General features: G+C 36.6%; 52 protein-coding genes (2 of these 52 only partly in view). 6 read left to right on the top strand and 46 right to left on the bottom strand.

What is annotated here, in order from left to right:
• The 7 genes from D0T84_RS01735 to D0T84_RS01705 form a co-directional block, all read right to left on the bottom strand.
• Positions 1 to 463 carry the 5' portion of a DUF4141 domain-containing protein gene (locus D0T84_RS01735; protein WP_163305291.1) on the bottom strand. The gene continues 167 nt to the left of window position 1, outside the view, so the window shows 463 of its 630 coding nt (coding positions 1-463); it begins with the start codon at positions 461 to 463; its stop codon lies beyond the left edge, outside the window.
• Positions 464 to 519: 56 nt separating this feature from the next.
• Complete coding sequence (locus D0T84_RS01730; RefSeq protein WP_163305288.1) at positions 520 to 3,012, bottom strand: TraG family conjugative transposon ATPase; 2,493 nt, start codon at positions 3,010 to 3,012, stop codon at positions 520 to 522.
• A complete protein-coding gene (locus D0T84_RS01725; protein WP_163305286.1) occupies positions 3,009 to 3,338 on the bottom strand; it encodes a DUF4133 domain-containing protein in 330 nt (109 codons plus the stop codon). The genes D0T84_RS01730 and D0T84_RS01725 overlap by 4 nt, the downstream gene beginning before the upstream one ends.
• Before the next feature lie 76 nt (positions 3,339 to 3,414).
• The gene (locus tag D0T84_RS01720; protein WP_163305284.1) at positions 3,415 to 3,714 is read right to left on the bottom strand and encodes a DUF4134 domain-containing protein; all 300 of its coding nucleotides are present in this window, start codon (positions 3,712 to 3,714) and stop codon (positions 3,415 to 3,417) included.
• 118 nt (positions 3,715 to 3,832) lie between these two features.
• Entirely contained in the window at positions 3,833 to 4,501 is a 669-nt protein-coding gene (locus D0T84_RS01715) for a hypothetical protein (RefSeq protein ID WP_163305282.1), read from the bottom strand.
• Positions 4,498 to 4,899 carry a DUF3408 domain-containing protein gene (locus D0T84_RS01710; protein ID WP_163305280.1) on the bottom strand — a complete coding sequence of 134 codons (402 nt, stop codon included), beginning with the start codon at positions 4,897 to 4,899 and terminating at the stop codon, positions 4,498 to 4,500. The genes D0T84_RS01715 and D0T84_RS01710 overlap by 4 nt, the downstream gene beginning before the upstream one ends.
• A 7-nt stretch (positions 4,900 to 4,906) precedes the next feature.
• Positions 4,907 to 5,668: a ParA family protein gene (locus D0T84_RS01705; protein ID WP_163305278.1), complete on the bottom strand. Its 762-nt coding sequence runs from the start codon at positions 5,666 to 5,668 to the stop codon at positions 4,907 to 4,909.
• 658 nt (positions 5,669 to 6,326) lie between these two features.
• On the opposite strand from D0T84_RS01705, the gene mobA reads away from it, so the two are divergent.
• The 3 genes from mobA (at position 6,327) to mobC (ending at position 10,058) form a co-directional block, all read left to right on the top strand.
• Positions 6,327 to 6,776 carry a conjugal transfer protein MobA gene (mobA, locus tag D0T84_RS01700; RefSeq protein WP_370525395.1) on the top strand — a complete coding sequence of 150 codons (450 nt, stop codon included), beginning with the start codon at positions 6,327 to 6,329 and terminating at the stop codon, positions 6,774 to 6,776.
• The gene (gene mobB / locus D0T84_RS01695) at positions 6,760 to 7,989 is read left to right on the top strand and encodes a conjugal transfer protein MobB (RefSeq protein ID WP_163305274.1); all 1,230 of its coding nucleotides are present in this window, start codon (positions 6,760 to 6,762) and stop codon (positions 7,987 to 7,989) included. The genes mobA and mobB overlap by 17 nt, the downstream gene beginning before the upstream one ends.
• 65 nt (positions 7,990 to 8,054) lie before the next feature.
• A complete protein-coding gene (mobC, locus tag D0T84_RS01690) occupies positions 8,055 to 10,058 on the top strand; it encodes a conjugal transfer protein MobC (RefSeq protein ID WP_163305272.1) in 2,004 nt (667 codons plus the stop codon).
• A 151-nt stretch (positions 10,059 to 10,209) separates the two neighbouring features.
• Here mobC and D0T84_RS01685 read toward each other — a convergent pair whose 3' ends face one another.
• The 31 genes from D0T84_RS01685 to tssD (D0T84_RS01535) form a co-directional block, all read right to left on the bottom strand.
• Positions 10,210 to 11,298 (bottom strand): hypothetical protein, encoded by a 1,089-nt coding sequence (locus tag D0T84_RS01685; protein WP_163305270.1) that lies wholly within the window; start codon positions 11,296 to 11,298, stop codon positions 10,210 to 10,212.
• Between the two features lie 6 nt (positions 11,299 to 11,304).
• Positions 11,305 to 11,487, bottom strand: a complete 183-nt coding sequence (locus tag D0T84_RS01680) for a hypothetical protein (RefSeq protein ID WP_163305268.1) — start codon at positions 11,485 to 11,487, stop codon at positions 11,305 to 11,307.
• Positions 11,477 to 12,319 (bottom strand): hypothetical protein, encoded by an 843-nt coding sequence (locus D0T84_RS01675; RefSeq protein WP_163305266.1) that lies wholly within the window; start codon positions 12,317 to 12,319, stop codon positions 11,477 to 11,479. The genes D0T84_RS01680 and D0T84_RS01675 overlap by 11 nt, the downstream gene beginning before the upstream one ends.
• A gap of 14 nt (positions 12,320 to 12,333) precedes the next feature.
• Positions 12,334 to 14,820 (bottom strand): ATP-dependent Clp protease ATP-binding subunit, encoded by a 2,487-nt coding sequence (locus D0T84_RS01670; RefSeq protein WP_163305264.1) that lies wholly within the window; start codon positions 14,818 to 14,820, stop codon positions 12,334 to 12,336.
• Positions 14,821 to 15,018: 198 nt separating this feature from the next.
• Entirely contained in the window at positions 15,019 to 16,791 is a 1,773-nt protein-coding gene (locus tag D0T84_RS01665) for a type VI secretion system baseplate subunit TssF (protein ID WP_163305262.1), read from the bottom strand.
• A gap of 8 nt (positions 16,792 to 16,799) precedes the next feature.
• Complete coding sequence (gene tssR / locus D0T84_RS01660) at positions 16,800 to 19,334, bottom strand: type VI secretion system protein TssR domain-containing protein (protein ID WP_163305260.1); 2,535 nt, start codon at positions 19,332 to 19,334, stop codon at positions 16,800 to 16,802.
• Positions 19,331 to 20,215, bottom strand: coding sequence for a PKD domain-containing protein (locus D0T84_RS01655; RefSeq protein ID WP_163305258.1), 885 nt, complete (start codon positions 20,213 to 20,215; stop codon positions 19,331 to 19,333). The genes tssR and D0T84_RS01655 overlap by 4 nt, the downstream gene beginning before the upstream one ends.
• A 3-nt stretch (positions 20,216 to 20,218) precedes the next feature.
• Entirely contained in the window at positions 20,219 to 20,725 is a 507-nt protein-coding gene (locus D0T84_RS01650) for a type VI secretion system transmembrane protein TssO (protein WP_163305256.1), read from the bottom strand.
• A gap of 3 nt (positions 20,726 to 20,728) precedes the next feature.
• Entirely contained in the window at positions 20,729 to 21,226 is a 498-nt protein-coding gene (tssO, locus tag D0T84_RS01645) for a type VI secretion system TssO (protein WP_163305254.1), read from the bottom strand.
• Positions 21,227 to 21,363: 137 nt separating this feature from the next.
• Complete coding sequence (locus D0T84_RS01640) at positions 21,364 to 21,573, bottom strand: hypothetical protein (protein ID WP_163305252.1); 210 nt, start codon at positions 21,571 to 21,573, stop codon at positions 21,364 to 21,366.
• 130 nt (positions 21,574 to 21,703) lie between these two features.
• The gene (locus tag D0T84_RS01635) at positions 21,704 to 22,780 is read right to left on the bottom strand and encodes a hypothetical protein (protein ID WP_163305250.1); all 1,077 of its coding nucleotides are present in this window, start codon (positions 22,778 to 22,780) and stop codon (positions 21,704 to 21,706) included.
• 12 nt (positions 22,781 to 22,792) lie between these two features.
• Positions 22,793 to 24,703 carry a hypothetical protein gene (locus tag D0T84_RS01630; RefSeq protein ID WP_163305248.1) on the bottom strand — a complete coding sequence of 637 codons (1,911 nt, stop codon included), beginning with the start codon at positions 24,701 to 24,703 and terminating at the stop codon, positions 22,793 to 22,795.
• Positions 24,704 to 24,820: 117 nt separating this feature from the next.
• Entirely contained in the window at positions 24,821 to 25,363 is a 543-nt protein-coding gene (locus D0T84_RS01625) for a hypothetical protein (RefSeq protein ID WP_163305246.1), read from the bottom strand.
• 36 nt (positions 25,364 to 25,399) lie between these two features.
• Positions 25,400 to 25,984: a hypothetical protein gene (locus D0T84_RS01620; RefSeq protein WP_163305244.1), complete on the bottom strand. Its 585-nt coding sequence runs from the start codon at positions 25,982 to 25,984 to the stop codon at positions 25,400 to 25,402.
• Between the two features lie 2 nt (positions 25,985 to 25,986).
• Positions 25,987 to 27,024 (bottom strand): hypothetical protein, encoded by a 1,038-nt coding sequence (locus D0T84_RS01615; protein ID WP_163305242.1) that lies wholly within the window; start codon positions 27,022 to 27,024, stop codon positions 25,987 to 25,989.
• Positions 27,025 to 27,205: 181 nt separating this feature from the next.
• Positions 27,206 to 28,240: a DUF4280 domain-containing protein gene (locus D0T84_RS01610; RefSeq protein WP_163305240.1), complete on the bottom strand. Its 1,035-nt coding sequence runs from the start codon at positions 28,238 to 28,240 to the stop codon at positions 27,206 to 27,208.
• Positions 28,241 to 28,245: 5 nt separating this feature from the next.
• Complete coding sequence (locus D0T84_RS01605) at positions 28,246 to 28,908, bottom strand: hypothetical protein (RefSeq protein ID WP_163305238.1); 663 nt, start codon at positions 28,906 to 28,908, stop codon at positions 28,246 to 28,248.
• Between the two features lie 437 nt (positions 28,909 to 29,345).
• Positions 29,346 to 29,900 carry a hypothetical protein gene (locus D0T84_RS01600; protein WP_163305236.1) on the bottom strand — a complete coding sequence of 185 codons (555 nt, stop codon included), beginning with the start codon at positions 29,898 to 29,900 and terminating at the stop codon, positions 29,346 to 29,348.
• A gap of 100 nt (positions 29,901 to 30,000) precedes the next feature.
• Positions 30,001 to 31,389, bottom strand: coding sequence for a hypothetical protein (locus D0T84_RS01595; RefSeq protein ID WP_163305234.1), 1,389 nt, complete (start codon positions 31,387 to 31,389; stop codon positions 30,001 to 30,003).
• A gap of 5 nt (positions 31,390 to 31,394) precedes the next feature.
• Positions 31,395 to 33,236, bottom strand: a complete 1,842-nt coding sequence (locus D0T84_RS01590) for a type VI secretion system Vgr family protein (protein WP_163305232.1) — start codon at positions 33,234 to 33,236, stop codon at positions 31,395 to 31,397.
• 24 nt (positions 33,237 to 33,260) lie between these two features.
• Positions 33,261 to 34,190, bottom strand: coding sequence for a type VI secretion system baseplate subunit TssG (locus D0T84_RS01585; protein WP_163305231.1), 930 nt, complete (start codon positions 34,188 to 34,190; stop codon positions 33,261 to 33,263).
• Between the two features lie 7 nt (positions 34,191 to 34,197).
• Complete coding sequence (locus D0T84_RS01580; RefSeq protein ID WP_163305230.1) at positions 34,198 to 35,355, bottom strand: hypothetical protein; 1,158 nt, start codon at positions 35,353 to 35,355, stop codon at positions 34,198 to 34,200.
• An 86-nt stretch (positions 35,356 to 35,441) separates the two neighbouring features.
• Positions 35,442 to 36,305: a TssN family type VI secretion system protein gene (locus tag D0T84_RS01575; protein ID WP_163305229.1), complete on the bottom strand. Its 864-nt coding sequence runs from the start codon at positions 36,303 to 36,305 to the stop codon at positions 35,442 to 35,444.
• A 26-nt stretch (positions 36,306 to 36,331) separates the two neighbouring features.
• Positions 36,332 to 37,972: a hypothetical protein gene (locus tag D0T84_RS01570; RefSeq protein WP_221413106.1), complete on the bottom strand. Its 1,641-nt coding sequence runs from the start codon at positions 37,970 to 37,972 to the stop codon at positions 36,332 to 36,334.
• A 187-nt stretch (positions 37,973 to 38,159) separates the two neighbouring features.
• Positions 38,160 to 38,600, bottom strand: coding sequence for a GPW/gp25 family protein (locus tag D0T84_RS01565; RefSeq protein WP_163305214.1), 441 nt, complete (start codon positions 38,598 to 38,600; stop codon positions 38,160 to 38,162).
• A 16-nt stretch (positions 38,601 to 38,616) separates the two neighbouring features.
• A complete protein-coding gene (locus D0T84_RS01560; RefSeq protein ID WP_163305212.1) occupies positions 38,617 to 39,060 on the bottom strand; it encodes a hypothetical protein in 444 nt (147 codons plus the stop codon).
• A gap of 2 nt (positions 39,061 to 39,062) precedes the next feature.
• Positions 39,063 to 39,509 carry a type VI secretion system tube protein TssD gene (gene tssD, locus D0T84_RS01555; protein ID WP_163305210.1) on the bottom strand — a complete coding sequence of 149 codons (447 nt, stop codon included), beginning with the start codon at positions 39,507 to 39,509 and terminating at the stop codon, positions 39,063 to 39,065.
• 3 nt (positions 39,510 to 39,512) lie between these two features.
• Positions 39,513 to 39,926, bottom strand: a complete 414-nt coding sequence (tssD, locus tag D0T84_RS01550; RefSeq protein WP_163305208.1) for a type VI secretion system tube protein TssD — start codon at positions 39,924 to 39,926, stop codon at positions 39,513 to 39,515.
• 78 nt (positions 39,927 to 40,004) lie between these two features.
• Positions 40,005 to 41,372: a type VI secretion system contractile sheath protein TssC gene (locus tag D0T84_RS01545; RefSeq protein WP_163305206.1), complete on the bottom strand. Its 1,368-nt coding sequence runs from the start codon at positions 41,370 to 41,372 to the stop codon at positions 40,005 to 40,007.
• A gap of 19 nt (positions 41,373 to 41,391) precedes the next feature.
• On the bottom strand, positions 41,392 to 41,853 hold the full coding sequence (locus D0T84_RS01540; RefSeq protein WP_163305353.1) for a type VI secretion system contractile sheath small subunit: 462 nt from the start codon (positions 41,851 to 41,853) through the stop codon (positions 41,392 to 41,394).
• 189 nt (positions 41,854 to 42,042) lie between these two features.
• Positions 42,043 to 42,438 carry a type VI secretion system tube protein TssD gene (tssD, locus tag D0T84_RS01535; protein ID WP_163305204.1) on the bottom strand — a complete coding sequence of 132 codons (396 nt, stop codon included), beginning with the start codon at positions 42,436 to 42,438 and terminating at the stop codon, positions 42,043 to 42,045.
• Between the two features lie 278 nt (positions 42,439 to 42,716).
• On the opposite strand from tssD (D0T84_RS01535), the gene D0T84_RS01530 reads away from it, so the two are divergent.
• A complete protein-coding gene (locus D0T84_RS01530; protein WP_163305202.1) occupies positions 42,717 to 43,382 on the top strand; it encodes a porin family protein in 666 nt (221 codons plus the stop codon).
• 74 nt (positions 43,383 to 43,456) lie between these two features.
• Here the strand turns inward: D0T84_RS01530 and D0T84_RS01525 are convergent, their stop codons facing one another.
• The 6 genes from D0T84_RS01525 to D0T84_RS01500 form a co-directional block, all read right to left on the bottom strand.
• A complete protein-coding gene (locus D0T84_RS01525; RefSeq protein WP_163305201.1) occupies positions 43,457 to 44,128 on the bottom strand; it encodes a flavodoxin family protein in 672 nt (223 codons plus the stop codon).
• Positions 44,129 to 44,153: 25 nt separating this feature from the next.
• Complete coding sequence (locus tag D0T84_RS01520) at positions 44,154 to 44,837, bottom strand: hypothetical protein (RefSeq protein ID WP_163305198.1); 684 nt, start codon at positions 44,835 to 44,837, stop codon at positions 44,154 to 44,156.
• 8 nt (positions 44,838 to 44,845) lie between these two features.
• Complete coding sequence (locus tag D0T84_RS01515; protein ID WP_221413105.1) at positions 44,846 to 45,562, bottom strand: AAA family ATPase; 717 nt, start codon at positions 45,560 to 45,562, stop codon at positions 44,846 to 44,848.
• Positions 45,563 to 45,564: 2 nt separating this feature from the next.
• Complete coding sequence (locus D0T84_RS01510; RefSeq protein WP_163305196.1) at positions 45,565 to 46,572, bottom strand: AvrD family protein; 1,008 nt, start codon at positions 46,570 to 46,572, stop codon at positions 45,565 to 45,567.
• A gap of 395 nt (positions 46,573 to 46,967) precedes the next feature.
• Positions 46,968 to 52,373, bottom strand: a complete 5,406-nt coding sequence (locus tag D0T84_RS01505) for a helicase-related protein (RefSeq protein WP_163305194.1) — start codon at positions 52,371 to 52,373, stop codon at positions 46,968 to 46,970.
• Entirely contained in the window at positions 52,363 to 52,800 is a 438-nt protein-coding gene (locus D0T84_RS01500; protein ID WP_163305192.1) for a DUF1896 domain-containing protein, read from the bottom strand. The genes D0T84_RS01505 and D0T84_RS01500 overlap by 11 nt, the downstream gene beginning before the upstream one ends.
• Before the next feature lie 418 nt (positions 52,801 to 53,218).
• Here D0T84_RS01500 and D0T84_RS01495 point away from each other — a divergent pair, with 418 nt between their 5' ends.
• A complete protein-coding gene (locus tag D0T84_RS01495; protein ID WP_163305190.1) occupies positions 53,219 to 53,467 on the top strand; it encodes a hypothetical protein in 249 nt (82 codons plus the stop codon).
• Between the two features lie 118 nt (positions 53,468 to 53,585).
• On the opposite strand, the gene topB is transcribed toward D0T84_RS01495, so the two are convergent.
• On the bottom strand, positions 53,586 to 55,676 hold the full coding sequence (gene topB, locus D0T84_RS01490; protein ID WP_163305188.1) for a type IA DNA topoisomerase: 2,091 nt from the start codon (positions 55,674 to 55,676) through the stop codon (positions 53,586 to 53,588).
• Positions 55,677 to 55,710: 34 nt separating this feature from the next.
• Positions 55,711 to 57,093 carry a DUF3945 domain-containing protein gene (locus tag D0T84_RS01485; RefSeq protein ID WP_163305186.1) on the bottom strand — a complete coding sequence of 461 codons (1,383 nt, stop codon included), beginning with the start codon at positions 57,091 to 57,093 and terminating at the stop codon, positions 55,711 to 55,713.
• Positions 57,094 to 57,284: 191 nt separating this feature from the next.
• Between D0T84_RS01485 and D0T84_RS01480 the strand changes: the two genes are divergently transcribed.
• Positions 57,285 to 57,671, top strand: the 5' portion of a protein-coding gene (locus D0T84_RS01480; RefSeq protein WP_163305184.1) for an RteC domain-containing protein. It continues 210 nt past the right edge of the window; only the first 387 of its 597 coding nucleotides appear in the window; its start codon is at positions 57,285 to 57,287; its stop codon lies off the right edge, out of view.

The following is a 57,671-nucleotide window of genomic DNA, read 5'->3' as shown; positions in this document are numbered from 1 at the left end:
GATCTTTATCCGAAAGAGATAGGGTACTGATATTGACGACTCCTTTCAATTCGTTTAATACATCGTTACTTTGCTCCAACAATTTGGCATATCCTGTTGCAATGGCATTGAGTTCATCGATGGAATAATTGGGATCTTGCAGCATCTTTTGAAAGTTATTGACATAGATATCGGAGACTTCGCCTACCATCAGTATGGTCTTCTGTACTTTCCTTGCATCTTTGACCAGCTTGTTCACTGCTTTGAGCGCATCGTAGTATTCTTTACCTTGATTATAAACCTTTTGCACCTCTTTAAAATTATTAATCATATTTTTTGCAGTGGAAGAGGTTTCGACAATCTGTTTGCTGGTATTAACAATACTTTGGGTAAAGTTCGACGGGTCCCAGACTGTCCACTGGGCACTGATATTTGTTGTGAAAAGCACAAGGCTTACGCACAACATGAAAAATTTAGCTTTCATATTCAACTTGTTATTAATACGTTAATAAATTATTATTCTCTTTTTGCTAATGCGGATTAAGGGGCCGCCAGTTGCTTTATAGCCTGTTCCATATCTCCTCCCAACTTTTCAGCGAGCCGCATCACTTCGAGTTTCTCGGTCTCTTCAGTGGTATAGGTCAGGTATTCTGATTTACTTACTTCCGTTGCATATACCGCAGATTGCGCACTGCCCAGTCCGATCCACACTTCTTTGTACAATCGGCTTGGATTATTGGACATATTAATGGAAAGAATTTGCGCCCGTTCCTTATCGGTCAGTCCCAGCAAAGACTGTATCGCATCAAACTTGTTCATATACTTACGCTGGTCGAGCAGTATCTTACAATCGGAGTTATTGATAATGGCATCTTTGACTACCGGAGACGAGATAATATCATCTACTTCCTGAGTGACAACAATGGCTTCTCCAAAGAATTTTCGGACGGTTTTGTACAAATACTTTAAATAATCCGCCATATTCGGAGATGAAAGAGCCTTCCATGCCTCTTCGCAAATGAATTGCTTTCGGATACCTTTCAGCCTACGCATCTTATTGATAAATGCTTCCATAATGATAATGGTCACTATCGGAAAAAGGTCGCGGTTCTCCTTTATCTGGTCTATCTCGAAAACGATAAACCGTTTGTTCAGCAAATCCAGTTCCTTGTCCGAGTTCAATAGGAAGTCGAAACGCCCACCTTTGTAGTACTGCCGCAGGGTAGTCAGGAAGTTATTGATATTGAACTCTTCTTTGCCTACCTCAATCTCTCTGCTTTGTAGCTCCACTTTGTATTCATCCCGCATAAACTCATAGAAAGTATTGAAGCACGGTGCAATACTCTTATCCGACTGTATCCGTTTGATATATTCTTCAACAGCACTACCTAGCTCTCCCGATTCGGTCTTTGTGATTTTGTCATCTTCACTTTTCCAAAGGGTCAAAAGCAAAGTTTTTAGACTGTCCTTTTTCTCTACATCGAATTGATTATCATCGGTGTAAAATGGATTAAAAGAAATCGGATTTTCTTCGGTGTATGTGAAATAAATTCCATCTTCGCCTTTCGTTTTGCTGCGAATCATCTCACATAAGCCTTGATAGGAATTACCCGTGTCCACAAGGACAACGTGCGTGCCCTGTTCCCAGTATTGGCGGACAAGATGATTCATAAAGAAGGATTTTCCGCTACCCGATGGACCTAACACGAACTTGTTGCGGTTGGTGATAATTCCTTTCTTCATAGGCAGGTCAGAAATATCCATATGAAGAGGTCTACCCGTTACCCGATCCACCATCTTGATTCCGAACGGAGAAGGCGAGTTCTTATAATTGGTTTCTTCTATTAAGAAACACAAGGCCTGTTCGATGAATGTATAAAAACTCTCTTCACTCGGAAAATCGCCCGCATTACCCGGAATACCCGCCCAGAAGAGTGTCGGCGTATCTACCGTATTATGTCTCGGTTTACATTCCATTAATGCCAGCTGGCTACCGACATCGTTCTTAATACGGGCAAGGTCTTCCCTGTCATCGCTCCATGCCATTACATTGACATGACAACGTACTGAGGTCAATCCAAAGCTATGTGCATCATTCAGATAATCTTCAATCCAGGCTTTGTTTATCTGGTTACTTCTGCTGTAACGGGATAAAGAGTGCATATTTCTCGCTTGCTTCTCGAAACGTTTGAGGCTTTCCGTATGGTCATCAATAAAGATATACTGGTTGACGATATGGTTACAGGAGAGCAATACTCCTATCGGGGCGGCAAAGGACAGGCGGCAATCGCTTCTGTCCGTCGATAGCCGTTCATAACGGGTATCTGTCTGTACTTTTCCCGGCAGGTCTTCTGTATCCGAAAGCGTATGCAGGCAGAGATATTTATCACCGATTTTCATTTCTCCCGCTTTCAGGGTAATATCCTGCAAACAAGTTGTGTCTTGCTGGGACAGGGAGAAATATTTTTCGACAATACCTGCGCCGGAATCTGTGCCAACAATCTCATCGGTTGTAATACGTGTGAGTTTAATAAATCCCGAATCATTAATGATACGCTCGAATTGTCCGACAGCCTCGGTAAACTTTTGGATAGCTTCTTTATCCTGCATTTCTTTGGGAACGATAAAGCCCCGTGTCAGTGCGTTAAAGTTACTTTGCTGGCGTGCCCTCTCTTTAGTGGTCTTTGTCAGGAACAGGTACGAAGTATGGTTCAGGTACGGACGTTCATTGAAATGGCGTTCAAAGCTGCGGGATAGGAAACTGATATCTTCCTTATCCAGTTCTGGTCTGTACTTCTCTTCTACAAACCAGTCCTGACGATGTACCACACAATAGTTAGGCAAAACCTTAATGGCTTTGAGCCATGCCGAGTGCATCGCTTCGTATTCGGCTGATGTTACAGTGAACAGTTCGGGTAGTTCTATCCGATAGGCTACCGACAGATCAGCATCTTTACTCAGAATATAATCATGTTCAACTGTTAACAGGGGGAATTTGCTTTCCAACGTGGCTGCTTTGGCTGTATTTCTCATAAACGAACCTCCTTTCTTTTGTGCTGGAACAGGTTTTCTATCCGCCTGCGATTGATAATGTATTTGGGATGGTTAGCTATGGCTTGCAGCTTCATCAGTCCGAACTCCCCGTATTTATCATTCAGGTGGAAAGTTCCCCAGACAAGGATTCCGGCGGCTGTTCCTCCGAATCCAATACATATGGTTTGGCTAATGCCTATCATATACATGATTACGAAAACCACGAACACAGACAGTAAGCCACCTGCGAAAATGAAGAGATACTGGGATTTCAAACCCTTAAATTCTGCGGGCTTGCCAATCCCTTTGTTGATCGAGTATTCCATTCTTCTTGTTTTAATAGTTGTTGAACTCATATTGATTCTTATTTCTCATTTGAGTTAATAAGAGAGTCTATGACCCTTATAAGAAGAATGAACGGAGGATAGTGGCAGCCACAATCAGAAATATACAGGCTCCGAACCACGAAGCGGCAGTTTTAGAGGTATCAGGATCGCCGGAGCTGAACTTCCCATATACTTTAACACCTCCGATAAGCCCGACGACGGCTCCAATAGCATAGATAAGTTTTGTGCCGGGATCGAAATAACTTGTCACCATATTAGTGGCATCGTTGATACCTTGAAGACCATTACCCTGAGCGAAAATGTTTGCAGTAAAAGCGATGAATATCACTGCAAAGAAAAGAAGTTTCTTTTTCATAAATGATTGTTTTTAGCGTCATGAGGGTGGATAGGCCTCATAACAAGGTTCTACTTTAATTAAATTGGATTTTAGTGGTGGCTTAATCATATTAGCCGGAGTCATAAATCTTCATCTTTTACCGAATAAAATTGTTAATATCAAAATTTTCTAAATCTTTATTTGTGGGAGTATCTGTTTCTACAATTCCATATTTCTTTTCATGAATGTACATCAGATCTCGTATTCTTTCTATCCGCATAGAACTATTTGAAGCAATCTGTTCAACTATATCTGTCTTTCTGTTTTGATAAAGAATTTGTCCGGCTTCTTCTTCATCCTGAACACTTGCTTGCACATCAGATATTACCTTGTCTGCCTTAAGCATATCGTTAACACTAACACCTGATGCAATTTCTGCTTCCGGCCCAAATAGTCCTGTAATCTCTTCCTCTTCAATGAAATCATCCTCATCCGGCTCTTCTTTTTCCAAAGGCGGAACATCCACGTCGATCTCTTCAGGATCATCATGTTCTGTTTCCAAAGAAGGCCCAGCAAAAGTAGATTCTTCTTTAGTATTATCTTTCATGTCTGCTTCTGTTTTTAGAGACGTGACATCATTTGGCAGCAATTGGCTGAGTTGATAATGGCTTTTTCCCAATATAGAGGTAGATTTAGAAGAATCCAATGGCATCTTTTCATGAGGGGTGTCAGTTTCTTTCCTTTGTTTTACTTGCCGGAAGCTATCAATTCCTAATAGGAGCAGACACAATAAAGCTGTTATAACAATAAATAGGATCATGGTCATTCGATTTTGATTAAGTCATCCCGGTCTTGACGATATAATTTGTTTATTTCATCTTTATTTTGTTTGAGATGTTCCCATAGTACCATATCAATATATTCTCCGACAGTCATTTTTACTGCTATAACTTTTACTATTTCAGAGATAATATTATGCAATTCTAAATCTATATATACGCTGGGCCGTTTCGTGTTCTTTTCTTTCCTGCCAAGAAATTCTTCACTGTAACTTCCTTTGGATATCTTTTTTCGTTTCGTTGAAGGCTCATTTACTGTGAAAGGTTCATTATCTTTTTTTGGTAAATCTTGTTCTGATGTGTCTATGCCCGGATTTTTCTTTGCATAAATTGATGCCAGTAATGCATTTTCATCAATATCTTCAGGTATTATCTTTTTACTCATTGTTGATTTATTTTATGATTGATAATAATTCATCGATAAGTTCGTCTAATTTGCAATTTCTAACAAGTTGTTTGTCTGCGGCAAAGAAAGATGAACGAAATACAGGCCTATGTGTGCTTTCCAGTTCATGTCGAAAACATTTTCTTTCAGGAATATAAGTCCTTAACAGTTGCAGCCCCAACTCGGCAATTACATCAGCATATGCATCGTAAAGATTTGAGCGTTCTCTTTTATCCACCAAAGTCCAGAATAAATACAATCCTTTTAAACTGCCCTTATTAATACTAAGGATATTTTCATTTAAAAGGGAAGTAAATTCCAAGGTACTTTCCAACACATAGCGGTCTGCACTTATCGGAGAAAATATATAATCCATTTGGGATAAGGTCATAATTATACCTTTACTATTAAGTGTACCTGGTAAATCGAAGAAGATAAAATCCAGATCAACAGAAGATTCTTCTATCATTTTATTGGCACAACTAATCGCATTCTCTCCGGTCGCGGATTCTACCAGATATGCGTTCAACTCATTTTCCCGGCTAAACTGGTTGTAAGCCATCAGCTTATAATAGTTATCTTCCCTGAGAATTTGCTCTTCCCGTTTTCGCATACCATCAATACTGTACTGCGGATAATCACAGTCAATAACCCCAACCTTATACCCTTTTTCATAATGAAGGTAACTTGCGACAAGAACAGTAAATACGGTTTTTCCAACTCCTCCCTTTTGAGTAGAGAAAGCGATAAATAATGGCTTCTTTTTCATGTTGTAACTTATTTAGTTAATTAAATAGAACTATATTTATTCAGATAATTCTGCATAACAATGCATATATATATTTCCAACTATTGCCTTATCTGAATAAATACTCCCTTTTGTGTATAGCTATTGGTTCAAATCTTTGGTTATATGCATACTCACTAAAGTCGATAAGCGCATACTCACATAATTGTATAAGTACATACTTATGTAAGTATATAATCCCTTAAATATTTATATATACCGATAAGAGCATAATTATTTACATAACCAGTTGTACATCGACAAAAGAAATAATAAATAATAATAACCTTATTATAAAAAAGTTAGGTGACATCATTTGGCTGCTATTGGCATCATTTGGCTACTATCTTCATCGTAATATTCCCATTTAGAGCACCTAACTTTGCAAGCATCAGAGTAAACCCGCTAGTTATGTTACAGACATTCTCATATCGATTAATGTTAATCCATCCCTTTGGGTGGATTTTGGTGTTCGTCAGAACACAGCAAGGTGTGTTTTGAGCTGCTCTGAATAAATTCAGCAGCCCAAAACTCCTTGCCCCGCTCCCCTGAAAGTCGGGAGAAATCTTGCGCCGAAGTTGCAAGATCAGATTTTCGATTTTAATGCAGGTAACGATCTGCGATAACCACTAAATATCCAATAATTATGAACAGAGAAAAACCTTTAAGAAAAAGAAAAGGGGGAAGAATTCCCGTTGATGATCCGGCGGTTTACCGCTATTCGGTTCGTTTTAATAGTGCCAGTCATGCCCGGTTTTTATCTTTATACGAACAGTCCGGGGCGAAAAATAAGGCAGATTTTATCGTATCCCGTGTTTTTGACAGGCCATTTATTGTCACAAAAGTGGATAAAAGTATCAAAGATTATTACATGAGATTGACTACTTTATTCGGTCAATTTCGAGCGATTGGTAACAATTATAATCAGGTAGTCAAAGCTCTTCACTCTAATTTTACGGAGAAAAAAGCACTGGCATTTCTTTATAAATTGGAGAAAGCGACAATGGAACTGGTCGAAATTCATAAGCAAGTGATAGAATTAACGAAAGAAATGGAGACTAAATATCTAAGCAATGGTAGCGAATATTAGTCTTGGAAATTCCCTTTTTGGAGCGTTATCTTACAATCAGGAAAAGGTTGATGATAATCAGGCTAAGATCCTTTGCAGTAATTTAATTATGCAAACTTATGATGGTGAATATAAAACCTCCCTGACATTACGTTCTTTTGAAGACTATCTGAATGCAAATAAAAATACCAAGAAACCAATTGTCCATATTTCTCTGAATCCACACCCGGACGATAAGCTGACAGATGAACAATTTGAAAAAATAGCACAGGAATACCTCGAGAAGTTAGGATATGGAAATCAACCCTATCTTGTATATAAGCACGAAGATATCGACCGTCATCACCTACATATTGTTACTACTTGTGTTAAAGAAAACGGGGAACGGATGAATGGCTCTTTTGAACATAAACGCTCAAAAGATATTACCCGGGAGTTGGAAAAAAAGTACGGATTGCTTCCAGCTGAAAAGGTGCATTATTCTGAAAAAATGCCATTGAAACGAGTCAATCCGAAAGCAGGAAATATAAAGAAACAGGTAGCTAATATTGTCAAAAGCGCAATGAAAAATTACCACTTCCAGAATATCAACGAATACCGGGCTTTACTTTCTTTGTATGGCGTTACCGTTGAAGAGGTTAAAGGGGAAGCAAGAGGAAAATCATACAATGGACTTATATATTCTGCATTGGATAAAAAAGGGAGGAAAACCGGAAATCCATTCAAAGCATCTCTTATAAGTAGAGAGGTCGGTTATGATGCCTTGCAAAAACGGATTACCTTTTCGAAGAAAGATATGAAAGGAAAGTTGTCTTATAACAGGACAAAAACTATTGTTTCATCTTGCCTGATGAATAATTGTTCCCGAAAGCAGTTAGAGAAGGAACTGGCCAAGAATAATATATCTGTCCTGTTCAGGGAGAATGATGATAAACGTATTTATGGAGTAACTTTTATTGACCATCAACAAAAGGTTGTTTTCAATGGCTCACGGATGGGTAAAGAATTTTCCGCAAATACTTTCCAAAGGTTATTTAATGAAGATGTAAAGCATACAAATGATTTTTCGAATGACAAAATATCTAATAATGATTACTCCCAACAACAAGAATCTATAACTGACGCAATTGCCGGAATTTTCTCTATGGAACAACATGGGGATAATTATGAAGAAATTGCTTTTACTAACAGGATGAAACGAAAGAGGAAAAAACCACGCGGTCCAAAATTATAAAAATAAGCCAATATGCAGCCTTAATTGGCATATCGGCACATTATCTAATTAATTAATTAATTTTTATGCAACAGGAAGATGATTTGAGAGGATTAGCCAAAGTGATGGAATTCATGCGGGCAATCAGTATATTGTTTGTTATTATCCATATTTATTGGTTCTGCTACCAGTCCATTCGGGAAATAGGAATCAATATAGGTGTTGTGGATAAAATATTGTTGAATTTTCAGAACACGGCAGGATTGTTTTCTAATATACTTTGGACAAAGTTATTTGCTGTCGTGTTTTTAGGTTTATCATGTTTGGGTACAAAAGGGGTAAAGGAAGAAAAAATAACATGGAGTAAAATATATGTATTCCTGTTTTTCGGGTTTATTTTCTTTTTTCTTAACTGGTGGATATTAGTCTTGCCATTACCATTGGTTGCCAATACAGCAATATATATTTTCACAATGACTATCGGATATATCCTGCTGCTAATGGCTGGATTGTGGATGAGCCGTTTATTAAAGAATAACCTGATGGATGATGTCTTTAATACGGAAAACGAATCATTTATGCAGGAAATGAAGCTCATGGAGAATGAATACTCCATAAATTTACCGACACGGTTCTATTATAAAAAGAAATGGAATAAGGGATGGATAAATGTCGTCAACCCATTTCGGGCAACGATTGTTTTGGGTACTCCCGGTAGTGGCAAGTCTTATGCTATTGTAAATAGTTATATTAGGCAACAGTTAAGTAAGGGATATTCGATGTATATTTATGATTATAAGTTTGATGACCTAAGTACCATCGCTTATAATGAGTTGCGAAAGAATCTTGACAAATTTAAGATTCCTCCTAAATTCTATGTGATAAATTTCGATAATCCGGCAAAAAGTCATCGATGCAATCCGATTGCTCCTGAATTCATGACTGATATCAGCGATGCATATGAGAGTGCATACACGATAATGTTAAATTTGAACAAAACGTGGATACAAAAACAAGGGGATTTCTTTGTGGAATCACCTATAATTCTGCTTGCTGCTATAATTTGGTATTTGAAGATCTATCAGAATGGGAAATATTGCACTTTTCCTCATGCTATTGAGTTTCTGAATAAAAAATATGCGGATACCTTCACTGTTTTGACATCATATCCGGAGTTGGAAAACTATTTATCTCCATTTATGGACGCATGGGAAGGAGGGGCTCAAGATCAGCTCCAGGGGCAGATAGCATCAGCTAAAATACCGTTATCCAGAATGATAAGCCCTCAATTGTATTGGGTTATGACAGGAAATGATTTCTCATTGGATATTAATAATCCAAATGAACCCAAGGTACTGTGTGTTGGAAACAATCCTGACCGACAAAATATTTACTCAGCGGCTTTAGGGTTATATAACAGTCGCATTGTGAAACTTATAAATAAAAAGGGGCAACTCAAATCGTCTGTTATTATAGATGAGTTGCCTACTATCTATTTCAGAGGGCTTGACAATCTGATCGCTACTGCCCGTAGCAATAAGGTTGCAGTGTGTCTTGGTTTTCAGGATTTTAGCCAGCTGAATCGAGATTATGGCGACAAAGAGGCCAAAGTTGTAATGAATACGGTCGGAAATATATTTTCCGGTCAAGTTGTTGGAGAAACAGCAAAAACATTATCGGATCGATTCGGAAAGGTATTACAAAAACGTCAGTCAATGACAATCAATAAGCAGGATAAGTCAACTTCGATAAGCACACAAATGGACTCACTTATCCCACCATCTAAAATATCAAATCTTACTCAAGGTATGTTTGTTGGTTCTGTTTCTGATAATTTTGACGAACGGATTGAACAAAAGATATTTCATGCTGAAATCGTTATAGATAATGCAAAAGTAGCAGCAGAGACAAAAGCTTATCAAAAAATCCCTATTATAACCAATTTTGTTAATGAAGAAGGTCTTGATTTAATGGAGGATGAAATTAACCGTAATTATCGTCAGATAAAACTGGATGTAGGGCAAATTATTGAGGATGAAAAAGAAAGGATTAAAAATGATCCAAAATTACAGCATTTATTGAAAGAATAATCTCTTTAGAGTAAATTGTAAATATATTCTCCTATGAGAATATATTTACAATTGCAATGATGAACCAGTTGCTGCATATATCAAAGAAAGATACTTCATAAGTGCAATGCGCCTTACGTTTAGGGTATACAGCTACCCCGCTAATTTTTCATTATTTTTTTTCAATTTCTATTCCCCAATAAGCGGCTTTATATTGTATCTTTTCTATGAGGCCGAAATAAGACCAATTTCTTAAGATCGCCAGTTCGCCTTCGGAAATTTCATTTTTGGATTGTTCAATCAGCACTAATTTTTGAGACTTGTTATTCTTTGCATAATTTACCAAGATTTTTGAATAAGTGTGTAATTTAGTATTGACATAGTTGGCTTCCTTTTTTTCAAAACGATCAATACTTTGCATTTTGCGTTTTCTACCCTTACCTCCTTTATTATACCTTGCTACTTGCATAGCACGCCTCAAAGCTTCCTGTATCTGTTTCTTCTGATAAAAGAACTCGTCTTTAGAGCCGATCAGGTATTTCTTATCATCGTATAAGTTATCTTCATTGTTTGCTGCAATAATAGGATTGTCAATGCCTAGTATAGCATAAGTAACATTATTGGGATTCAATTTTACTTTTTGGGATGGAATATCAATTTTAAGTAGTAAAAAAGTTTTTTTCTCTTCTATTTGTATTGAGTTCCCACACATACGGACTTCTCCGGATAGGCATCTTTCAATCATAATTCGATTATTCGATCTGTCATAACCTAAAAGTGTTCTGAAAGAAATGCCGAAAAGGACGAACTCAAAGTTGTTTATCTCCTCGTTCCACTGTAACCGCCTCATCGATTTTGCCGGAAAAGGAATCGGCAGTGTTCTTTTGTAATTTCTCAAACTACGTTTACCTGTAAAGTATTCACTTTTTTCTTTGTTATAATAATTACTCACATACTGGTTGACTGATGTCCTGATATCTGCAGGAAGTTTGTCAAAAGCTTTTGAAATCTCATAAGTCGAATTTTGATTTGATGTATTTAAAATACCGAATTCATCTTTCTTATGGTCTGCCAATTTTCTTTTTATACCATCTTCCAGATAAAGCATTTGGATAAGCCCATCCTGAATATAACGATGTGTTGCTATTTGGTTAGCCAAACGGTAAGTCATATCCTGCCAACCAAATATTGTACTCCAATGTACTTTCTTTTCTTCGGGAGTACCGATTGGATATATTTGTATTTTTCTTGTGATTATCATATGTTGTTATTCATCTTCCCTTATTGCATCTTGTCTTATACCTATATGATATTCTTTTTCTTTACTCCAATAAGTTACATATTCGATATTATAGCAAATGCCGGAATAATGGTCGCGAACTTTAACTTCATTATCACCGTATCGTTCCTTTTGGTCTTGTAATAATTCTATAATTTCACTAACTTTCATTGCCTATGTCTTTATATTTTCCGTTTTCCAAAATAGCTAAATCCAATAGCATTTTAACTTTTTCTATTGACATCACACAAATTATCTTTTTTTCAGGTAAAACTGAGCATAATACACCAATACAGTTCCCTTCTTCGCTTATAACCGGAGATCCACTTAGCCCTGCCCACTCTTCATAGACTACAATGTCAGGAGTTTCTAATAAATAGAAATCACCAGATTTACAAATATATCTTAGATTCTCTTTAAGGGTATTTTCTGAATGTATTCGAATACCTTTCGTTTCGGCATTTATTTTACCAAATACAAAATACATCATGTTCTCTCGTGGTTCTTCCATCATATCTTCAATAAAACAGAATTTCTGCTCTCCTACATTTATGGTATGCTCTGAAAAAACCACTTCGTCTGTTAAGAACGGATATGTGAAATTAATAGGCTTCATCATACAAACACAAACATCCATTAGTTCGGGTAAATCCTTAGGTTTCATTATATCGTATTTTTCCATATAGAAAAATCCTCCTAAAGGAGTGATAACTGTCGATAAAGGCTGTTCCACTGGTTTCACATTATTAAAGATTGAGATAGTATAATCAACCCAAGTCCTTTTCATTACTTTGGTTTCATTATCATAATCTTCAGGATGGAGATTATGATCTGCAGTAACAAAAAAAGTTTCATCTTTATACCTTATCATAAATCCACACCCAAAATACATCGGTCTTGAACATTCTGTATCACTAGGATGGGTAGACTGTGTAAAATAAGTAGTTTTTACTAATACTTCCGTTAAAGGTATTTGTTTTGATTCTTGTGTACTATTATTCATAATATTATATCTTATTATTTGATATCCCAAATTAATTCGCTTTTTTCGTCTTTTCTTACCGTAAGTTTTTGCCCGTGAGCGAGTTTGTTTCCTACAATCAGTCGGGATATAGGGCGTCTCAAATGGGTGCGGATGGTTCCTGCGATCTGCCTTGCACCATATTTGGGCGTAAACCCTCTTGAAGCGAGCATCTTTCTGGTTTCTTCGTCTATCTCCAGTTCGATACCCTGCTTACTTAAAGCATCCTCAAGGCTACGTAATTGTATGTTGAATATTTTCAACAACATCGTCTCATTGATCGGAGAGAATGGGACAATCTCGGAAAGTCGAGCCAGAAATTCGGGACGGAAATACTGCCCCATTACTTCCATCAGTTGTGTGGTTTCGGGCGTGATTCCTTGATTGAGTTGTTCTGTAAGCCATTGACTTCCTACGTTGGAAGTAAACAAAACGATAGCATTGGAAAAATCACCTTCCTTACCCAACCGGTCGTGAAGCTTCCCTTCATCCATTATTTGAAGAAAGATATCATAAACCGACTGATGCGCCTTTTCTATTTCATCAAAAAGAACCACAGCATAAGGCTGTTGCCGGATTTTGTTTACCAATAATCCACCCTCTTCATAACCCACATATCCCGGAGGTGCTCCATAAAGCAAAGCTGCCGAATGTTCTTCCTTAAACTCCGACATATCGAAGCGGATCATTGCTTTTTCATCATTAAATAAAACCTCCGCGAGTGATTTAGCCAATTCTGTTTTACCCGTACCTGTTGGTCCTAACAAGAAGAATGAGCCTATCGGTTGTCCGGCTTTATTCAGACCGCTTCGTGATTCAAGAATAGCATCCACCAATGACTTTAACGCTCCATCCTGACCTACGACCCTCCTTCTCAATAAATCTTCCATTCCTAACAGACGTTCTTTTTCCTGCGCCTGAACCTTGCCAATCGGAATACCAGTCTTTGAGGATATAATTGCCGCTATTTCATGTGGTTGTATAGCTGTTATTTTCTCTTTTGCGAAGTCCCGCAATACATCCAATGACTTATTTATATAATCAAATAACTTTTGAGAGTCTTCTATTTCCTTTACATCCGTTTCGTCCGTAATAATTCCCAGCAAAATCGGGCTTAACCTGTTCTGCATCGAAAAATGCAAGAAACGTAAATCTTCCAATCTCTCTTCATCCGATTTTTCGACCGCCCCTTCTATATTTGCCAGTTCTTGAGTAAAATGCTGAATATCATCCTTCGCCGTTTCATTCACCATCTTTGTAGCCGACATTGTTCTATCCATCAGATCAATAGCCGAATCGGGCAAACGACGGTCTTTATCGTATCGCTTAGCCATACGAACACATTCTTCTACGGCTTCTTTTGAGATTTCCAGTTTGTGGAATTCTGAATAGCGAGGCAAAACAGAGTGCATCATTAGTATAGCCGAAGCAATATCGGGCTCATTCACTTGCAGTACTTCAAAACGGCGACTGAAAGCATGATCCGGCTCTATTTGCTTGCGATATTCATCGACAGTAGTTGCTCCGATCACTGTCAGATCGCCTTTCGAAAGTTCAGGTTTCAAAATATTAGCTGCTCCCGAATTCCCTTGTTTAGGATCGAGCAGGACATGTATTTCGTCTATGAAAAGAATCGCATTATCAACGCCTCTTATTTCTTTTATAATATTTTTTATACGATCTTCAATCTCTCCTTTATATGTTGCGCCGGCAATCAGAGCTCCTGTATCGAGTTCATAAACCACAGTTCCTGCCAGATATGGTGGTATTTTACCATTTACTATATCGTGTGCAAGTCCGTCAACCAGAGCAGTTTTTCCGACACCGGAATCTCCAATAATCATGACATTCGGCTTGCTGTGCCGTCCGAGTATTTCCATCATCATGCGGGTTTCCTTGTCGCGGCTGACAATACTATGCACTTTCATATCCTGAGCCAATGCCGTTTTATCGACACAGTATTTCATCAGATTCACAAGAGGCATTGCCCCGTTTTCTTCCGATGTGATGAAAGATTGCATTTGGTTTGATACCCCAATGGACGATGCTGTTTGCTTTCCGCTTACATAGAGGTCGAATATTTCGTTTTCCCGCAATGGAAATGATTTTAGCTGATCAGTAGTAAATGCAATGTTAGGACGTGCCAAAGCCGCCAATACACAAATCGGGTTGATTTCCAATAAACCCAGTTTCAGGCGAACATTATCTGCCTCTTCAAACACCATCGAAATTTTGTCGTCAGGTTGTATGTCTGCAACCACTCCTGCTTTTGGAAAGTCTTCGATACGCATTTCAGCCCATTCTTCAAAATATCCGAGATCTTTATCCATACTCAGGACAAAATCGCGAATACCGATTTCCTTATGCAATAAAGCCTTTAATAAGTGCGATGCTCCATAGTTCGCATTATAATATTCACGGGCAATAGACTGTGATATCCTGATTGCCGTTTTGACTGTTTCGTTTAAGTTTATAAAATCCATAATTTAAAGTATCGCCTTTGTATTTATTTAAACTTTGCTTTTTAAGTTTGAGAGTATGAGGGATTTTTATCAATCCCTCTGCTCTCGTTCTGGCAGAAGATAAGATGCCGGTCACAAAACAGGCAACTATCTACTTTTCAAACGGATTATACTCCGTATAAGAATCTCCATATGATTTGAATCTATCATTCAACTTAGTTATTCTATGAGCTTTATTCTATAATTGAAGTTATTTGGAGACCTTTGTTGTAACCTTATGAGCAGGTCTTTAAATACTCCTTTTTGTTTAAAATAATCAATATATTGTCGTTTGGGGGTTACTTGTATCTCCATAACGATAATAATACCTTCTTTCAATTTATGACTGATTATCGCTTTACGGACAACATCTATATTTTCAATGTATCCTCCCAATTCTATTTTACAGAAGCTCAGAATATTGTATTTCGTTAGTATCCGGTTTTTGGAGGTTAGGTAAAAGTTATTTATCGCTTTTAGGCTTTCCATATTGTACAAATTGCGACCACCATTAGTTTCTGTTAGCAACATTACTTCTGCTTTAGTTAGCTCGGGTATCTTGTTAGCCATTAACGTTGTACCTTCTGGTATTCCATTTAATAAATCGGCGTGTGTTGTCCAATAAGAAACATAAATGGAACCAGCATTTTCACATGGTTTTACACTTAGCAAAGCAACCTCAGCCGATTCATTTATTCTATTTAGTTCGATCTTTTTAGTATCATTGTCTTGAATAGAAGACACAGCATTCAAAACATTTATGATCTTATCATTATCTATACCTGTAAATGCTGACCTTTCATCATGTATAATATCTACCAAACGCTCCAGATAGTCTACAATACGAGGATCATCCATATTTTTTCTTTTGGTAGGCAAGACCTCGTATTCACCTTCGATGGATACATAATCCACACAATTATACTCGTTTTCATGTAAGTCTGTAATGGTTTCTATTGTAATAAATTCTTGCAGGATACCAGATGATAAAGAAACAAGTGCCCCAAAGTCTTTTTCTAAAACATCCGTTTCGTTATAATATCTATTAATAACAGGAAAGGCATTTAATGATATTGACATTTTCTCTATGTCAGCCTGAGAGAAATTTGCGGGAAACGTTACAGATAGCCAATATAAAGGGGGTATTGAAGAAGTAATCTCTTTGTCTACGATATCAATTAAATCTTTTGGCAGATTTTCCTTTTCAATATCTTTAATATTTATTTTAGAACTAATTGTTATAAAATGATCTCTATAAAAATCCAATATTTCTTTTTCCTCTTTACTAAGATTGGTATCATTATGGATTGGGAAACCATATGTTGTCTTTAAAGGCTTATTTCCGAAATTCCATTTTAACTCTGTCAGTATATCGTAATATTCGTGATGATCAGGCAAATGTTTAAAATCCAGATAAAAGGCAATATCCTTTAGTGTTTCTATTTCTGTATCAATATCCAAACCAATCCAGACTTTGTTGTATTTTGATCTTTGCGTAGTGGTTCCGACAATCCTTCGGTTACCAGAACTATCCAATTGATGGATGATTTTATCACAAATAATATAATTAATGTTTACTTTATGAAGTATTATATCTGTTACCGGAGTGTATATTACTGATGTTATATCTTTTTCTCGTATATTATCAGGTAATTTCTTTAACAAAAAACCGGCTTTTCTTTCTAATTTGCATATCGATTTATTAGACTCTACTTTCAAAATGGCATGACTTGGCCGTATGTAGTTATACATTCGGGGGGATAGCCGCTTTACTAATTTACAAAGTACGGAATAGTCTATTTCCTCCAGTTTATTATCTAATAAGAATAGTTCATGACTAACCTCCTCTATCATTAATTGCACCAAAGGATTCAAATTATTGAAGTTTTTGGTATTCCAAACCAAATTGGCATAGCGTATTATATCTGTTCGTATGGCTTCTTTACTTTTCATTTTCTGTTTTATGGTAATAACTTCCTGTCCACCCAATAATATATTTCTCCATTCGACTCAAATTGTTCGGCCTTGTCCAGTTCCTTTTTCATTTTCTTGTAATAAGTAACCAAGCCGTCCAGCATTTCGTCCGGGACAACCTTCTTATCTTTGAGGTCTTTTATCCGGATAGCGTTCAGAACATTATTCGATGTAGGACATCCAGTTATTCTATATTGTGCTTCGGCAAGTGTCAGTTGTTTTAGTTTACTGCCTTTTTCTTTACACAATTTGCAATATTTGATAGGTTTCAGTAATGTTTTTGCCAGATGCTTGCGTACTCTCTTTGTACTGGCATATTCTCCGGGACCAACAATTCTTATATAAAATTCTTCTTTCCCTATAATGGTATCGTTTGCCAGAGCTTCGGCTTTTTCTTTTTCCAGTTCCCTGAACAAATCGTCTTCGGGACAGTTGCAGGGTTTACGCTTCTGATCTTCTTTTTTCTTTTGCTGATAAATAAAGTCCACTTCTTTTTCTGACAAGGTGGCAACAAATTCCTTAAGTTCTTTCATTTCCGCTTCCGACAGCATCAGGTGATAATCCTGTACCTTGTTTACTGAATCATTCAGTACAATGATTTTCGATGGCACATACCATCCCGGTGTTTCCTGAACGAAACTGCCTATTAGTTTTTTCTGTGGAATGCGTAGAGTATCTATGCCAAAGTTTTGGACGAAAAGGCTGTCAAATCTAGTCCTGTTGTTCCCAACTGAACGAAAGGCCTTCGACATATATTGAGTTATACTATTATTATCCTGTTTGATTTGTTGAATGATGGTGTCCACATTATTGGTCAGTATTTCCATCGGCAGGGATTCGTTCTTCTGAGGGAAAAACAATGCCCCTTGGCTTATACTGTTTGCAGGAAAGTCCAGGCGATAGCTATTCTTTTGTTCCCCTACCTGTTCATAATAATTTATCCGCTTTATTTGTTCAGGAGATACTAAGATGTTTCGCTTTGTTTTTATCATTCCGTCAGCATAAGAGTTGATCATATCTTCTATGTCGAGAACAAAGTTGTTGTAATCATCACCTTCTCCGGCATACACCTGAAAACCCACTATACGACAATTGTTCTTTAGTATACGATTCGTAAAGGTTGAGTCAATACCTGAATTTGTTAGTCTTTTGTCACCGATTAAAACAATCAGGTTGGTTGCATCCCTGTGTTTATCGAAACACTCCACAGCCTTGCGAAGTGCAGGCCATGAATTGCGGGGTAATTTAATTGCTCGGAGTTTGTCTTTCATGTTGGCCTTGTCCGACAGAAAATTAACAATCTCGGAATAATCCGATGTAAGACCGGTATTTAACGGATGAAAGATCTTGCCTGTTTCGTCAAAGGTCATCACACAATTGAACCGGTAAGTGTAATAGTCATCCGATTGTTCAAACAAGGGTTGAAGATTTTGCAAGGCATTAACTATCTGCGGAAACTGCGATATGGTTTGCTCTCCTCCATCAAAGACAAAAGATATATTGATTTTCTTCAGTCCTTTGGCTATATCCCTGAACTGTTTGTGTGATATTTGATTTCCGTTGACATTGAATATGTAGTTGTTGCTGTAATCAAATACAGGCAAAGCCATACGGGTTCTGAAAGCAACCAGAGAATCTTTAGTTGAATAAGACGATACGGGATTGAATCTGATTGTCTTGTACTGTTCACAAAGCATCCGGCTTACATCCGATATATCTTCCGTAACAGGAATCTCCTCGCTTTTATTTATGAAAAAATGTTTGGTTTCAAGTGGGATGGTTTGCAGGTTAACATGTAGTCCTGTTCCGATATCTTTTATCAGGGAATTATCTACCCAACCCAAAACATCTTCTTTTACAGTTTCAGCTTTGATATAAGGTTTATTTGCAACCAAGGTCATTGTTCCATCTGCTGATTGCTTGAGCTGATAGATAACACTATAAGGGGAAATAGTCCCGGCCTGTGACTTCTGATCTAAATCTTTGTACAATTTCAGAGAATCTACAGCAAAGTATTTTTCCGGCTCGTTAATGGATAAAGTATCGGCAAATACAGCCAGCATCTTGTTTTTCTTTCCACTGTTGATATCCGTTACTGATTGTTGATTTAAGAGTAGTTTAGACTTATGTATCCAGCCGTAATATTCGGCTTTCTTATAATCGAGTTTTCCGTTTTTAAGTATATCCGGTGTATATTTTATCAGTTTCAAATATTCGCCTTTATTTTTGGTGCCAATAACAAGGAATGGGTCAAGGTAATCCACATCTTTGGCTTTGACCTTTCCTCCGCCATTGTTGTAAGTCTGGTTCTCTGTCCTGTCCGAATAAACGATCCACGGCTCTTTATTCAAGTCCGTCTTCGGGGCTTTGGTATCCTCTCCGCAATAGTTCAGGGAATACTCACGGGGAGTTTTTTTTACCCTTGTGAAACGATGTACAGGTCCACAGGAAGAAATAAGTAACAGAACTCCCAACAAGATTGGTATTAGTGGTTTATTTGTAGTTTTGTTCGGCATGTTCATTGCTCTAAGTCTGTTTGGATAACTATCAGTTTGTTGATACAACTTTCTGTTTCTTCAACATCGATCAGTACGTTTTCTATTATTGTTCTTTTTCGTCCGATAATCTTTAATCCCTGACAGTAGGAATAGAAATCATTTTTCTTGTCATTATTCACAATCACCAGTGTGTTGGGATTGTTGCAGAGATAAGTGCTCATTACATAGTTATAGTTCTTATTGAATGGCTTTTGATCTACTATGGCTTGCAGTTTCTCTTTTATATCGTTCCCTATAATAGATGCTACATCAGTTGTATCCGTATCCGAATACTGTGGTATGATATCAATCTGATGTACAACAGGATATTTGGTTTCTTCCGTCCTTAACTGGACAATATACCGTCCCGGTAATTCATACTTGTAGATAGCGTTCTTCTCAATGGCATCGACCTGTCCTGTTTCGCCAAATTCCCAACGCCAGTCTTTTGAATTTCCCACTCCCCGAAATGTGATATATTCTCCTTGCAAGGCTTCTTTTGGGGCATCAATCTTTATCAGGTCTAACGATTCGTCTTTTTTAGGGGAACGGACATTGACAATAAATTTCTTTTCCAGATTTCCATTAACAGTAAGGCGTATCTGGTATTTACCCGTTTCGGGAAAAACATATTCTCCACGCCTGTCTGACGATGTGTCGCCATTACCAAACTCCCAATACCACTTATCCGCTCCTTTAGTGCTGTCAGCATAAGAAACGGGGATTCCCGTCTCTACATCCAAGGGACTAACTGTTGCTTGTATCTCCTTACTGTACATACAGGAACGTACAAGAAAAGTAATGCCAAGAACGAGCGCAATGGCTATAATAATGATATAAACCCGGTGATTCAGTAATTTTTGCATGATCTACTTCTTTGTATTCTTTAGTTCATCTACTTTCTTTTCCAATCCGATCTGGCAGTCTTCTAAATTTTTACTGAAACGGATAATATTTTGCTGCTTGCTCCATAGTTCTTTTTTATCGGCGAACCACATATTGTAAAAGGCTGGTACTTGTGAGAATATCTTATAGCGTCCGTCGTAACTGTTGTCGTCATAGAGCTTTTTAATTTCGGCAAGATAGAACTTGATATCATTCTCTTCGTAGCTGGCATTAATGCCCGGATTAAAGGTCTTGATCTTGTTATAAATAGAATCGACTATCAACATTTGTTCATCCTGTACATTTTGGAAAGCGCGGATGCGGTCCATCTTCGCGATAACAAATTCTTTGCGGGTTTCGCTCTTAGTATCAGTATAGTAAAACAGGCACCAACAGCATATAAATGTCGCTATTCCAAATAAGATAGATACATATACAAAGCCGATAGTTTTTTCCCGTTTATTTTTGGTTATTTTTGTTTTTTTATCCATATCCTACTTTTTTACTGTTATTCCCCCAATGGTTAACTGGCGTGACGCCTGTTTGTTTTCTTCGGTACATTTCAACAAATCGGTTTTTATCATACCTTCTTCTGTTTTGGCTGTTCGGATGGAGTCTTTTACTCCGAGAAAAACATTGACTTCGCTCATCAACTTCTGATAGAGGCGTATGTCACGGCTACTCATATCGTCCATCATGGAAAGAATTTCCTGTTTGCGGCTACTAACCGAACGGAGTAGGTGTATATCGTTCTTATTGGTATTGAACATCATCGTATATTGATAGAGCGAATCAATCCGATTGGCTAAATCTATTTGCTTGACATAGATTTTATCGTATTCTTCAGTTTTCTCTACTATACGGTCTACTTCAATATTGGATGTCCTGATATAACAGAAGTAGATCAATACGCCTGCAAAGACACAGGCGATAAGGTAACCGGAGAATTTCCAGTAACCTTTGGTGATTTCTTTATGGTTTTTGGCACGCATAGGGTTTATCTTGTATTTTTACTTATCTAAATAATCATATCTTAGATTCTGTAACAGTATAATATCCATTTTCAACCTGTTTATCATAATTATCGTACAAATCCCAGTCGGTTTTTGCAAGTTTACTATCCTTATTATCAGTATATTTTAGCATTTCGAGAAATATTTTTTTCCTTCCTGTGTTTTGATATCAGTAGTGTCATATCTAATAATAATTCAAGACGAGAGATTTGCATTTGCGGATTAGTTTCAGCCTTCGCTTCCGCAAATAATTGAATAATTGAAGGCAGATTATAATATAATCTCCTTTGAGCCTCCTTTAAAATACCTTTTTCTTCTTCGCCCATCTAAATCGTATAACACTTATAACGAATACATTATCATACTTCTAAAAACTTATATAAATATATTTATGATAAGCAACCTGTGAATTCTAGTAACCTTGAATGATTTCTTTGTGATATTGTGCTTGCATAGTTATCTTATTTGGATTGATTTCTGACAACAAGTATCTCCAAGTGTAAAATCATAGTCTATATATTCTTGATAATTTGAAGGAGGTAAAAAATATAAAAACTCAATATCATCAATAAATTTACGCATCCAAGGATATTTATTTAATATATTAATACTATCATCTTCATATTTATGATATAGCCATGTTTTATAATTCCCATCTTTAAATTTTATATTAATAAACTCAGCATAATATTCGGGAGGGGAGTATTTGGTGTTTTTATATGCAATATTATCGAATGAAAATTCACAAGATTTGCTATTCAATAAAGAATCGGGTATTAAATGGAACATAGCAGAAACATTTTCATTTGGAAATACATTCAATTCAGATAAATTTTCGGGAAAATCAGATATCCAAAAAGGAATCATTTTTCTAGTTTTATCCGGTTGTTTCACAAATATGCGACTTGGAGTAGCTGACAGGCGGGTAAAACCATCTTTTCGAAGATAAATATACGAGCTATCTGAATCATTAATTCCATAACTCACGTTATTCCTACGTATGTGACCTTTGAGCATATATTCGATATCATTTGCTGTATAATTAGTTGTATCTGATTCAAATTTTTTAGAAAGAATTGGGTATTTTATTGTCAATTTCGGCGGTTTTTCGGTTAAGCCTAACTCTACTTGTTTTTCCCAATTTTTTACATCAATTATTTTTCTATTCTGATGGCGAAAGCCTCCTTCCATAAATCGCCCAACTTCTTTTGTAAAGCGAGGTTGCCCTTTATAATAATACACTTCATATATTGTGTTTGATACTGATTTATTATTTTTACCGCAAAAAGGAATAGTATCAAAGACATAAGCCCTAGCTTTTCGATCCTCAGCGGTATATACAATTTTATACCCTGTAAAGGTTGTATCCCAAGACCGTTCAAATGGATAAAAATTAGTTTCAGTCATATTTTTACGATTCCCTTTATAGACATAAGTATCATGACCATCATAATCATTTACTTTAATATATCTACTGCAGGTTACAGATAATAAAGCAACGATAATTAACCCAATAAGTTTATATATTTTCATCTTTTTGATATTTTATCTAGCAATTGTATCCCATTCTGACTTCAGAAATAGAGTTTTTCTATAGCTAGTACGCTGAAAAGTATTATTATCATAGTCATAGTCCATAAAAAAATCAGTATATCCATGTAAAAATTGAAGAGAAGTGGAAAAAGTATGATTTAAGCCTAGTAAATGTCCAATTTCGTGAATCACAGTTTCATTAAATTTAGTCTCGTTTGTAATCCTTTTACAGTAGATAGGGGTCGTATTCCCTCCAATAAAAGCTTCACCTGATGTAAAACTACTATTATATCTATCAGCAGCAGATGTACTTGCTGACTCTTGGACGTTAACATTAATCAACATAATAATTTTAAGATTTTGATTATCAAATGCTGTTTGCTGCGAAGGAGTCAATATTCCTTGGGATATAACTAACCTATTTAAAGCACTTCTAAAATTATTTAGATTATTACCAATTATCGTATTTCCTGCTAATCCTTCTTTATAATCTTCAAAGCTAGCAGGAGGTGTAGTACTAAATCTATCCGTAACCCCATCTGTATCTTTATATCTATAAACTCTTATATCAGGATTATTCAATCCATATGTTGTAATTATATTTTGTCCATCGGCTGTATTTCTTAAATCAATAACTTGAGGTGTAGCAACATTATTCGTTGAACAAGAAACTAAAAGCTGATTTAGAGATTTATTGTTCAATATATTTTGCAAGCTATCATTTCCGTTCCTTTTATATTTACTATTCAATTGTCCGTTACAAGAATTACTAAATACAACATGAACAAGAACGATTTCCACATTTCTCACATTATTATTAGGATAGACCAATATACGTCCGACCTGATATGGTTGTATATTCGTGTTTTCTAAAACAGCAAATATATCTATAGCAACCTCATCCCCTGCATTTCTCGCAATAACTCCCGCACATCGAATATTAAACTCCAGGTTATTACTATATGGTATACGATATGGAGCATTTATGTTATTTAATGCATGATCATTTATTTGTATGTTTGGGTTTGTACATCTGAATTCCAAATTAAACCTATTTGGAAAATCTCCTGCTAACTCTTTTCTGGTCAATTTTAATCTGTAATTGGTACCTGTTGTCTGCCCTTGGGCTGGAGGCATTAAAGCTATCCAAGACGAAAAATATGCATCATATTGATAATCAAAAAAATGTGTTGGATTATATACCGCTTGTAATTGAGGTATCGTAGTACATATTGGTGTTTTTGTTCCATTCACTCTTCTTTCTGGTTCTACGTATTCTTTTTTTATGTAATCGAATCCATATTCACCTTTGTAATCTTTTGGTTCTGCATTCAAATAGAAAAGAGGTCGATTATCCAATATCAAATTAAGCCTGCCGACTTCCACCTCTGCTCCATCTTCCTCTACTGTAAATATCAAAGGACAATGATCAAATTGTTGATCAAAAGAAGACGATTCAATATCCCTCAATCTTGAAGCAAAAGCCAATGTAATCGGAAAAGTAGAATCTTTCATCATATTATCTGTTGATGCAGGAGATACTGTAAAACCTCTTATTGGTGTTTGCATCTTAACAGATACTGTACGCCCAATAGAAGTACTTCCCTTCGTCAATCTACAAGTCAGATTTATATTTGATCCAGGAATGACCCTTAATTTTAGTAATGAAATAAAATATCTTTCTGTGCTACCTAAATGTGTATAGTTAGGGTCAGGTTCAGCCACATATGGATTTCTTGCAGGAATATTCCTATCAGTCGCTTCATAGTGGGTTAGTTTAGCTTTAGAATTAATATCGGGGATATTATTTGTTGACAATTCAACCTTAACAATAGGTAAAATAGATTCAGTTACTGTTAATGGAGTAAAAATTGTTTCATTTATTCCTTCTATATCTGCACTTACAGTTTCTATATCACTCATAATAATTATATTTTAATGGTGAAGTGTGTTTCCGTTTAAAGAATCTTCTCTATATTTTTTCAAAAATGTTTCGACTTTACTACTTGGATGCTGAGATAATAGCTGTAGTAAGTATGCCTATTCTACATCCAATAATTCTTGTTCCTTACTAGTTAGATAACCTTTGGTTTTTATTATCTTTCTTAATTCCTTATGTGTCTTTTTCAGTTTCGGTTCTTGTTTTATTGCATGTTCTAAAAGCTTTAATATATTTTCGGGAGATTCGTACAGATGAATCCAAAGATTAATCCCAATTTTTGAAAGTATACCTTTTTCTTTCACCATTTTTTCATAAGAATTAATATTTATATTTAATGCTCCTCCCCCAATATATGTGTCATAACTTATTCGACAACAAGGTTCCTTTCCAATTTCAAAACATGTTTTTAAAAATATGGGGAATTTAATATTTGAGTAATTCTCTAGTATAAAATCATTACATATTATAGCGTTTTTGTAATCTTTAGAGGCTTTTATTTCTTCATCAGACCAATTACCATCAATTTCAAATGTTACATATTTCATTGAATATAAATATTCTTTGCCTGTATCTGCATAGATATTCGATGTATTACTTAGTATTATAAATATTAATGAAATAATATGCTTCATCATTTTCATACTATAAAATTATGTTTAGAATTTTCTTCTTTATGACTATCTTTCATTATTTAAAAACTCTTTTATTTTCCGCTTAGATTTACTTAAAATTCTATTAACATCTTCGTTTTCTTCTACAATTAAACTATTTTCGTCTTCTACAGTTATTCTCTGCTGTTTTCTTATTTTCCAAAACTGTTTTCTAAATTTCTTTTCATGAGTGATTCCGTAGTCTAACAAAGTCAAAAGGGTATCAATATCCTTATTCTTAATATATATTTTAATCCCTATTTGATCTGATATGACACCTGTTTTTTTTAACTGGTCCAATCTTTCATCTGATTCAAATAGAGCATCTCCATTGTAGTTGTCATATAAAATCTTTGTCCTAAAATCACTAAATCGACCAGAATCAAAAATAATAATTATAGGATAGGATATTTTAGGATAATATTCTTTTATGTATTTAATACAACATTGGATTAGTTTTTCATTTTGCTTTTGTTGCACAGGATCTTGATCCATAGATGTTATTACAGAAATATAATTTTTATTTTTAGCAACAACCGTTGTCGTTAGAATTTGTCCTATTCCCTTTTGGAATATAAAGACCATGAGAAAAAGCAATATGTATTTTTTCATTTTTAATTATTTACTGGTATTGGTGTTGCTTGCTCTTCCCTTAAATGGTTTCTTTTCAGATTATCCATGTCTGATTTATGTCTGTTGTCCATCTCAGCTTTTTGATTTTTGGATAAATTTCTTGCACTTTCTTTTTCTTGCTTTTGTCTATTTTTTAGAACCTCAGTTTCTTGTTTCTGCTTATCTTTCAAAAAATCACTTATAATATTCTGTTTAAAATAAGCCCTTACCCCCAAATTATCATATACATATACATTTTTATTATTCATCGCAAACACATAATTTGTTGTCGCAATATTTTGAATATCTGGACGTGAAGGAGGCTGTTGCCAATTCCTTGTTGTTTCTTGAAAAGATGCACCCATATTTATTTTCTTTTTTTGTTCCTCATATTCATTTTTTGTCAATTCAGAGCCATTGTAATAATATCTTTTAATCTCCCCACTTGGATGTGTATGAAACGTACACTTTATATTACCAGGGATATACACAAATTGAATGAATGCAAATTCTTGATTTTCAGGATTACTTGGATCTCCTTGTGTGTTTTCAAAATTTCCATTAAGATCTATTATTCCTCCATATTCTCTATTTTGAGCATCTTCTGTTCCTCCGTTTCCGTTATCATTTTTTGCAACTTTCAGCATTTCGAGTAAGACTTCGATATTTTCAATTTGAATAATATTTGCTGATTCATTTGTTAATCGCTGAATTGCTATTCTATGTTCTACATCTCTCAAACTCAAAATATTCCTCTCTGTTGTTTCTGCCACATTTTTATTAATTCCATGAACTCCAGCAACACTGCCATCTTCATTTTTATATAAATCAGAAGTCTCTTTATCTGTAAGTACGATGAATGTGCGATTTATTCTTTCCTCATTCCGTATCCGCAAAATTTCTTTTCCCTTCCTATCCCAATATATATCATAATGTACTATGATGGCAACAATAGGTTCTGCATCTTGTTCTTGTATTATTCCATTTTCATTTTCAACTTCTACAACAACATTTATATTTTCTCTTTCGTTTTGACACATAGTTACTTATATTTTATTTCAATGGTCCGTTAAATTTTTGAATTTTCAATATTTTAAAAATGACAATATGTTGATTATAAGTCATTTATATGAACGGAATTGCATTTTGCAATAATCTGATTATCAATTACATATGAAATTTAACGAACGATTGTTATTTGACAATTAATATGATATTAAATCACGTCCAAGATTTATATTTTTTTATAATAGCAATACCTTCACTATTAACTTCTGCCATTCGTATTACTTTTTCTTGGCCAAGTTCAAATGCTTTATTACTCTCTTTTTTTATTGTCACAGTTACCTTACTTCCTTTTTTATACCCCTCTGTCCTTATAAATAGTTCTGCTTTTTCATCCGCATACACTTCCGATATTTTTTCTCCATTTTCATTACGCCAATAAGCTTCTATTATGCGAGGTTCTTTTTTCAAGTGATTGGCTTCATAGACAAATATATTTTCTAATATTGCAATACCTTCACTATTTACAGAAGTAACATATTCTCTTTCTTCTCCATTTATAGGAAGAGTTATTTTTAACTCATCTTTTTTCTTGTAATCTTCGGTTCTTATTACAAGGCTAGCTCTTTTATTCGGTTCTATTGTTTCGATTCGTTCATCATCTTCGTTCATCCAGTAAGATTCTATTATTCGAGGCACCAATTTTGCTTTGGGTTCTATTGCTCCTAGTTCTGCTCTCTGTCCACTATGAACAATTTTTAAATCTTGCCCGCTGATCATACATGGTATTGTTGATTGAACTACAAGAGCATTCATATTATCAATTTTTGTTTCGGAATAGTTTTTCCATTCACCCAAATTAATGACAGCTTTACAAGGTGGTGGTGGACACATCGGCTTTTGCTGGGATGGATGCATACACAATCCTGTGAAATTCAAATTTACTAGACCATTTTTATCTTTCACTGTAGCCCAAGGTTTGTCTTGTAACAAGACTGTGGTAGATGTAACTATAATCTCAGATATTGGTACATTACAAAATTGACATTGTACTTTGCCGCCATGACAAACATATTTTGCATTTTCATTGGGGTCAGTCCATTCTCTTTCTTGTTTCTCTTTTTTATATGTGTCTTCTTTTTCATTTTCCGATGTTGCATTAGACGATTTTTCATTTATTATAGCTGATATTATTAAAGCTATAGCAATTACTGCAACTGCTACTATTGCTATTATTGCGAATATACCCATATCAATTAATTATTATTTGGTTCAACAATTCGTTCCAGACCGAAATTCCATTCATTTATTATTGATTCATCATAAAAGTATTTTACTTTAACATCACATTTCTGAATTAAATTATCTTTTTTAATCCGTTCTAATTGTCCATTAGCACTTATTAAATTTATATGATTGTTATTAGCCTCTTTTGTTATATTTAAATTGTATGTCTTAAACTCATCATTCTCACTAAAAAAAGTTGTAGTTTCAATCATTTGAGATTCTGTAAAAGTATCCAGATATATTATTCTTTTATCTTGCCAGGTATCTGTATGTTTTTCTGGTATAGTAGGGAATAAAAGCCCGTACTCATAATATCGAATAAAAAGGTTATTGAAATAGTCATCATCTAAAAACTGATTTGATAACTTATCTAAACAATCTTTAACAGAGGCTCCAGCATAATCATCCTGTAGTTTTTGTCTCAATAATAACCAGTTAGAACGAATATCTTCTAAATTCCCAATATTTGTTATCTTACCATTGTTGCATATCTCAACTTGTATCCAATCATATTTATAGTTTAATCTTCTTTGAAAATCTTGTGCTTTCTTCAAATCTCCTTCAAATTCAACGAATACTTTTACAATTTCAATTTCGTAATTGCGATATAAATTTGATGACTCAAAGTGCATTTTTAAGTCTTTGTTATAAAATACTTTTTTTTCAGATCTATTAGTTAAAGTATGTAACTTAATATATCTGACACAACTGAAACTTTCGCGGTTCTCCTTCCCGTCTTCAGTTATAAGTGTTCTATTTAGTGTATTTGTTTGTAGATAAAACATTATTATTTCATATAATTATTACTGCCTTTTTTAGTAGCTTCTTTTGCCCAATCGATAGTTCTATCATCTTCTTTATTGCTATAACATATTCCTATACTGTTTTTTCAAATTGTTCTATATCAAATTTTCCCATATAGTTTAATATTGAATCTGTTTTCTGTTGGGCAATAACTATATTACAACTCAATAGGTATTAATCCGAATAAGTAAAATAGTCTTTTGCTTTGCTGGTTATGTTTTCAGTTTTGATTCATTGTAATAAGCAGAGAATAAAGATCCTTACATCACTCTTTCTGCTCCTTCCTTTTAGCAGCCTCTTTTGCCCAATCGACAGGGTTAACTTCTTTTTCTTCACCATTAATATTCTGAAATATGATTTCACCATTTACACCATTTATGCTATACATGATGAATTTCCCGTCTTTTGTCAGAAACTTAAGCATATAATGAGGAATAGGAGTTTCGCTTCGGCTCATCATATACCCCTCTTTTTTTTCGAAGATATCAACATCATACTTTTTCTTTATCCAGTTACGTACATCGTCTATAGAGTAAGGGAATGGAGCATCCATATTCCGTTCCTTTTCTAAATTACCATTTATGTCATAATATTTGATTGTGCCAATATACATATTATATAATTTTCTATATATACCACAAACTGTCAATTCTTCTTTGAAATATGATATATGATCCTCAAAAGCATTATCTTCATAATAGATTGATTTTCTATATACATCACTCAGATCAAACAATGAAATAGTTTCTTTACCTTTCTTATAGGTATATACTTTTGCATGTTCATTTTCTTTAAAAAGTTTTATATCAAATTTATCCATTTTTATCGGTATTAAATTCGTGTTTTGAGCTATGCTTTCATTGCAATATAGAAAGCACACAATTAATATAAATATAATTTTGCCTCTCATTTATTTCGAACTATATTTTCAATTTAGGATTTACAATTTTCCATTGCCAAGCCCATGTAAAGGGACGATGAGCAGAACCATAGTCCATTATATTATCAGTTGCTTCTTTTATAAATAAGAGTTTACTAGAGCTACTAAAAGGATGATGTAAACCATATCCGTGTAATGCTTCATGTGCCAGTGTCCAGTCATTTCTATCTCTGAATATGCACACATTTTTAACTCCTATATTTTCTACTTGTCCTAAAGTTTTAGCCCCTCCACCTGTGGTAGTTATATAAGAATCGTATGTAAGTTCTTCAAAATAAAATGCTGTAAAATAGTTATTATATTTTGAGTTTCCTGGTCTTGCAATAAATAGTGCGTGTAGAGTGCTAAAAAAATCAATATGATCTACATAAAGCCATCTGTCAGTTGTCTTATTTATATCCATTGTCCCAATTGGTGTTACACCTCTTTCATAAATAAATTTACCAAAATTACTCCCTGTAATTTTAAAATCATCATTATCTGTAAGATCAAGTTCTTCTGTATAAAGCTCAGTATCCATAAAGGTCAGTGATTGATATAAAGCTCTCCTTAAATAAACTTCTTCATCAGTTCTTGGGCCTGAGTTACTGTTACCTCCTAACCCTATACCTTCAATATCTGTTTTAACTCTTATAAAAACCATTTTCTCGAATTTCCTATGATTTTTGTCATTTGCTCCAATTCTAATCTTACCTACTAATTTTCTATCTATTTTATCAACACTTCCTTTCGGATATGCCCATGCAAGAAGTTCTTTATTCGAAGAAAATCCATCATATTCTTCATTGTAGCAACTTATTTTTATTATTGAAGAATCCCTTTTCGGACAAGGTGTTAAAATTGTCTCGGGAAGAGTATCCTGTACAACTCCGTTAAAAGATATGGAGAACCATTTTTTGTCGTATTCAAATTCAACTTTTTCCAGTTCTTCATCTATTGTAATTTTTATCTGTAATTCTGCTTCAAAAGGTGGCTTTTCACCATTTTTCACAGTATTAGCTCTCCCTTTAGTATATAGGTTAAGATATGGAACATAATAAGTACTATCTGTAATATTGACAGGTGGATTTGCCTTTAGTACAGTAATCTTCTTATATTCATTCTGAATATCTGCTATAGGAGTAATAACAGTGGTAGTTGAAGTTGTAGTTCCTCCGGTAAGACTAATCGACATATTAGTAGTCGCGTTCTTGAAAGATCTCTCCCCGTTATCTCCAACCCTGAACCAGTCAAATCCGAATTCTCCATTATAAGATGTTCCAGGCAGCGGTCTGAACTCTACCATTGCTATTGCTTTCTTTGGAGGGGGGGGCGGTGTGGCAGAAGCCATCAACGCAGTATCATATGCAAAACTTGTGAAATTTCCCATAACTATTAACCTTTACTAATTCTTGCATCTTCTACTCCTTGTAATAGAGCCTTTCCTGAACATTTTATAACAAAATCTCCTCCATTAGCAAACATATCTGCTTCATTTGCCATAAGCGTTAACTTCTCTCCAATATTAATATCCGCATTTTGATCAATATTCTCCTTTCTCTCATTTGCAGATACTTCAATTGTTTCTCCAACATCCGTTTTCTGATTTCCCCCAATATTTGAAGTAGCATCTTTGCCCACACTAACATCCAAATTCTCACCTATATCTATTGTCATATTCTCACCCACAGTAAGATTCATATTTTTCACTGCATTCACAGCAATATTCCCTTTACCGTCAAAATCATAAGTCGATCCGCTAGGATCTTCCAAATGCACAGAACCTTCATCATCGTTGAAGACGAATTTGATACCACTTCTGAACATCATGCTTTTAATCGCATTATTGATTCCACCCCCTTCCGTATTTTTTCCATGAAACATTGATCCCATTACAAACGGACGGTTAGGATCGCCAAATTCAAAACCCACCATTACCTGATCACCTTCTTCGGGTACGAACACCATTCCTCTGTTTTTGTTGACAATATCGCTCGATCCGGCACTTGGAGTCATCACACGCATCCAAGTAGCACTTTGTCTGTCTTCTGCAAAAGGAAATTCCACTCTTACCCTACCAAGACCATCCGGATCATCATTCTTGATTACCGTTCCCCTCAGTGAATTAACCACAGGCATTTTCAATTCAGGAGTTGGGAAGAACTTCAAACTGGCAGGAATCGCTTCAAATTCACATTGATAACGATGATTTTCATCAATGGAGTGCTTTGCTTTCACAATGCGGTAAGTACCCAGACTGCCCGATTCGGACATACCATCCGGCATCAGTATAGTCAGCAAACGTCCTATACGGGGAGCACATGTTTTTGCCCTGCCTGTCACATAGATTGTTTGGGCAGCAGTTTCCGTTTTACGTCTTGTCACCATATCGTCCAAAGCACCTTTGTCTTCCACACTCAATGCCGAAGGAACAATGACAGGGCGCTTCTTCACCAAATCCTGCCCTCTTTGCGCCGCCATATTCAAGCGGTCGTTAGAGTTTTCTATTGTAGCAGGCGATTCCTGGGTAATCGTATCATCCATTCCTGGAAGATACTGATAATTTGTAAAAGTGTTGGCTAACAATCGTGAGCCAAATTGTATATGGGTAATCTCCCTGTCGTACATAACTTCTGTTGCCGCCCAGTCTTTATATTGCCCAAATACAAGATCACGTCCTGTATAGAACAGCGTTTCGCCGGATATGGCCGACAGACGTTGCAAAAACTCCCAGTCGCTTTCGTAATATTGCATCAGGAAGTCAATAGGAACATTGTAAACAGGTTTGTTATATTTGGAAAAAGCTTTGTTGGTTATCGCATATGTTACCTCCTCAAATACTTGTTGCAGACTCATTTCGGAAAATATATCAAGACGTTTACCCCTTTCCAACAAATTGGTTGGGCTTGAACCTTCGATCACCAGATATCCGTGTTTTCCTTCCCTGCCTTCGGTATATACCTTATCAATAATACCCCTGAACTCATAGGCTCCACCGCTATTTCTACCTTGTTGTAAATCAATGTCAAGAGATTTACCTATCATACCAATCTGTTCCAGTGGATTCCCCATGAAACTATCCTTGATGATGTCATAATCCAATACAACCTTGAATTTGTGATGTTGCCCAAATTCTTGGTCAAGGTAAAGTGAAACAATATTCAGCTGTTCACCTTCTATATGCACAAACGCATTGGTGATAAGCTTTTCGTCCAGTAAATTTGCTGATGGTGCCATATTCTTTCTTTTTTAAGGTGTTGATTATAAAGTTGTATTAATGCCTAAATATGCCGTGTGACCTTCGCCCGACAAACGGAATCTGGTTTCAGATTTATTTGTCTGATACCTAACAATGGTGTTGCGATTGAAAGGTATCATCAGGTTTATCAGTTCTTTCAATATTAAATTGTTATTGCATCCCGACTCAAACAAGCGCATCTGCTGAAGGCTTACTGGTCCAACATTAACTATTAAGTCGGGCTGGGCATACTCTACATCGTTTCCCAGTACAGAATTAATCCCCAGTCTCCAATCCTTCAATTTTACACAATTCTGGGTATCCATCTTCATTCTCGATTTTTCACCCTGACGAATACCTATCGGACAATCCAAGATAACAGTCATTATCTTAGCCATTAAGTCAAAATCGGCAGAAGTGTGTTCCAAAATCGGGATTATTTTTATAAATAATAGAGCCTGTCCGGTTGTCAGATACTTCAATATATTCCAATAATCTTTTAGTATATCGGTCAGGTTACGGTAGAAATGAGCCTTGTCATATTTTTGTTCGTAAGCCTGCGCATCAATAAGCAGTTTATCTATAGCAATCTCAAAGGGCTGGAAGAACTTACGTATCGACAATTCTTTTCCTCTTTGTTCTTTTATTTCATGAATGATACTTTCCGTAGAACGGGTTCTTCCATAACTTGAGGTTTGATGAAACAGTCCTTCGGGCAGCGAATCGTAAATACTGTGCCTGTTTGTATAGATATACAGGTATTCCATCATGTCGAATTCGGAATATTGATATTTTACTTTATCAATATCTTTAGACACTTCTTTTCTATCTCCCCTATGACGGACAATCAGAAGTTTCTCAGCGTTGCTACCAGACTCAATCAGTTTGGAAGCCAGCACCTCTGCCCTGAAGTTTGTACCGATAGTATTTATATCTACAAAACTTTTTTTCATCTTTACTTTAATCTAAAATTGTCCAGCCTCCGGATTCCTTTTTCTTTGTTTCTTGTTGATAAGAACGTTCAGAGATGACTATATTCTCTTTATGTTGACCAATATATTCTAAGGTACTCAACCTAAGCCAAAGTTCGGATACCACATGTAAGAATGATTCGATTTGCAACATAACCATACGGATATTATTGTGATCGTAACGGACACTCAATGTATTGGACAGTAACTCTTCGAATGAACCGGGAGTAATATCGCTCCATTCGTAGAAATACTTCAGTAATTCTTCGCGTTCTATCTTGTTGATGAAATTCAAACTAATAAAGCAAGTATGTGCCAACGTTGAAAAATAATCGGCTATATCTACAGGAAGTGCATCTCTTCCCGTATTGCGATAACGGAAAAATATAGTGGATATATATCGCATCATGTTCTCACACATCGAAGCAATGTGGTATGCCAATGGCGAATTCTGTGACCGGTTCCTGATTTTGGCAAGAATCAGGTTTGAAGCACGTTCTATATCATTGAGAAGTGTACCGAAATTCTCATAATATTTCAATAAATCAGGATGGCTACACATACCTGTACAGGCTGGAATATAGTTAGTGTCAACTTCGTAACGATTTCCATATTTACGGATACGGCCAATTATGAGATGGTATTTGCCCAGTTGTTCGTAGTTGGTATGTCCTTGCGGAGTGATGGAAAGCTGGTATTGCTCTCTCACATCAGGATGTCGGGGTGGAGTTTCCTTTTCATCCGGCATGCCTGTCGGGATTCTCTCAAAGGGATTAATAGAAAGGATTACATCCCAATATTTTGTTTCTGAACCAACTTGCCCCTTCTCTTCTTCAAAGGAATGTGTATGTGACAGATATTCGGTATGTACAGGATTGTAAGCTATACGATAACCACCAGCAGTAATGGCATTGCAACTTCTTAGTTTAATCTCTACTTTACCGGTAATAATCTCACTGATCTCAAATTCGGAAGAGCCTTTCCTCCTGTCGGATGATGGTAACAAACCATAGTTGAAAGAAGTCAGACGTGTTGCCAGATTATCACTTAAACGTTCTGTAAAGTAATTTTCGGTTTGTTCTAGATGCAGATAACTAACATCCATGCTTTCCTGCCAGTTTACCAAATTATATTTGTTATCGCTCATTCGTAAGTTGTTTATTTTTATGATATATTTTTCTGTATAATAATTAATCCACCTTTGCACACAAAAGAATCAGAAAGTATATGGTTTTAATTCATTCCTTCTTGTTGCACTCTTTTTGCAATAATGACATTTTTTTCTTTTATCTTGTTCTTTACAAAAGACAAGCTTGGGTCGATATACCTTTTACGTCCTAAAATAGAGGTGTTGACATAAAATATCCATCCATGAACTCCCGACTTATCTTTATATACAATCGGGCTTTGTGGCGATTTTTTGTTATAATCACTGATGAATGTTTTAAACCAAAGGTCGAAGGGTGTTATCTCTGATGATTTCGCTTTGATATTTAACGGTTTTGTATCTTCTATTTGTTTAAAGATTTCCAGTTCAACGACGATTATTTTATTCGAATCGAAGTCCCCTTCTGTCATTTCCCCAGCCTCTCCATTATATGACCATGTTCTATATACTTCCAACGGGATATCCAAATATGTTTGATAAGCCTTTAAAAATAAAGATGGAAAAATGAAAGGTAAAAGACATGTACATGCCCATAATCCGTATTGTAATTCATTACATAAATTGAAAACCAAGGAGAAGAATGCCGCACCAACAAACATTACTACAAAAACAAGCAGGAACTCAATATAATAGGGTTTTTCTTTAAACCCGTCTATGATCTTAGCTAATATACTCAGATTGAAATAACCTAAAATCAGGAACAATGTCGCCAATCCGATATAGGCATAGGGCATAAACCAATAATCGATAAAGCCCAACAAGGCTGGTAATGCCAATATCAGGCAGGACAAGAGGAAGTAAAATATCATTTTCTTATTGCCCATCAGTTGGTTTTTTTTAGCTATGAAAACCATAACAATACCTAATACCAATCCAATCAAGGGCATCAGTAAATACAATAATACAAATTTTCCAAAAACAAGTTCCATATACTCTGCTTTGTAGCCTCTTGGGTTTATAATGTGTCTTCTATAAATATCCGGTAATTATATGTTGCCGGGGATTTCTTTTTTAGGGATTGATGAAAATATTCTTTATCCTTTTCGTTTAGGTAATCTTTCATGGCGCTCAATGGTTTAAGGTGAATATCTGTTGTTTCAATAAAACCAAATTTTGGATTTTCACTCTTCATAAAACCTTTGCAAACCTTGACTTCACTGATAGATTCATTAAATTCTTTCAAGCAAAAATCCAAGATATCGTCATCTGTAATCAATAAGCTGTGTTCAGCCATTGACTTTTGATATAAGTTGTCTTTTTCGGATGCCCGGGGTGCATATTCTCCTCCCATTGTTTGACTTAATGAATAGGCTGTGATAGTATCAGCTGTGGAAAAGAATGTACTCCCTTGACGTATATGGTTTGCTTGCCGACTACTGGTTGTCCAGTAATCCACAAAATAGACTTCACCTGCTTTATCCGGTAATGGCAGCCATAAATAGTTTTCTATTTCGTAGCGGTCTTTGGTTTCAGCTAACTTCTTCTTTAATTGCTGAATCAATTTATTAACTTGTTCCTCAATCTTTTTCATATCTGCCTTTACTTCGTCCTTGTCCTTAAAAAAGGATGATATTTCCCAACTCAATGCTTCTATTATATATGCAAGATATTCTCCTGCATCTCTTCTATTATAACGTTCCACTCCTCCTCGCCGCAATGAGTAAATACCATAGGTATTATCCGTATCATTGTAAAGTGGTACGTCAAAATATTTCTTTCCGGAAGAATCCGTTACTTTATTTATGGAAATGAATGAGGTATTGGTTTTGGTATTGAGCGGTATAACAGGCATTGTTGAGTTGAGCTCCATTATTTTTGAAACTAACTCCTTGTTCACAACAGGAAATGTGTTAATCGAGGGTTGCAAGGTATTGATGATATCTGATGTCAATCTTTGCGAACCTGTAACTTTTATCCAAATCAAAGATTTGTCTATTCCTGCAATACTATTTTCTGGAAAAGACGATAATAATTCTTTGGGGAAAATTTCTTTTTTATTTTCTATCGAGCAATTACCCGTTATTGAAAAATAACGAATACGATAAAATTCTTTTATCCGTTGGTTTATTTGAGTTGACAAGTTACATCCTGAAAACAAATCCAAAGTGCCATTTTCATAATACTCTTCTTTGTGAGATAAACCTTTATTAATTGAGAGTTTTTCTTCTCCAATACTCCATGTTGTATATGAAAGTAGGTTTAGATACTTATTTTTTTCGTAAGTTCCATTTATATCAAAATAGAACGATAATCCGGATATATCTTTTATACTCTCATTTAAATCCAATCCCAGCCAGAATGTATTATCGTCCATTTCATGACGTTGACTGCGGATGTATAACGCTTTGGATAAATCCCGATTTATTGTATAAATTGCTCCTTTATGTGCGAAATACAAGATCTCCCCTTTTCGAATATTGGTATTACATACCGGATAGAATGAATAATGACGGTTGTGATTTTTACTGAAATGCTGAAATCCGCTTTCAGTTGTTATTTCTGTTATGTTATCTTGGGTAACAGCATGTAATATACAATGAGAGGGTTGTGCAATCGTATCAATTGAAGGGACAAGGATAGATGACAATTTTTCCAATATCCGATCTTCTATATTCTCTATTTCCCCGGCTATTTTGTATATTTCTTCCGACAACGATTCTAACAACAGGTTGATTATCGGATCCAGCAATTCTGTATGACTGACGCCAAATAAATTTGCTGTGATTCTTCGCATTCTGCTTAGTATCTCGTGCTTACTATGTCCGTTATCTCTTATCATTCTTTTATTCGGTTGCTAAAGGGCCTAAATATAATTTGTATTTATAGCCACAAGATTGCCTTGTTGAAACAAGCTGTGCTTTTATCTGAACAATAACTCTTTTCTTTATAGCTGTGGTATTCGCCACACGGTCTTCCCTTGTAATTTCTGTTATATGTATAGAGACTACAACATCCTTTATCCGTTGTTCAAATTGTTCTACAGCATCTTTGATATGAGCAGTAAAATCCTCTTCCCATTTTTTACGGGAAACAACCTTCTCAAAGTCCATATCCCAGATACGGCAACCAAAATTCTTGTTAAATTTATGCTCCCCGGGACAAGTAGTCAGTATCAGTTCTATATGTTGATCTATGGACTCGATTTCACTACATGTGGATATTTCTCCATCTCCATTCAGGATAGATTCCAAGTCTAATGGTAATTTATAGTATTGAAGTTCCATAAAAATCGTTTTCTTTTTAATATTTTCTTTGTACTGAGTTTAACGGACTGGCATCAAATGTTGCTTTTCTTGATTTGCGTCCAAAAACAGATTTCCGTTTTCTTGATAAGCTTCCGCTTACTATCGCATCTTTTATATCTGCAACATTATGTATACTTTCCAGTTTCAATACATATGTTTTTTCTTTATAATTCAGGGTTGTACGGCATACCGATATAACCATTATATACGTTCCCTGATTATTATTGTTTCTTTCTAACAGATACAGGTCCAATAGGTAAAGGCCAATACCCAATTGTTTTTTTGCATAAAATTGATTCTGATATTTATCTATCGACTTTTTTAAATATAATGGGTTGTTGTTGATAGATACATATCCCCAATTACCGACCTTGCCACTCTTGAATAATCCAAGTTTCAGCATCAGGTAAAATTCTTGTATGGTATAATGATCTTTCATGCCTACTTCCACCTGTTTTCAAATTCTTCATTGCCAACTCTCAGATAACGGGGCGATATGACCAATGTCGTCAAAACTCCTGCTCCCTGTGGATTCAGCATTTTCTGATAATCGACACAGTAAGCATCTTTAAACTGAATTTGCAATAAAGCACCTTCCCTGATCATTCCATCGTTCATAAAGAAGCGAAACTCCCCATCCCGTTTACTGAAAGAATCCATCATCCAGTTATTGATATTATCATCCGGCACATCACTTATTGTTATTGTTAATTTGCCGCCATATACAGGGCTGTTCGGGTTTCCTTTATAATCTACATCCTGCTTGAACTCCATATCAAATTCTTCAAGGACATATTTCTTGCCTTTGAAGAAGAGATGGACAACCAGAGAGGGTTCCTTTTTTCCAAAGAACAAGCGTCCGCTGCGTATTTTATCAAAGAATCCCATTGGCTATCGTTTGTTGATATATTCCTCTTCTCCTATTGTTAACTTTTGAACGTTAATTGTCAGAAGTAAAACAATATTTGTTGTATCTCCCGGTTCATAATGCAGTCGAAAGTTTACTGGACGACCCTCTTCAAAGTATATCCTTTCTAAAGACTCGGAAAAAGCATCATTTATAGTTATTTCTCCGTTATATTTTCTGGATACATCCAGCACCCATATCATTATGTTGTCATTGGGTAACATGGGTAAGGCTACAATTATTTCACCACCGGCAACATCTCCATCCACCTGACCATTTTTGTTGGTACTCTTTTTTAATGAGTATTCACAGTGCGTCAACTCATAACTTTCGTGATACAGGTTCTGAATGTTTTCTTTTTTAGGGCTTCTTAATTTTAGTATCGCCTTTCCGTCCATGCTCTGTTTTTTTAAGTATCCGGGGTTAGCTCTACAAGCGATTGCCCGGATACTCTTCCATTCAACTTTATGCTTAGTTTATTGTTGCTCAATATCCGTATTCCAGGTATTTTCTTCTTCACCCTTCGTTCCGTCAAGTTTAATAACAAAACTTTTGGCAGGAAAGAATGGTGTCAAATGTATATCCAGATAGATACGGTCTTTCTGATTCGGGTCACGCTCGAAACGTACAATCTTGAATTTTTCGATTAAACGATCCGGGCCTTGCACTCCATCAAGAAATTTAATGATTTGTGAACGAAGGTCACGTTCGGTCTTGCCGCTCCAATTTTCAAAAGCACGGCGGTTTAAGAAATCGAACAATACCTTTGTAATATAATCAAATACCCCCACAACCGAATAGGTTTGAAGACCAAGATTATCGCCTGTAAAGAGGGTTTTGCCAGAAAAGGCCATGACACTTCCGTATTCATGCACCATTGGTATTAAACCTAATTTCTCGAGCTGGGATATTTCACTTTTCTTTAAAGAGAAAACAACGCTATCGACCTCCCTGATAACCCCATGTTTTTTTCCTGCCGAAATTTGGGCGATATTCGAACTATATACCTTTCCGGCTAAAGCAGCAGCAGGAGATACGTGCATGTCATTCTTTTCTCCTATTTCTGCATATTTGCCACGTCCCATCAGCCAGTTGCACGACATCCGGATTTTCGATTTGTGGATCTCAGCACTAGCCAAACCTGATGATGAAAATTCATCAATCACATCATCAGGGCTTTCCAAATCCCTGAAATCGGTAAAAAAGCCTACTTTATTTTCATTAGCTATATTTCCCCATTTATCGACAACAGAAGTCTTTTTCAGCCAACCGGGTATTACCAGATATGAATAGTTATTACGTAAGTCAAGACGGTCGAAGTTCTGCTTTAGTTCGGCGGAAACATGATCGATGAAACGCGAGTTATCCAAATCTGTAATCTGATCTCGTGATGCGTTAACAACCGATATATTCGTTAATTTATCCGATTCGGTATTTTTGTAGAACAGCATCACATTGCGGTAAGATTGTTCCAGACTGAAAACAGTATCTACTGCGGCCAACTGGTTCTTCGAAAGAAGAGACGATGCACTTGTGGCTTTTTCTTCAGCTTTCGCCAACATTTCCGATATCGAATTTGTCGATTCCAGTAATTCTAACCAAAGATCTAATTCGTTCGTTAAATTTTGTCTTGCTCCTTTTTTCTCTTCATCATTAAGGAACATCGTTTTACGGGCAACCTTATCAGGGTTCATTGCTGCTATACCGCTCACAATAGATTCAAGAAAGCCGAATCCTCCAAAACGGATTAAATTATTAATTGCCTCTTTTGCTGAAGGTGCAGAGGATTTACTTTTTCCTTGTTTGACTTCAGGTGCAACTGCTGTATCTTTTTCTTCTGCCATATTAATATCCTTTATTTTATTATTCTTCCTTTCCTGCTGCTTCAAGTTCGGCTTTTACACCACGCAAAGCTTCAATAATATCTTGTCTTGATTTTGGATCTTGTAAAGCTCGTTGAAGTATTTTATTGGAGCGCAATTGTTTCTGCATACTCTTCCAGAATTTATCTTCCCCATCCAATTGGTTTAGAAAAGAACTTTGTTCCGTCATATTCTTTACAGAGAAGTCTCCGACACTATTGAAATACAAAGTTTCGTTTATGGGTTGACCTTCTCCATTTTCAAATTCAATATCTACTTGTGGCTTATAATGGGCAAACACACTATCTATCGATGTTAATCCGGTTACAACTTCCGGACTGACAGGCTCTTCTGACGTCAATTGTTCTATAATAAGAGTTCTGTTTTCGGGAATCGCAGCGATAGATTCAGATGCGTCTACCGGAACTTCATTGCCTCCTATTCCGTATTCTATCATACTTATATATTTTATATAGATTAAAAATGATTATCTTTGTTCTGTTGCCATAAGAATGAATACAAAAAAGGCTTTTGATGTTATCAAAACACCAATTTTTATTCTTACTGGAAACCACTAAAGAGAACGGAATGGCGGAGGGATAACTCAAATCTTGCGAGGAACTGAAAGATCCACTCCGCATCCGTTTCTGTTTTAATTACCGGCCGGCCAATTTTGTTCGAATTGAGCTCCTCCGATTTTCAATACTTGTGCTGATACTACAAATGTTAATGTCATAGGTTTATTACCTATTACATCAATATTTTCATCGAATTCGATGATGTATCCGTTTTCCCACGAAAGCTCTTTCATCTTAGCTTCTTCGTCACCTTTCTTGAAGACGATACTTCCCGAAATGGGTTTGAACTGCGTGGTCATCGCTTCAAGAATAGATGTGTCATCTGTTGATTCCACATGTACTCTTACTTTACCTCCATAGATGTTTGAAGATGGGCGTCCTTTTGAATCAACATCTCTTTTTAGTGAATAATCACAATCAAGAACGTCAAACTCTTTTCCGCCAAGGGATAATGTTGCTCTAAAAGCCATAAGAATAAATTTAAATTGTTAGTAAATACAGACAGATGTGTCCGCGTTAAAATTGAAATTATATTAGTTTTGTATTATTTGTTAAATATGTTTCCTTGGTTTACTCCTCAACATGGCACAATTCTGTCACCATGTGGCACAAATATAACAAAATATTTATACAGTACAAGCAGTCAGTTGTAAAAATGTTAATTATTTTTCATAAAGGTTTATTTTACAATAATTTGGTAATGTTAATCATTTATTCTTTTTTTGTGAAAAATTTTATCCATTTGAACATGAAACATCTATTAACATTGACGTGTACATTACTACTAATTGGTTTAATGCCAATTGTTGCTCAAAACAAAACAATTACATGGGGCTTGGAGGCTGGAATTAACTATTCTAATTCAACAGAAGAAACAGATCCTCTTGATAAAAAATGCCCAATACTTCCCCGTGTCGGGTTAACTATTGAATATGAGTTAACAAATCATATTTACCTACAGTCCGGGTTAATATACAGTATGAAAGGTATAAAAAGTGAAGGAGGTGGCAATATGGGAGGGCTTGCCGTACAGAACGCTTCTGTAAAATTAACTCAGCATGTCCTGCAAATACCTTTTTATGCCACATATAAACAGCAGATCGCAGATAATCTAAAATTAGGTGCGGGTGTTGGCCCATATTTTGCTTATGGTGTTGGAGGCAAAACCAAAGCAAAGGGTATGGTAAACGAAAATCCTATTGATTTGGAATCGAATACATTCGGAGACAATAAAATTTTGAAACGATTTGACGCCGGATTAAATTTCAAAGTAAATGCTGAGCTGTATAAACATTATACTTTAGGCTTGTCTTATGAACTGGGATTAACGAATATAGGCAATGCAACGATTATGGGTGGTGAAATGGACTATGAGAACAGGATTCTTTCACTGACTCTTGGTTATATGTTTTAATGTGCCGCGTTATAAAGTGATAAGTTAAGAGTGTGTGTCGCAAATTAAGCCGACACACACTCTTCTTAGTTTAATTATTTACAAATTCCCAGTTTTTTCCAACGTTCGATTACAGCCTTATACTGTTTAGGACGTTTCAGCACTTGCGGTTTTATTATTATATACAGAGCGATGAAATTAATAATTCTGTTTATCAGCGATTTCCCTTTCGTTGATTTGACTGAATTATAGAATTTATCTGTTTTCTTCAATAATACTTTTCCCGATTTGGATAGAGGATCGGTGTTAAATGGTAATTTGCAGATATGGCTCCCTGATAATATTCCTCCGGAATATTGATAAAGAGTTTTCAATCCAGAAATCACATTTCCTCCTCCCGCAATCTCATAAGTATTCAGGGCAAATGTGTATTTGCCGACCAAAGCTTGTTCCAGAACAAAGTGCCCTCTGTCTATGAATGTTTTCAGGCTACCCGGCATACTGCTTGAGTAGGTTGGCGAGCCAATAATCAGCCCATCAGCTTGGGCAATCATTCCGTTTATCTCTTCCACTCCGTCTTTCAGATGGCAAACTCCGTTATGATAACAACTCATACATCCGGTGCAAGACAGTAATGAATAATCCATGATATTAATATATTGAACATCAACATTCCCTTTTTCTTCCAGATGTTTCACCATTGTTTTTAACAAAGTGGCTGTCGCCCCGTTTTTCCGGGGACTTCCGTTAATTACAACTATCTTCATATTATTTTTATTTGTTTGATTAGACTTACTTTCCATAATGAAAATCTTCTTTTAATGTTTGTTTTTCTTTTGATGTTTCTATTATAATTTGTTTCAGTTCCGGATTATCCAGCAAGACGATATCGAGTTCTTTCAATATTTCGCTGATGAATGATTCGATATTGCCAGTCAATGTTTTATACCGGATATTATTATCCTGAAATATCTGAAATACATTTTTCTCAAAACATTCCTGAAATTTCAGATTAGTACCTGAAACTGTAGGGGATGCAGGTGTTATACGGAGATAAAAGATCTTATCATATGCCGTTTTCCCATAATCAGTAATAGTCCGATACAAACGTTTCCGGTAATCCAGATATATTTTTCGATGTAAAATATCTTTAACGGAGCTTTTATCACTTTGGCTGCTTAGTTCAAAGCGGGCTTCGCCATATGCTATTTCATTAAACACAGAACCATCCGATATAAAACCTTTTGGATTCTCTTCCTTTATACGGCTATGGAAACGGGCCAGCCCTAATGACAATAGTTCTGCTGTGGAATATTCTTTCGGATTTTTATAAGATCCATAGATTCTCTGATACAAAGAATCTATATTTTCCACATGCGCCCTTGGCAACCCCAAGATTTTACAGAGCGACAATGTCGTTATGGTCTTCCCATTCCCATATGAACCAACTAATGCTATTTTCAAATTTGATTTCATAATCTTTATTATTTTAATTTATTACTATACTCTATTTCCAACGAGTTACGCTTGAAGGTCTCCTGTTTTGCCAGAGCTATCGCCTCTTGCATTGGCATTTGGATAGGAAGATCAAGTTCTTCTGTTATCTTTCTCAACCGCTCTTCAACTGTTCCCCCTGCCGTTATGTATGGAATTTTAAGCTCCGTGATAATATCCAACAGAAATTGGTCGGATAAAGTCCTGAACCTTTCATTTACAGGGCGATGTCCATCCTTTACTATAGGGAATTCAACAGGAAGATGTATGAAAATATCATATGCATTCGCCGTATGCATCTTAACCATCCTTTCGTAGTATTTGTTAAATTCGAGCATTGGAATCAGGTATGGAATAAGTTTTAGCTTATTGAAATTACGTTTCACAACATTTTCCGAAGGGTTAAGCCCAATCTTTAACCTGGCTCTTCCATACACCCACTCATGCAAAGCCGAGCCATCGGATATGAAACCATCGGAAAGAGAAGCCTCGCAACGGACACGTTCTGTGAAACGCCGGATTCCCAACTCGTACAAATCGGTGGGAGTACATTCTTCCAACCTTTTCCCCGGCAAAATAACGGGCAATATTTCTCTCATTGTTTGCGCATGAGTTCTGGGTATGCCTGTTAAAAAACTTAATGCATACGATGTTGTTGTTTTTCCGGTTGAATAAGTACCGGACATTGCTATTTTCAAATTTTTCATAATTAATCTTGATTTAATTGATAAGCGAAACGGCATTCGGACAAACTATCCCCATTGTTGTAATCCAGTAATAATGTTGCAGCCCGGTAAGTAACTCCGCCTGTTTTCATTATCGTAGAATCAGTGACACTGATACGGACTTTCGTCTCTCCCGGTACCGGCTTGAAATACTTACAATCGGCTGTACGCATCCAAAGGTTACCTGCTTTTTCCCTGTCTATATCATCTAAAGAGAAAAGGAGTATCTGCGCCAACTGCCCTGTTGTAAGTATAATATCACAGAAGGTTAAACATGGCTGATATGCACGGCCTAATCCTCCGAAAGAGGGAGACAGTTCTCCATTCAGTAATTCAATATCGGCTTCTATAAACGAATCCTTTTTATCAACCATTACATTGGTTATTTTATGTACCGGAACTTTATAGCCGATAGAGTGGAACGAGGGAATTTGTGGGCTGCTTGCTTTTAGCATGTTATTGAAAGAAATACACGGCTTACCGACACAAGACGACATACAAGCCCTTTCTCGGCATAAATCGTAATTTATTGCCAGACGGACCATAGCCTTACTGATTTTTATTTCAAAAAGGCAATCGATCCGGCCATTTTTTTCATTCTGCGATAATTTTGTGCATTTGCAAGCTAGCTGGCTGCATTCTTCAATAGCACCCTGGCTGACCTTAGTGACAAAATTATTGACCCAAACCCGTTCTATACAATCTTCTCTGAGATTATCAACTATATTCAAATGGTATTCTACCATTCGCGCAGCTATAACATACAATTCTAATGAACCGATATGGGGCTTCCGTTTCTCTCCGCTTTTTTCCGACCAGGTATCCGGCCAATCCAAATCAAGATTTCCCACTAACGAATTGTTATATATTGCTAAATCAGTAAACTCATATTTTATTTTCTTATAGCTTGAACTGAAATACCTTTTTTTATTGGATCCTAAAAATGATTCCGCAGAATCAAATACAATTTTATCAATTATTGTTGTATTCATGTTTAGTAAATTAATTTGTTAAATTTATATGTAGTTTATGATGCTTACAGGAAGCATAGTTGGTTAATTATCAACCGGTAAAGTTTGTGATTACACTTTGGTTTAATTTAGTCAATAACAGAACCCTTATACTAAATCAATATGATATATGGCAGATTGTGAGCCTGACATATAGCCGCATAATGTATCAATACAGGATATTGGTCTATTTGATTTTGTTATAAAGAAACAAAAATAGACAGGCTATACTGTACAAATAACAAGAAAGAAGAATAAGATTTCAGATCAATATGGGGGAATATAAATATCAATCCGAATGAAGGAAGAGTGTTTATATAGAAAAAGCACCCATTCTATTAGGGTGCTATAAATGTTAATGAATTTTGATTTAAAAATTAAATACGAAATCCCTTATTTATCTGAGATTGGTTTTTTGCTGAAACAGAATCAACATTTTGCTTATTTCCAACAGCTTGAGATGAACTATTCTCCGGCTCCATATTTTTGTCCTTAGAAGATAATGTCAAATTAATCTGCCTGTTCAGTGAATCCAACTGCGATTTGAGTTCCTTTAATTCAGGCTCTTTCTTAAAAGTAGTTGTCATTACTTCTTTCAATATAGGCAAATCCTTTTCCAGCTTTTGATTATCCGATTGGTATTTCTCAATTAAGACAGGTATTCTATCCAATGCTTTCAGGAAGTTGGTCGATGCCAGTATCGGATCGGTTGCAATATGTCCGTTATTGTAAGAATATTTGATACTACCCTCTCCCTCGATAAAGAAGCGGTTGTCTTTAAACATCGAACCTTCCTTCTGGCTTTCTTCCGTTTTGACAAGGATTTTAAAACCATATAGTTCCCCGATTTTGAAGTATTCACCATTAGTGCGAGCATTATTGGCAAGCTGATTGAGTTTATCACCTATTACTTTCGGGTCATTGGTGCCCAGATTATCCAGTTTTATCGGATTGAGTTTATTACCTTCCTTATCCACCTGTACCTTATCATTAAAATGTTGCAGGTCTTTCGTCATTCTGGCAACCATCTCACCGTTACTATCTACAGTACGGGTAATATCTTCAAATTTATAAATAGCAGAAGACTTACTCCGGTTAAAAGCCTGCCGTTCGCTTTCCAAAGAAGCTATCTTCTTTTCCAGTTTGGCTTTCTCCAACAAGTCGGTATTACCTGATAGTATAGCTACATACTCCGAAAAGTTCATGCCTGAACCTTCATCCAGGCTTCCTTCATCAATGGTACGGGTAGCCATATTGTTTGTCTTTAGCTGATTGATAAACAACTGTTTGTTTTGGAGCAGATTAAATTTGTAACTGTCCAATGATTTTTCTACTGCATAAATCAATACATCCACTTTATTATCGGCATACAGTTTAGCTATTTCATTACCTTTACGAATTGCCCGACCATCCCGTTGTGACAGGTCTGAGGGCCGCCAGGGTGTATCCAAATGATGGATGCAGACGGCTCTCCTCTGGGCATTTACGCCTGTCCCCAACATACTTGTGGAACCGAACAATACGCGTATTCGCCCTGCATTCATAGCTTCTATCATAGCTTTTCGTGCATTATCCGTCTTGGCTTCCTGTATAAAGCGTATCTCATGGGCAGGGATTTTATGATCTTCTATTAATTTTCTCTTTATCTCCGAGTATGGATTCCACTCGTTCGGTTTGTATGTTCCCAAATCAGAGAAAACAAACTGTGTCCCTTTTTGAAAGTCGTATTTATTGTAGTATTCGGCTATCTTAGCGGCACAGTGCGATGCTTTATTATCCACATGATCACCGTATGCCTGATCTATCATCCGCATATCGAGCGACATCTTCCGTGCATAGTCCGTTGCTATCAACATCTTGGCTTTTTCTTCACTTGGGGATAAGGGCTGTCTGCCCAATATGGTCGCATCTCCGGTTTCAGCAAATCGCATCAGTTTTTCTATAAAGATTTGTTGTTGTGGTGTCGGAGGAATATTATAGAGTATCTCATTCTTTTCCGGTCTGTCTATTCCTATGTCCTTAGCTGTACGAAAATCAGTTATCTCTGAATAGAAAGACGCCAGTTCCGGTACTTTGATAAAATAGCGGAAGCGTTCTTTCATCACAATCTGGTTGGTAACTGAAAATTCGTAATCGGCAGTTTTTTTTGCAAAGACAGCCGCCCAGGCATCAAAAGAATTGATGCCCTGCTTTTCCAGTTCCTTTGGACGCAGGTATTTGAATAAAAGATATAGCTCCGTTAATGAATTACTGATAGTTGTCCCTGATAGAAATGTTGCACCTAAATCTTTATCCCGTCTTTCCTGTATGGTACGAATAGCAAACAGCATATTCATAGCCCGTTGGCTTCCTTCAGGATTTCCTAAGCCTGCCACACGATCGTGTCGAGTGGTAAAGGCAAGGTTCTTAAACTGATGACTCTCGTCTACAAACAAATGGTCTATACCCATCATCTTAAAGTCTACTACATCATCAGTTCTATTTTTAATAGTATCTGCCAGATTACTAAGTTTTACTTCAAGATTGTTCTTGCGTATTTCCAAACCTTTCAGCATCATTTTGGATATTTCCTTGCCCTGACTACGCAGTACATTGAGGTTCTCTTCCACTGAATCAAGTTCCGCCTGAAATATCTGTTGCTGCATTTCGGGGGATTGAGGTATCTTACCAAACTGGTCATGAGTTAGAATAACGGCATCCCAGCTATTGTTCTTTATCTCATTGAAAATCTTTGTTCTTTTCTGTGGTGTAAAGTCTTCTTTGCCGGGATATAGTATCTTCGCATTGGGATAGGCTGTTTTAAATGTGGCTGCAATTTCATGTACATTGGCTTTGAGTCCGATAATCATCGGTTTATTGGCTTGTCCCAATCGCTTCATTTCATAAGCAGCACAACACATTATCAGCGTCTTACCTGCCCCCACCTCATGATCTCCAATGCCCCCGCCATTCTGTTTGAGCATCCAGATACAATCTTTTTGGGATTGGTATAAATCGGGAATACCCAAGCCCCTCAAATCCAGTCCGGGAAAGGTCTGGTGTGAACCGTCATACTGAGGACGGACGAAACAGTTGAACTTGCGGTTATATTTTTCTGCCAGTTTTTCTTTAAACTCAGGTGATTGTCCGTCCAACCAATCGGAAAAGCCATTACGGATTTCATCAATTTTGGTATTCGCCATTTGTATGGCTTGTCCGTCAGGTACTTTTACATCCTTCTTTTTCCCTTCATCATCCAATACTTCTATAGTTTTGGTAATATTGGGAGTTGTATTGAGAAGCGCGTGTTTGAGAAGATGAATACCTGTATATAGCTTACTTTCGCCTTGTACAGCAAACTTCTCATTGATAATCATATTGCTTTTATCCGCTTTGACAGTAAAGTCATCACGGGAAGCATAATAGTCTATCTTTACATCTGTTTCAAAAAGTTTCGTTATATAATCCTCATACACAGGCGTACCAATCCACCTTTCTCCGAAATTGAAATCCAACTCTTCATATCGGATAGGTTGCGGAGTGGCTTCCTGCAAAGATTTTAAAGATACTTGTGAGGGTATATCATCAGGGTGGTTTTGCAAATAGCGTTCGATGGCTTCGGCTTTTTCTACTACATTACCTGCAATAAAGCGGTCTTTGACTTCGTAATTCTGAATTAATGGATTGAAGTAGATACGTCCCTGCAATTCGGATATGATTTCGTTCCGGTCCTTATCATCCATTAAGGACTGCATATACTCCAGCCGGACTTCGCCATACTTATTTAAAGAGGCTATTAAGGCTTCATCGGAAGTACCGACGACAGAGATTTCATTGGGATTGAACGCCACAGGCATGGAGAAAATATCTGCTTTTTGCAGGTTGCCGTCCACACTTCTTTCCAGAGAGAGTATCTCCCGACCTCCGGCATCCATTTTTATTACATCAAGATTTTTCTTGTCATTGAGGTTGCCGTATCTACGGACAAAGTTGTCGTAACAAATATTCAGGTTTCCTCGAAGTGATGCGTGTTCAGTCAGATGTTTGGCTTCGTAATTGTATAGCATATGGTAGGTATCCCGAATCTCAATATATCTGCTGATTTTAGAACGCTGTTCAAAAGATATATCCAAGGCCTGAAACTCGGCTTCATCCCGGTAACGTTCTTTCAGAAAACCGACTTGTCCGTTATCTTCGGCTAATGAGCCTCTTTTGAGAAATTCTTTGAGTTCGCCTGAATAGGGGCGTGGCTCGAATGCTTTTCTGCGTTCCTCCTGTCGTTGCTCTTCCCGAAGCTTTTCTTTTTGTTCGGCCAGTCGGGCATCTTCAATGGGATAAAGCCCCTCCTTGCCTCCCCCTGGGGGATTTAGGGGGCTGTCTTGAGAGAACATACTTAATTGTACAGGCTTACCTTTCGGAACCGTTTCTTTTTTCTTTCCCCGAACGGGCTTTATTTGTGTCCGTTCTTCCTGTGTAAAACCGAACAAGTCGTATAAACTCATTACAGGTTCAGAAACATTGACTTCTAATGCCTGATAGCTTGTCTTCTCTTTTACCTCTGGCATTTGATTCTGTCGATCTGACGATTCTTGTTGGATAGGCTGAGAAATATTGACTTGTGACTTTTCTTGTTTTTGAATGGTGGAATGCTGATTATATAGGTCCAGATTGAAGTTAGATTCCAAATCGCTTTTCAACATCTGCCTCATATAATCAGCCATCTTATCAATACCACCTTCATACAAGAATACCTGTGCAGGTTTACCGTAAGGGTCAGTACCAATAGACGATTTGTTCTGTACCACCCGGCCGTGATTGTAGAAATAATCGCTATTGTAGATGCCAGTCTCTTCTGATTGGGAACTTTGGATAAACAGATCTTCTCCGAAATTCAATTTTTCTTTTACTGTATTCTTCTGTAATACAATCAAATCGCTGCCAACTTCCGTTCCTGCGTAATCGGTAAAAAGGTTATTAGGCAAACGGATCGCTGATACCAGATTTGTATTTTCCATCAGCCATTGACGTACAGGTTCGTTATTCGGGGAATTCATTACTCCCTGAGAGGTAATAAATGCCATAATACCGCCTTCCCGCAATGATTCTACTCCTTTTACAAAGAAATAATTGTGTATAGCCTTAGTAGAATCACGATGTAAAGCATCCTTTTTCATAAAAGCAGCATCGAAAACACTAATATCCCCGAATGGAATATTGGAAGAAACAACATCAAAATAGTTATTATACCTGCTTTCAATGGTTTCAAAACCTTCGATTTTTACTTTATCATCCGGAGATAGGTATTTTAATATTTTCCCGGTCAGTAAATCTTTTTCGAAAGAGATCATTTCATTCTTTTTGTCGGCAATCTGAAGAAAGGCATTGGCAAATTCTCCCGTACCCGCTGACGGGTCCAGTATACGGGAAGGCATGATGCCGCAATCATGCATAGTCTCTGCAATAACATTAACAACTTCCGGAGGCGTATAAAAGGCTGTTAGAACAGAATTTTTTATACTTCCGAAATAGCGTTTATACTCGCTCTCATTTTCCGTATTATTTCTAATTGTACGGTGCAATTCGGCGACCAAAGGAAAAAGCTCTAGTTCTGATTTCGCCCAATGAGCAGTATCAGTCAAAGAGTTAGCAGGATTGAGGACACATTTAAGCCCTCCAAATCCTGCATATTGCTTCAAAATAGATTGTTCTTCTTTTGTTGGTTTCCGATCTTCTTTATCAAGGAGGAATATTAATTGTATTGCTTCGATATTTGCTTTTAAATGAGCCTTTTTACTAAAGCTCATTCTCCTCCAGCCATAAGCTGATGAATCCGGTTAGTTCGGTATAGAGTTTATCATATTCTTTTGATGACTCAAATTCATCGGACAGGATGTATTTGGAAAATACACTATCACTTTCCGGTAGAATACGCTCTGCAAATTCTTTTGCTTTATTTTGCGGTATGATATCCGAAAATTCATTCCACAAAACATTAACCAGGGTATCATACTTTGAAAAAAGCAAATCTTTAAATAACACATGATTAGCCAGTTCTTCCGCAACCAAATGGGTTTCCCCTTCTTTGATGGCATTGGAATAAGCTTCTGCGGCAGCATCCGCACGCAACCGGACAAAATCTGTATCCGAAACTAATTGGGGATGACTTTCTTTGAGATAAGAAAGTAAAGATAGTCCATAGTAGGACAGTTCATTGTTTTGATTCTTTTTCATTTTGTTGGATTTTAGTGGTTCGACAAACTTATAAAATATTTTTCTATTTTTGTGATGTTGAAATTGAATTTATAGAAGTTTTTATAAACATAAGAGTCTAAAATATTATTAGTGGTAGCTATTAATTCTTGCATCTGAAAACTGGTAATTTTTAAATGTGTACAAGATTAATAAGTTTACTGCTCACGTTATGACGTGGGCCTAACTTATTTGTACACAAGGCATACCAGTGCCCCAGATGCGAATAATGTTGGAGCCCACGTTTTCGTTATAACTTATGAAAAAATCTTCTTTCGATTTAAGTACACATTTTCAATATATTATTGAAAATATCGCATTAATATTGGATACACCCAAAGATGAGCTTGTTATTTTCCTCTCTTCCCATAACATAATTTTTTCTGTTAAAAAGGATTCAATGGGAACGGTTTTTGATATTCCGACCGAATCCGGAACATTGAGTTTTATACTGACAACAGAAAAATGTTATGAATTGTTGATATATCCCTGCTCACTGTCAGTTATAGATGCCATAATAAAAATGTGCGACAAGTATTTTGACAGAACAATAGAAAACAGATGGGTAACAAACAATAATGAGGTCGAAATTGATAAAGTAGGAATAAACGCTCTATGCTTTTTCTTCCGGTTCAGGGCCGTAGTCTAAAACAGGAAAGCTCCGCCGTATCCCTACTGCGGAGCCACCACTAAATCCAATTTCAGAAAGTAGAAAAACTTAATGAAAAAGAATTTGTGGTAAAAGTACATACTTTTCTCCGTATTTATTAATTTCTTTTTTTCTTTTCAGAAAATTTGTACTTGATGTTAAACACATCGTCCATCTCCAACGATGCATCGAACTGTTTTCCGGCTTTACTCTTAAAACCTTTGATTATTCCTGTTTTACCTTTGGTAAGCAGTTCTTTCATCTGTCCGTCAGTCAGGTCTTTGCCCGACTTATTCCGGAACATAATCAAACCACAATCTTCGTCCTGACATTTGGCTACCTTCTGATAGAATACCACCTGACTGCTTTTGCATTTGGGACAAGGGCAACTTTCACGTTGGTTGCCGCCACCTTCGATTTTAGCTCCCAATAGTTCAGTGGTAATCTGTGCGGCATATACTTCAATACCCCTATGGAATGTATCGGCATCCATTTCGCCTTTTTCGATTTTACTCAAGGCATTTTCCCATTCGCCCGTCATGGAAATATCTGCAATCTTTTTATCCTTAACTGCCAGATAGACGACTAATCCTTTGTTAGTGGGAACAAGTGATTTCTTTTCGCGTACAATATACTCCCGAGAAAATAGCGTTTCGATAATGGCGGCACGGGTGGCAGGGGTTCCGATACCAGATTCTTTGATTGCTTCGCGCTCGGCTTCATCAGTAAGTTCTTTACCACAGGTTTCCATAGAAGACAATAAACTGCTCTCCGTGTGTAACGGGCGGGGCTTGGTTTGTTTTTCTAATAAATCCGTTCCGTTAATGGGGAGTATGTCGCTATTAGATAAAGATGGAAGAGCCGGAGCTTCATCGTCTCCTTTTTCTTCATCGGATGCGTTCAATACCGCTCGCCAACCGGGGATAAGAATTACACTACCCTTAACCGAAAACGCAACGCCTGAAGCATCTAAAGAAACAGTTGTATTCTCTTTAGTACATTTTTCTGAAAAGGCTTCCAGCACACGAGCTACAATCATGTCATATATGATACGTTGGTCAGCTGAAATATCTTTCGGCATATTTTCTGTAATAATCAGGGCATGGTGATCTGTTACTTTCTTATCGTTTACCGAGCGCCTGTTCAGGCTTGTCCCTGACAATGTTTTTGCATAACTGCCGAATGGAGCGTAACCGGATAGCTGACCGATAAGGGCGGGTATCTCGGCAAAAACATCATCGGAAATATAACGGCTTCCTGTTCTTGGATAAGAAATTAGTTTCGCTTCATAAAGTGATTGGGCCACCGACAGGGTTTTATCTGCTGAAAAACCATGGCGGCTGTTCGCTTCTTTCTGTAAGGCGGTCAGGTCGTAGAGCAATGGTGGTTCCTGATTGGCTTCTTTCCTTTCGCTGCTTATCACGTTTACGGATTCGGCGGAGCGGACACGGTTTAATATTTCATCTGCTTCCTGCTTGGAGCCAAATCGTTCTGTGGAAATAATAGCGAACTGCATTGCGTCTTTTGCCGTATGAAGTTTTACCTGAAAATAGGTTTGCGGTCTAAAATCTTTATTTTCAAGGTATCGGCTACAAATCATTGAGAGTGTGGGTGTTTGCACTCTGCCTAACGACCAAACCCCGTGTCCGGCTGATATTGATAAAGCGTTTGAGGCATTAATCCCGATGACCCAATCTGCCTGGCTCCGGGCTTTTGCCGAAGCGTACAGGTTGTCGTATCCTTTTCCCGGACGCAGGTTCTCCAATCCTTTACGGATAGCCTGATCCGTAAGTGAACTTATCCAAAGACGGTCGAAAGGCTTGGTACATTCCAGATAATTATATATGTAGCGGAAAATCAAACACCCTTCGCGCCCCGCATCACAACAATTAATAATGAGGTCGCATTTATTAAACAACTCTCTGATAACTTTAAGTTGCTTCATCACTCCCGGATCGGGTTTGTATTCCTTGCCGTCTTTGACCTGACGGGGCAGCAACTTAAATTCTGACGGAAGTATCGGCAGGTTTTCAGCCTGAAATCCTGTGATGCCATAATCCTGCGGCATAGCCAATCCTATGAGGTGGCCGAATGCCCATGTAACGGCATACCCGTTACCTTCTAAATAACCGTCCTTGCGGTTATTTGCACCAACGATAGCCGCTATATCACGGGCTACGCTGGGTTTTTCAGCAATCAAAACTTTCATTTATTATTGGATTTTAGTGGTGTTTTTACTAATCTTATCTCCTGATCCCTTTAGGCTTCTGGGCAACTTCTTTCTTTTCTTGTTTCTCCTGCTGTTTTTCTGAAGGTTGAGTTTGCCCTTTCTGAAGAGGTTCTTCGTTTTTCTTAGTCGCTTCATTGGTTTTTCCTTCGGAATTGACCGCAACTTGCGTTTTACTTGCATTGTCCGGAGTAACTTGCTTGGCTTTATCCGGATTCCATTTAAAGAAATCCAGTTTCCCTTTCTCTGCATTCACTTTGATATAAGCGTTAAAGGACTCTCCGGCTTTATCTTTCATGCCACTTACATAAATTGTTTGACCCTCTTTCAGTTTTTCCTGCTGATCTTTAGCCAATTCAACTCCCAATAATTTAGACGGAATACGGAATTGTGACGCATCATTTTTCTGTTGCTGTGGTTGTTGTTGCGATTTTTCTAATTTATTGGCATTATCAAAACGAAATTCCAGCCCCCGCCTGTCAGCATTAATCTGTACGAGAGCATTAAAGTCTTTGCCATTCTTAGAGGTCATACCGTCCAGATATACGGCTTTTCCTTCTGTCAAATCTTTCTTTTGTTGTTCATTAAGAGTTACTCCCTTGATTTCATTGGGAATTTTAATCTTGTCGGCACGGACGGCAACCAATTCGTTTGTCATCTTATCTATAGAAACAAAGGCTTTCATCTTTTCACCTTTTACGGGTTCTATCTCTATCAATCGTCCTGCATTACCCGTTTGCCGGAGGTTTTGCTTATCATCTTCCGTTAATCGCGTGCCATAAACATAGCCATCCAATTGTGGCTCTTTACGAACGGCATGGACAACCAGATTTAGTTTTCCTTCGGGCGTTTCCCGAAGAGAGAGACGGGCATCTGTACGGATTGTCGTATCACCGATCTCTGCTTTGATAGGTAGTAGCATGGGAGTTTTCTGCCAGTTAAGCATTTTATCCAAAGAGTTTTTGTCGATTATGTCTTTAGTTACACCTAACTTCTCAAATTGTGACCAGTCAATACGGGATTCATCGATTGCCTGATAGGGCTTCTTGGCAAATGCTTCAGGTAACACCCTGTGTTGGTCCAGCATCTCTTTATTGGATGGGTTATCCGGGTTTTTCAGCATTTCCTGTAATGCGAGGACTGTCGATTCGATAGCGGCTAACGGAACTTTGAAAAAATGAAAATGGGTAGGCTCTTTACATTGGCGTAAAAAATTAGACATAAAGTTTTCCAAAGCATCACCTTGTTTGTCAATTTTCAGGAAATCGGGCTCATTCTTTTGGTCGGGTTTAGCGGTCTTGGGTGTACCGTCTTCGTTCATTCCTGTAACGACGTTCAGCTTGTTACTGTCCTTTTCGGATACCAAAAGGACATCCTGGTCTTTTAAATTCTCATTCATACTTATTTGGATTTAGTGGTGAAATATTCAAGATAAATGTAAGGAGAGTTTTTTGTTTTTATCTCAAATCTAAATGCACTGGCATCATTTGGCAGTAATTGGCAGTGATACATGATTTGGTTTCTTTGCACTCCAATTATTATACCGTACATACGGTATAATATTAAGCGTAAATTTAAAACCAAAGAATCATGAAAAAAGAAGGAAAATCTTATTTACTTTTATCGTTATTAGAAAAAGAAACATTCGTTGAAAAAGAGGTAAAAGATGCTTACCTCGATTTTATTACGAGTTTAAATGTTGCCGTTGGGCAAACTTGTCCGGAATCCGTATACTGCAAACTTAGCTATATCCGTATAGATCTCATATCTATGATGGATATTGTTGATAAAGAAGACATTTTAAGAATATCTTATATCAACAAGGCAATCTCAGCCATAGATGTTAACCTTCAATTGGCCACATGGCGGATAAATTCTTCTGCTATGACATCCAAAACAATACCTGTCAGGAATATAATATTAAAATGGACCGGAAAGGTTGTTGACCTTGTTGAATTAAGCTATTCTTTGGTTGAG

The organism is Dysgonomonas sp. 521, from assembly GCF_010501055.1.
Taxonomy (GTDB): Bacteria; Bacteroidota; Bacteroidia; order Bacteroidales; family Dysgonomonadaceae; genus Dysgonomonas.
The sequence above is the reverse complement of the archived record's forward strand: the minus strand, read 5'-3'. Positions and strand labels throughout refer to the sequence as shown.

Bases quoted from the DNA above. Each gene is read 5' to 3' on its own strand.
- D0T84_RS01730 (WP_163305288.1), bottom strand. From the start codon at position 3,012: ATGAGAAATACAGCCAAAGCAGCCACGTTGGAAAGCAAATTCCCCCTG.
- D0T84_RS01725 (WP_163305286.1), bottom strand. From the start codon at position 3,338: ATGGAATACTCGATCAACAAAGGGATTGGCAAGCCCGCAGAATTTAAG.
- D0T84_RS01720 (WP_163305284.1), bottom strand. From the start codon at position 3,714: ATGAAAAAGAAACTTCTTTTCTTTGCAGTGATATTCATCGCTTTTACT.
- D0T84_RS01715 (WP_163305282.1), bottom strand. From the start codon at position 4,501: ATGACCATGATCCTATTTATTGTTATAACAGCTTTATTGTGTCTGCTC.
- D0T84_RS01710 (WP_163305280.1), bottom strand. From the start codon at position 4,899: ATGAGTAAAAAGATAATACCTGAAGATATTGATGAAAATGCATTACTG.
- D0T84_RS01705 (WP_163305278.1), bottom strand. From the start codon at position 5,668: ATGAAAAAGAAGCCATTATTTATCGCTTTCTCTACTCAAAAGGGAGGA.
- mobB (WP_163305274.1), top strand. From the start codon at position 6,760: ATGGTAGCGAATATTAGTCTTGGAAATTCCCTTTTTGGAGCGTTATCT.
- mobC (WP_163305272.1), top strand. From the start codon at position 8,055: ATGCAACAGGAAGATGATTTGAGAGGATTAGCCAAAGTGATGGAATTC.
- D0T84_RS01685 (WP_163305270.1), bottom strand. From the start codon at position 11,298: ATGATAATCACAAGAAAAATACAAATATATCCAATCGGTACTCCCGAA.
- D0T84_RS01680 (WP_163305268.1), bottom strand. From the start codon at position 11,487: ATGAAAGTTAGTGAAATTATAGAATTATTACAAGACCAAAAGGAACGA.
- D0T84_RS01675 (WP_163305266.1), bottom strand. From the start codon at position 12,319: ATGAATAATAGTACACAAGAATCAAAACAAATACCTTTAACGGAAGTA.
- D0T84_RS01670 (WP_163305264.1), bottom strand. From the start codon at position 14,820: ATGGATTTTATAAACTTAAACGAAACAGTCAAAACGGCAATCAGGATA.
- D0T84_RS01665 (WP_163305262.1), bottom strand. From the start codon at position 16,791: ATGAAAAGTAAAGAAGCCATACGAACAGATATAATACGCTATGCCAAT.
- tssR (WP_163305260.1), bottom strand. From the start codon at position 19,334: ATGAACATGCCGAACAAAACTACAAATAAACCACTAATACCAATCTTG.
- D0T84_RS01655 (WP_163305258.1), bottom strand. From the start codon at position 20,215: ATGCAAAAATTACTGAATCACCGGGTTTATATCATTATTATAGCCATT.
- D0T84_RS01650 (WP_163305256.1), bottom strand. From the start codon at position 20,725: ATGGATAAAAAAACAAAAATAACCAAAAATAAACGGGAAAAAACTATC.
- tssO (WP_163305254.1), bottom strand. From the start codon at position 21,226: ATGCGTGCCAAAAACCATAAAGAAATCACCAAAGGTTACTGGAAATTC.
- D0T84_RS01640 (WP_163305252.1), bottom strand. From the start codon at position 21,573: ATGGGCGAAGAAGAAAAAGGTATTTTAAAGGAGGCTCAAAGGAGATTA.
- D0T84_RS01635 (WP_163305250.1), bottom strand. From the start codon at position 22,780: ATGAAAATATATAAACTTATTGGGTTAATTATCGTTGCTTTATTATCT.
- D0T84_RS01630 (WP_163305248.1), bottom strand. From the start codon at position 24,703: ATGAGTGATATAGAAACTGTAAGTGCAGATATAGAAGGAATAAATGAA.
- D0T84_RS01625 (WP_163305246.1), bottom strand. From the start codon at position 25,363: ATGAAAATGATGAAGCATATTATTTCATTAATATTTATAATACTAAGT.
- D0T84_RS01620 (WP_163305244.1), bottom strand. From the start codon at position 25,984: ATGAAAAAATACATATTGCTTTTTCTCATGGTCTTTATATTCCAAAAG.
- D0T84_RS01615 (WP_163305242.1), bottom strand. From the start codon at position 27,024: ATGTGTCAAAACGAAAGAGAAAATATAAATGTTGTTGTAGAAGTTGAA.
- D0T84_RS01610 (WP_163305240.1), bottom strand. From the start codon at position 28,240: ATGGGTATATTCGCAATAATAGCAATAGTAGCAGTTGCAGTAATTGCT.
- D0T84_RS01605 (WP_163305238.1), bottom strand. From the start codon at position 28,908: ATGCACTTTGAGTCATCAAATTTATATCGCAATTACGAAATTGAAATT.
- D0T84_RS01600 (WP_163305236.1), bottom strand. From the start codon at position 29,900: ATGGATAAATTTGATATAAAACTTTTTAAAGAAAATGAACATGCAAAA.
- D0T84_RS01595 (WP_163305234.1), bottom strand. From the start codon at position 31,389: ATGGGAAATTTCACAAGTTTTGCATATGATACTGCGTTGATGGCTTCT.
- D0T84_RS01590 (WP_163305232.1), bottom strand. From the start codon at position 33,236: ATGGCACCATCAGCAAATTTACTGGACGAAAAGCTTATCACCAATGCG.
- D0T84_RS01585 (WP_163305231.1), bottom strand. From the start codon at position 34,190: ATGAAAAAAAGTTTTGTAGATATAAATACTATCGGTACAAACTTCAGG.
- D0T84_RS01580 (WP_163305230.1), bottom strand. From the start codon at position 35,355: ATGAGCGATAACAAATATAATTTGGTAAACTGGCAGGAAAGCATGGAT.
- D0T84_RS01575 (WP_163305229.1), bottom strand. From the start codon at position 36,305: ATGGAACTTGTTTTTGGAAAATTTGTATTATTGTATTTACTGATGCCC.
- D0T84_RS01565 (WP_163305214.1), bottom strand. From the start codon at position 38,600: ATGGAACTTCAATACTATAAATTACCATTAGACTTGGAATCTATCCTG.
- D0T84_RS01560 (WP_163305212.1), bottom strand. From the start codon at position 39,060: ATGAAAGATCATTATACCATACAAGAATTTTACCTGATGCTGAAACTT.
- tssD (WP_163305210.1), bottom strand. From the start codon at position 39,509: ATGGGATTCTTTGATAAAATACGCAGCGGACGCTTGTTCTTTGGAAAA.
- tssD (WP_163305208.1), bottom strand. From the start codon at position 39,926: ATGGACGGAAAGGCGATACTAAAATTAAGAAGCCCTAAAAAAGAAAAC.
- D0T84_RS01545 (WP_163305206.1), bottom strand. From the start codon at position 41,372: ATGGCAGAAGAAAAAGATACAGCAGTTGCACCTGAAGTCAAACAAGGA.
- tssD (WP_163305204.1), bottom strand. From the start codon at position 42,438: ATGGCTTTTAGAGCAACATTATCCCTTGGCGGAAAAGAGTTTGACGTT.
- D0T84_RS01530 (WP_163305202.1), top strand. From the start codon at position 42,717: ATGAAACATCTATTAACATTGACGTGTACATTACTACTAATTGGTTTA.
- D0T84_RS01525 (WP_163305201.1), bottom strand. From the start codon at position 44,128: ATGAAGATAGTTGTAATTAACGGAAGTCCCCGGAAAAACGGGGCGACA.
- D0T84_RS01520 (WP_163305198.1), bottom strand. From the start codon at position 44,837: ATGAAATCAAATTTGAAAATAGCATTAGTTGGTTCATATGGGAATGGG.
- D0T84_RS01515 (WP_221413105.1), bottom strand. From the start codon at position 45,562: ATGAAAAATTTGAAAATAGCAATGTCCGGTACTTATTCAACCGGAAAA.
- D0T84_RS01510 (WP_163305196.1), bottom strand. From the start codon at position 46,572: ATGAATACAACAATAATTGATAAAATTGTATTTGATTCTGCGGAATCA.
- D0T84_RS01505 (WP_163305194.1), bottom strand. From the start codon at position 52,373: ATGAGCTTTAGTAAAAAGGCTCATTTAAAAGCAAATATCGAAGCAATA.
- D0T84_RS01500 (WP_163305192.1), bottom strand. From the start codon at position 52,800: ATGAAAAAGAATCAAAACAATGAACTGTCCTACTATGGACTATCTTTA.
- D0T84_RS01495 (WP_163305190.1), top strand. From the start codon at position 53,219: ATGGGAACGGTTTTTGATATTCCGACCGAATCCGGAACATTGAGTTTT.
- topB (WP_163305188.1), bottom strand. From the start codon at position 55,676: ATGAAAGTTTTGATTGCTGAAAAACCCAGCGTAGCCCGTGATATAGCG.
- D0T84_RS01485 (WP_163305186.1), bottom strand. From the start codon at position 57,093: ATGAATGAGAATTTAAAAGACCAGGATGTCCTTTTGGTATCCGAAAAG.